Annotated in this window: 46 protein-coding genes and 1 other RNA gene (2 of these 47 cut by a window edge); 32 read left to right on the top strand and 15 right to left on the bottom strand. The window is 38.4% G+C overall.

The features are described from left to right. A protein-coding gene (locus IPI99_11495) for an alginate lyase family protein (GenBank protein MBK7341143.1) crosses the window boundary here: on the bottom strand, positions 1-1226 show its 5' portion. Its footprint begins 406 nt before the window's first position; 1226 of the gene's 1632 nt are visible here — the first part of the coding sequence; its start codon is at positions 1224-1226; the stop codon falls past the left edge of the window. After that, on the bottom strand, positions 1223-2233 hold the full coding sequence (locus tag IPI99_11490) for an SDR family oxidoreductase (protein MBK7341142.1): 1011 nt from the start codon (positions 2231-2233) through the stop codon (positions 1223-1225). The genes IPI99_11495 and IPI99_11490 overlap by 4 nt, the downstream gene beginning before the upstream one ends. 287 nt (positions 2234-2520) lie before the next feature. Here IPI99_11490 and IPI99_11485 point away from each other — a divergent pair, with 287 nt between their 5' ends. The 16 genes from IPI99_11485 (at position 2521) to IPI99_11410 (ending at position 20122) form a co-directional block, all read left to right on the top strand. After that, positions 2521-3315, top strand: coding sequence for a thymidylate synthase (locus IPI99_11485; GenBank protein ID MBK7341141.1), 795 nt, complete (start codon positions 2521-2523; stop codon positions 3313-3315). 388 nt (positions 3316-3703) lie between these two features. Further along, the gene (locus IPI99_11480) at positions 3704-5104 is read left to right on the top strand and encodes a c-type cytochrome (GenBank protein ID MBK7341140.1); all 1401 of its coding nucleotides are present in this window, start codon (positions 3704-3706) and stop codon (positions 5102-5104) included. A gap of 23 nt (positions 5105-5127) precedes the next feature. Continuing rightward, positions 5128-8313, top strand: a complete 3186-nt coding sequence (locus IPI99_11475; GenBank protein ID MBK7341139.1) for a 4Fe-4S dicluster domain-containing protein — start codon at positions 5128-5130, stop codon at positions 8311-8313. A 20-nt stretch (positions 8314-8333) separates the two neighbouring features. Continuing rightward, positions 8334-9752, top strand: coding sequence for a polysulfide reductase NrfD (gene nrfD / locus IPI99_11470; GenBank protein MBK7341138.1), 1419 nt, complete (start codon positions 8334-8336; stop codon positions 9750-9752). Positions 9753-9771: 19 nt separating this feature from the next. Continuing rightward, a complete protein-coding gene (locus IPI99_11465) occupies positions 9772-10293 on the top strand; it encodes a DUF3341 domain-containing protein (protein ID MBK7341137.1) in 522 nt (173 codons plus the stop codon). Position 10294: 1 nt separating this feature from the next. Continuing rightward, complete coding sequence (locus tag IPI99_11460) at positions 10295-11119, top strand: cytochrome c (GenBank protein MBK7341136.1); 825 nt, start codon at positions 10295-10297, stop codon at positions 11117-11119. A 29-nt stretch (positions 11120-11148) separates the two neighbouring features. Next, entirely contained in the window at positions 11149-12420 is a 1272-nt protein-coding gene (locus IPI99_11455) for a hypothetical protein (GenBank protein MBK7341135.1), read from the top strand. Positions 12421-12438: 18 nt separating this feature from the next. Then, complete coding sequence (locus IPI99_11450) at positions 12439-13941, top strand: OmpA family protein (protein ID MBK7341134.1); 1503 nt, start codon at positions 12439-12441, stop codon at positions 13939-13941. A 14-nt stretch (positions 13942-13955) separates the two neighbouring features. Further along, positions 13956-15806, top strand: coding sequence for a cbb3-type cytochrome c oxidase subunit I (locus IPI99_11445; protein ID MBK7341133.1), 1851 nt, complete (start codon positions 13956-13958; stop codon positions 15804-15806). 128 nt (positions 15807-15934) lie between these two features. Next, positions 15935-16744 (top strand): protoheme IX farnesyltransferase, encoded by an 810-nt coding sequence (locus IPI99_11440; protein MBK7341132.1) that lies wholly within the window; start codon positions 15935-15937, stop codon positions 16742-16744. Positions 16745-16749: 5 nt separating this feature from the next. Then, positions 16750-17325: a cytochrome c oxidase subunit 3 gene (locus IPI99_11435; GenBank protein MBK7341131.1), complete on the top strand. Its 576-nt coding sequence runs from the start codon at positions 16750-16752 to the stop codon at positions 17323-17325. A gap of 19 nt (positions 17326-17344) precedes the next feature. After that, complete coding sequence (locus tag IPI99_11430; GenBank protein ID MBK7341130.1) at positions 17345-18187, top strand: cytochrome c oxidase subunit 3; 843 nt, start codon at positions 17345-17347, stop codon at positions 18185-18187. A gap of 12 nt (positions 18188-18199) precedes the next feature. Continuing rightward, a complete protein-coding gene (locus IPI99_11425; GenBank protein ID MBK7341129.1) occupies positions 18200-18670 on the top strand; it encodes a cytochrome C oxidase subunit IV family protein in 471 nt (156 codons plus the stop codon). 12 nt (positions 18671-18682) lie between these two features. Beyond that, on the top strand, positions 18683-19279 hold the full coding sequence (locus IPI99_11420; protein ID MBK7341128.1) for a hypothetical protein: 597 nt from the start codon (positions 18683-18685) through the stop codon (positions 19277-19279). 5 nt (positions 19280-19284) lie between these two features. Further along, positions 19285-19809 (top strand): DUF420 domain-containing protein, encoded by a 525-nt coding sequence (locus tag IPI99_11415; GenBank protein MBK7341127.1) that lies wholly within the window; start codon positions 19285-19287, stop codon positions 19807-19809. A gap of 73 nt (positions 19810-19882) precedes the next feature. Further along, positions 19883-20122, top strand: a complete 240-nt coding sequence (locus IPI99_11410) for a hypothetical protein (GenBank protein ID MBK7341126.1) — start codon at positions 19883-19885, stop codon at positions 20120-20122. Here the strand turns inward: IPI99_11410 and IPI99_11405 are convergent. From IPI99_11405 to IPI99_11375, 7 genes are all read right to left on the bottom strand, one after another. After that, on the bottom strand, positions 20110-20787 hold the full coding sequence (locus tag IPI99_11405; GenBank protein ID MBK7341125.1) for a PorT family protein: 678 nt from the start codon (positions 20785-20787) through the stop codon (positions 20110-20112). The genes IPI99_11410 and IPI99_11405 overlap by 13 nt on opposite strands. Before the next feature lie 165 nt (positions 20788-20952). Further along, positions 20953-21630 carry an NAD-dependent deacylase gene (locus IPI99_11400; GenBank protein ID MBK7341124.1) on the bottom strand — a complete coding sequence of 226 codons (678 nt, stop codon included), beginning with the start codon at positions 21628-21630 and terminating at the stop codon, positions 20953-20955. A gap of 12 nt (positions 21631-21642) precedes the next feature. After that, positions 21643-22209 (bottom strand): hypothetical protein, encoded by a 567-nt coding sequence (locus IPI99_11395; protein MBK7341123.1) that lies wholly within the window; start codon positions 22207-22209, stop codon positions 21643-21645. A gap of 46 nt (positions 22210-22255) precedes the next feature. Next, entirely contained in the window at positions 22256-22492 is a 237-nt protein-coding gene (locus IPI99_11390) for a hypothetical protein (GenBank protein MBK7341122.1), read from the bottom strand. An 8-nt stretch (positions 22493-22500) separates the two neighbouring features. Then, a complete protein-coding gene (locus IPI99_11385) occupies positions 22501-23298 on the bottom strand; it encodes a DUF2520 domain-containing protein (GenBank protein ID MBK7341121.1) in 798 nt (265 codons plus the stop codon). After that, positions 23291-25843, bottom strand: coding sequence for a cytochrome c biogenesis protein CcsA (gene ccsA / locus IPI99_11380; GenBank protein ID MBK7341120.1), 2553 nt, complete (start codon positions 25841-25843; stop codon positions 23291-23293). The genes IPI99_11385 and ccsA overlap by 8 nt, the downstream gene beginning before the upstream one ends. Positions 25844-26046: 203 nt before the next feature. Next, entirely contained in the window at positions 26047-26442 is a 396-nt protein-coding gene (locus tag IPI99_11375; protein MBK7341119.1) for a cytochrome c maturation protein CcmE, read from the bottom strand. Positions 26443-26976: 534 nt separating this feature from the next. Here IPI99_11375 and IPI99_11370 point away from each other — a divergent pair. The 4 genes from IPI99_11370 (at position 26977) to IPI99_11355 (ending at position 33743) form a co-directional block, all read left to right on the top strand. After that, on the top strand, positions 26977-27651 hold the full coding sequence (locus IPI99_11370; protein ID MBK7341118.1) for an ATP-binding cassette domain-containing protein: 675 nt from the start codon (positions 26977-26979) through the stop codon (positions 27649-27651). A gap of 167 nt (positions 27652-27818) precedes the next feature. Further along, on the top strand, positions 27819-29156 hold the full coding sequence (ffh, locus tag IPI99_11365; GenBank protein MBK7341117.1) for a signal recognition particle protein: 1338 nt from the start codon (positions 27819-27821) through the stop codon (positions 29154-29156). A gap of 62 nt (positions 29157-29218) precedes the next feature. Continuing rightward, the gene (locus IPI99_11360) at positions 29219-32374 is read left to right on the top strand and encodes a PKD domain-containing protein (GenBank protein MBK7341116.1); all 3156 of its coding nucleotides are present in this window, start codon (positions 29219-29221) and stop codon (positions 32372-32374) included. 118 nt (positions 32375-32492) lie between these two features. After that, positions 32493-33743: a nucleoside permease gene (locus tag IPI99_11355; GenBank protein ID MBK7341115.1), complete on the top strand. Its 1251-nt coding sequence runs from the start codon at positions 32493-32495 to the stop codon at positions 33741-33743. Between the two features lie 494 nt (positions 33744-34237). Here IPI99_11355 and IPI99_11350 read toward each other — a convergent pair whose 3' ends face one another. Continuing rightward, on the bottom strand, positions 34238-34432 hold the full coding sequence (locus IPI99_11350; GenBank protein MBK7341114.1) for a hypothetical protein: 195 nt from the start codon (positions 34430-34432) through the stop codon (positions 34238-34240). Positions 34433-34591: 159 nt separating this feature from the next. Here IPI99_11350 and IPI99_11345 point away from each other — a divergent pair, with 159 nt between their 5' ends. Continuing rightward, positions 34592-34795: a hypothetical protein gene (locus tag IPI99_11345; GenBank protein MBK7341113.1), complete on the top strand. Its 204-nt coding sequence runs from the start codon at positions 34592-34594 to the stop codon at positions 34793-34795. Positions 34796-35171: 376 nt separating this feature from the next. Continuing rightward, positions 35172-37607, top strand: coding sequence for a T9SS type A sorting domain-containing protein (locus tag IPI99_11340; GenBank protein MBK7341112.1), 2436 nt, complete (start codon positions 35172-35174; stop codon positions 37605-37607). A gap of 78 nt (positions 37608-37685) precedes the next feature. On the opposite strand, the gene IPI99_11335 is transcribed toward IPI99_11340, so the two are convergent. Beyond that, on the bottom strand, positions 37686-39878 hold the full coding sequence (locus IPI99_11335; GenBank protein ID MBK7341111.1) for a glutamine synthetase III: 2193 nt from the start codon (positions 39876-39878) through the stop codon (positions 37686-37688). 280 nt (positions 39879-40158) lie between these two features. On the opposite strand from IPI99_11335, the gene rpsO reads away from it, so the two are divergent. The 9 genes from rpsO (at position 40159) to ssrA (ending at position 50663) form a co-directional block, all read left to right on the top strand. Beyond that, positions 40159-40434: a 30S ribosomal protein S15 gene (rpsO, locus tag IPI99_11330; GenBank protein ID MBK7341110.1), complete on the top strand. Its 276-nt coding sequence runs from the start codon at positions 40159-40161 to the stop codon at positions 40432-40434. Between the two features lie 125 nt (positions 40435-40559). Continuing rightward, positions 40560-42713, top strand: a complete 2154-nt coding sequence (gene pnp / locus IPI99_11325; GenBank protein ID MBK7341109.1) for a polyribonucleotide nucleotidyltransferase — start codon at positions 40560-40562, stop codon at positions 42711-42713. 115 nt (positions 42714-42828) lie between these two features. Continuing rightward, positions 42829-43215: a hypothetical protein gene (locus IPI99_11320; GenBank protein MBK7341108.1), complete on the top strand. Its 387-nt coding sequence runs from the start codon at positions 42829-42831 to the stop codon at positions 43213-43215. A gap of 172 nt (positions 43216-43387) precedes the next feature. Then, on the top strand, positions 43388-46519 hold the full coding sequence (locus IPI99_11315) for an efflux RND transporter permease subunit (GenBank protein MBK7341107.1): 3132 nt from the start codon (positions 43388-43390) through the stop codon (positions 46517-46519). A gap of 69 nt (positions 46520-46588) precedes the next feature. Then, a complete protein-coding gene (locus IPI99_11310; GenBank protein ID MBK7341106.1) occupies positions 46589-47740 on the top strand; it encodes an efflux RND transporter periplasmic adaptor subunit in 1152 nt (383 codons plus the stop codon). A 170-nt stretch (positions 47741-47910) separates the two neighbouring features. Next, positions 47911-48777, top strand: coding sequence for an RNA polymerase sigma factor RpoD/SigA (locus IPI99_11305; protein MBK7341105.1), 867 nt, complete (start codon positions 47911-47913; stop codon positions 48775-48777). Positions 48778-48839: 62 nt separating this feature from the next. Next, positions 48840-49265, top strand: coding sequence for a hypothetical protein (locus IPI99_11300; GenBank protein ID MBK7341104.1), 426 nt, complete (start codon positions 48840-48842; stop codon positions 49263-49265). A gap of 32 nt (positions 49266-49297) precedes the next feature. Continuing rightward, the gene (locus IPI99_11295; GenBank protein ID MBK7341103.1) at positions 49298-50230 is read left to right on the top strand and encodes a phosphoribosylaminoimidazolesuccinocarboxamide synthase; all 933 of its coding nucleotides are present in this window, start codon (positions 49298-49300) and stop codon (positions 50228-50230) included. A gap of 66 nt (positions 50231-50296) precedes the next feature. Next, positions 50297-50663: a transfer-messenger RNA gene (gene ssrA / locus IPI99_11290) on the top strand. Positions 50664-50700: 37 nt separating this feature from the next. Here the strand turns inward: ssrA and IPI99_11285 are convergent. Both IPI99_11285 and IPI99_11280 read right to left on the bottom strand, forming a co-directional pair. After that, complete coding sequence (locus IPI99_11285) at positions 50701-52113, bottom strand: inorganic phosphate transporter (protein ID MBK7341102.1); 1413 nt, start codon at positions 52111-52113, stop codon at positions 50701-50703. A gap of 76 nt (positions 52114-52189) precedes the next feature. Then, positions 52190-53860, bottom strand: a complete 1671-nt coding sequence (locus IPI99_11280; GenBank protein MBK7341101.1) for a formate--tetrahydrofolate ligase — start codon at positions 53858-53860, stop codon at positions 52190-52192. Positions 53861-53876: 16 nt separating this feature from the next. Here IPI99_11280 and IPI99_11275 point away from each other — a divergent pair, with 16 nt between their 5' ends. Beyond that, positions 53877-54977: a PD40 domain-containing protein gene (locus IPI99_11275; GenBank protein MBK7341100.1), complete on the top strand. Its 1101-nt coding sequence runs from the start codon at positions 53877-53879 to the stop codon at positions 54975-54977. 268 nt (positions 54978-55245) lie between these two features. Here IPI99_11275 and IPI99_11270 read toward each other — a convergent pair whose 3' ends face one another. Both IPI99_11270 and IPI99_11265 read right to left on the bottom strand, forming a co-directional pair. After that, positions 55246-55593, bottom strand: coding sequence for a hypothetical protein (locus IPI99_11270; GenBank protein ID MBK7341099.1), 348 nt, complete (start codon positions 55591-55593; stop codon positions 55246-55248). A gap of 313 nt (positions 55594-55906) precedes the next feature. Beyond that, a protein-coding gene (locus IPI99_11265) for a fibronectin type III domain-containing protein (GenBank protein ID MBK7341098.1) crosses the window boundary here: on the bottom strand, positions 55907-57671 show its 3' portion. The gene runs 839 nt beyond the window's last position; 1765 of the gene's 2604 nt are visible here — the last part of the coding sequence; its start codon lies off the right edge, out of view — the gene reads right to left on this strand; its stop codon occupies positions 55907-55909.

Genomic DNA, 57671 nt, shown 5'->3' with positions numbered 1-57671 from the left:
AATGAAGCCCATATATCCGAACTACTGGTATTTTCAATAGAAATAGTATTGTGGGCCATTGTAGATCGCTCATAGATTCTGCTTTGCGACTCACTATAGTTGTGAATTCCTGTATCTGTTACAACGGTTTTTCCAGCTATTTCGAGTAGAAACTGAAGACTGTCCGCATGGGCATGCCCTGGGATATATTTCGGACCTATTGGTCCAACATCAACCAGTAATTCAAATTTATTTTTCCTGAACATCCTATAGCCGCTATTGTGTAAGGCATTATTCCTAGTTTCTAGACTCAATAGTTTCGTATAAGAAAAAATTTCTTTCAATTTATATTCATTGATGCTTACACAATCATTGACCTGTGGAATACTCCCAGAACGAAATTGCATTTTATTTAACCAAGAAAGCATGTTCGCTGCAATTTGTTCAAGCTGGAACTTGAGTGTCTCTTGTTTCTCAAATGTAGAATTGTTCCTGAGCAACTGAATGCTATCTAACACTCTTTCAAGCACATGGGTATGATACATTGGACTAAGTTCAAAATGAGCTCCATCATCTAATATTTGTTCTCCCAATTGAACTGTCAGAAGTTCATTTGCCTGTTTATAAAATTCATCATTTTGAAAATAAATTGAAGCGTAGAGCAGTGCAAATCCATTTTCCAGGATGTGGTTTCCCAAAAGATGCTTCTCTGTGTGTTTTGCCAACCATTTGGTTTGTGTAAACAAATGTAAATCGATTTCATCCCAGGTTAATTTATTATGGGCTAACCATTGTATTAAACTCATGATTCTTCTCGATAATGGATAGGGTTCATGACCCACAGAGTTTAGTTGGATTTGATCGTGGTATTGATTAATGACATTGAGAATAAGTTCTGTACTTGAGCTCGTATTGAAAATCCAGTCAAAGTAATTCAGGTGGTAAATCCATAACCTCTCATTGCCGCTAAAATTCCAATTAATGGTTTCAAATTTGTGCAACTTATTTATTAAATTGAACACTAAATGGTCTAAATCAGCAGAATCCGAACTCGTTGTATACTTTGTGAAATGAATCGGCTTTTTTACTATTGCTTGGGAACTAATCTTTCTGTACTTTTTACCTATAATATTGTTCCACTTTCGCTCAACAGAATAATATATCCTAAAAAATATCTGTTTCCATTTCAGGTACTTTATGGTATGAAAATATTTAGAGACAGAATATGTTTTTTTACTGAAAATCATGAAGTTACATTCCGCCGAAACGAATTTTGTATTTGTGTTTGATGAACATACCAACGCACAGTTTTTTTTATTCCTTGTTCAAAGCTCAATTCTGGATTATATGCCAGAATATCGCGAGCTTTTTGAATATCCGCCATTGAAAATTTGATATCGCCTTGCCGTTCAGAGGCATATTGAGGTTTGATATTCGAACCCAGTTCTGTTCGTATTGCATCATAAAGTTGACTCAAAGTGATGCTATCTCCACAGGCAACATTGAATACTTGTCCGAATGCCTCTCTTGGCGCAGTCAAGCATTGCACACAAGCTTTAGTTACATTGTCCACATGTGTAAAGTCTCTGCTCGTGCTCCCATCCCCAAATATTGTAGGTGATTCTCCGCGCAATAGTTGATGGATAAATATTGGAATTACAGCTGCATACTGCGAGAATGAGTTCTGCTTCTTACCAAAAACATTAAAAAAACGTAAAGCAATCGTAGGTAAACCATATAAATGATAGAATTGTCTGGCATACAACTCTAGTGCGTATTTTGTAATCGCATAAGGTGAAACCGGAGCAGGGAAGTCAGTTTCCTTTTTTTGGACAGGATGATCTCCAATTTGTGAACTGTTCCCATATACTGAAGAACTACTAGCACACACGAATCTGCGAATTTTGCTATCCCTGGCTGCCACAAGCATATTCAAAGTGCCACTGACATTATTTTCATTTGAGTTGATGGGTTCTGATATGGATCGAGGAACTGACCCTAAAGCTGCCAGATGTATGACACTGTCTACATCTTTGATCGCTTGGAGACAGCAATGCAAATCGCGTATATCACCCTCCATGATTTCGAATTCTGGGAGATGATTAAATTCTGAAATATTATCTCGACTACCGCTAGAAAAATTATCCAGTATTCTGACGTTATAACCATGATCCAGCAATACTTCTACAAGATTTGAACCAATGAATCCGCTGCCGCCTGTCACCAATACTTTTTCTTTCACTTTTGCTTCTATTGAATTACTTATAACATGAATATCTTTCGCTCGGTATACCCAAACGAGCAAATTCCTCAACAAAATTAGAAATATTTTCTCTAATGAATAGATTTTGAAAGCTTTAAATATGAAAATTTATTGCTATAATTGAAAAGAAATCAGGAGTGTGGCACGAGCTGCTTAGTCCATTTCTAGTTTGCGCCCGACATCATGCCTTATGCCTGTAAGTCTATTAGCTTGTTTATTCTTTCAATTTTCAACCTTAGTACACATTATGTATTAATATATATAATTTTGAATCTTATATGAAGGCTTATTTGGATTTACTCAATCATGTTCTCCAGCAAGGGGCTGTTAAATCAGATCGAACAGGAGTTGGTACTCGAAGTGTTTTTGGTTATCAAATGCGTTTTGATCTGAGCCAAGGTTTTCCTTTGCTGACTACAAAGAAGATGCATCTAAAGTCCATTATCTATGAACTATTGTGGTTTATTAAAGGGGATACTAATGTTGGTTATCTACGAGAGCATGGAGTGAGCATTTGGGACGAGTGGGCTGATGAATTTGGTAATTTGGGTCCAGTTTATGGAAAACAATGGCGCGCTTGGGAGGCTGCGGATGGTAGAGTCATCGATCAGCTCATGAATACTATAAATGCTTTGAAAACTGAGCCTTATTCCAGACGTTTGATCATTTCCGCCTGGAATGTTGGCGACCTGCCGCATATGGCTCTCAGCCCCTGTCATTGCTTATTTCAATTTTACGTATCTGAAGGAAAGCTTTCCTGCCAGTTATACCAAAGATCGGCAGATGTTTTTCTGGGAGTGCCATTCAATGTTGCTTCATATGCTTTGCTGACAATGATGATTGCGCAGGTTTCTGGATTAGAAGTTGGGGATTTTGTCCACAGTTTTGGGGATGTACATCTCTATAATAATCATGTGGATCAAGCAATATTACAGCTAGATCGAGTTCCATTCGTATTGCCTAAGATAAGATTGAATCCTAAGGTACAGTCAATTGATGAGTTTGAATACGAAGACTTCACTCTGGAAGACTACAGTTTCCATCCGGCAATCAAAGCACCTATCGCTGTATAGTATTGAATACAAAGTATTCCGATAGTTATTTTGCCTTGGACTAACATTTGATAAATAAAATTTAATGGTTTGAGGAATAATCTATTGCAATTGGTGAAATGGAGAAAATTTTCCTACGTCTGGACCAACCAGAGAAGTCAACAAGATTGAGCTATATGGATTCATTTAAGAATAAGGGATCGAAAAATATTTTTACTCTTAACTTTTATTTAACCAAAAGACAATCAATCGATTGTGACATATTAAAAAAATATTTATATTTTTTCATAGGAGAATCGCGATGATTATTTTTGATTTGCACTGAATCCTGTTAAATTTGCATCGAAAATGTGAGGTTTGTTCACATATAATGAAAAAATATTTATACCCATTTAGAATTCAATCTGTTATGAGCTGCAAACGACTGTTTCTTCCGATCCTGGCGTTAGTATTCTTTTCCGCAGTTCTATCTGCCGCACCAGATATTGAAGTTGGAAAAAATTTATTCAAGAACAACTGCGCGGCTTGTCACAACAAAAGCATGAAAGATGACATGACAGGGCCTGCTCTGTCAGGGTTCACTGAACGATGGTCTTCTTACCCAAAGGAAGACTTATATAGTTGGATACGCAATTCTCAAGGACTTGTAAAGAAAGGCCATCCCAAGGCTACCGAATTGTTTGCGAAATGGAAATCTGTCATGACTCCATTTCCGAATTTAACCGATGACGAAATTGAAAGCCTCATTTTGTATGTCAATGGTGTTGCTGCCGGTACATATGGTGCACCAGCAGCTGCGACTCAAGGTGGAGCCCCTGCTGCAATTACTCCCAAGATTAACCCGATGTGGTATTATGGGATAGCATTGATATTACTTGGGCTAGCTGTTTTTCTGTGGAACATCATGTCGCAGTTAACTTATTATCAAAAAGTAGCTGCAGGTGATGAAAAGGCTGAGCAGCCTTCACTATGGAGGTCGCTTCGAAGTCGTGCAGTATTAGGTTTTTTATTGTTTGCTCTCTTCTTGTTTGGGGGATATACTACAGTGAACAATGCCATCAGTCTCGGACGCAGTCAAAATTATGCTCCCACACAGCCGATTAAGTTCTCACACGCTGTGCATGCCGGCTTACACAAAATCGATTGTAAGTTTTGCCATGATGGCGCCAGAAGATCTAAGCAAAGCGTGATACCTGGAGCAGGAACCTGTGTCAATTGTCACAAAGCGATCAAAAAAGGTTCCAGATATGGCACAGAGGAAATTACAAAGATCTTCGTATCTGCCGGATTTGATCCATCCAAAGATAAATACATAGAAAACTATGATCAATTATCTAATGAAGAAATAGGTAAGATTTATAAGGATTGGATTGGAACCAATTGGATGAAGCAAAATGAAGTCACTAGTATTTCAGAAGCTGGACAATCACAAATCGATCAGCAGTGGGCAAGAATTGTCAAGAGTATGACAAGTAATACAAAACAAACACTGAGCGGGCCAATAGAATGGGTCCGACTTCACAACTTACCAGATTATGTTTATTTCAATCACTCACAACACGTGACTGTAGGTAAATTGGCTTGCCAGACTTGTCACGGAAAGGTGGAAGAAATGGATGTAATGAAGCAATATTCGACACTTTCAATGGGATGGTGCATCAATTGTCATAGACAATCAGATGTCCAATTCAAAGACAATAAATACTATGATTCTTATAGAACTTTCCACGATGAACTCAAAGCAGGTACTCGACAATCTGTAAAAGTGTCTGATATCGGAGGATTGGATTGTCAAAAATGCCATTATTGATTTTCTTAATTTAAGGAGACGAAATGAAAAATTTTCACAAAAACAGTTGGATTGATGACAAAGATTTGTCTGGTGACATTTCATTTATTGAATCATCGTCTAACGAACTTCAACCCATTGCCGTAGAATCTATTCTTGAAGATGAGAGAGCAGGGTTGATTGAAAGTAACCGCAGGGATTTTTTAAAGATTCTAGGCTTTGGGGTAGGCGCTGCCACATTGGCATCTTGCGAAATTCCAATTAAAAAGGCAATCCCATACACGATCAGACCGGATGATATCGTACCCGGAGTGGCAAATTATTACGCTTCTACATTTGTAGATGGTGGTGACGTTTGCTCAGTACTGGTAAAAACACGTGAAGGCCGACCTATCAAAATTGAAGGCAATTCACTTTCGCCAATATTCAAAGCAGGGACTTCAGCAAGAGCACAGGCATCAGTGCTGAGTCTATATGATTATAATAGAATTCGAAAACCTGCCATCATGGATGGTCAAAGTCTGATGGAGAAAAGTTGGGATGAAATTGATTCTTTGTTGAAAAAGGAATTTTCAGGAGGCGGTCAAATACGGATTTTATCACGTACAATGATGAGCCCAAGCTTGAAAAATGCAATCTCTGAGTTTTCGGCAAAGTATAATGGCACCAAGCATGTTATGTATGATCCAATTTCGTCAGCAGCTATGTTGGATGCTAACCTGAAAAATTTTAATCAGCGCGCAATTCCGGAATATAGATTTGATCTCGCTGATGTAATCGTAAGTTTTAATGCCGATTTTCTGGGCACATGGATATCTCCGGTTGAATATGCAGCTCAGTATGCAAAAAGACGCAAAATTGATGCTAAAAATGCTTCAATGAGTAAGCATATACAGGTAGAGAGTGGTATGTCCCTGACAGGATCTAATGCTGACAACCGGATATTGGTGAAGCCTTCTGAACAAGGGGCAGCTATCGCCTTTTTATACAATGCGATCGCTTCACAGACAGGAGGTGCAACTATTACAAGCCCTGCCTTAAATGATAAAGCAAAAGCAGCACTAACTAAAGTAGCCACAAGCCTTACAGCAGCCAAAGGAAAGTCTTTGGTCATCAGTTCTAGTAATAATCTGGGAGAGCAAATTCTCATCAATTCAATCAATCAGGCATTACAAAATGTAGGTCAGACCTTGTCATTTTCTAGGGCATCCATGCAACGACAAGGGAATGATCAAGATATGGCGCAATTGCTTAAAGACATGCAAGCTGGTTCAATATCTTCTCTGATTATTATTGGTGCTAATCCTTGTTATGACTACCCAATGGGTGCGGCTTTTGCGGAGGCATTGACAAAAGTAAAGAACTCCGTTTGCACAAACTCGATTTTAGACGAAACGGCGTCAATGTGCAAAGTATTGGTACCAGATAACCATTATCTGGAATCATGGGGGGATGTAGAAATCCAGCGTGGCCGCTTTTCATTGATTCAACCTACGATCAATCCGCTTTTCAATACTAGACAAATTGGCGTTTCTTTACTGACTTGGACCGAATCAGCCAATTTTAATGCTAAAGCTGAACAAGCTTATTACGAATATTTGAAGAACTATTGGTCTCAGAATATTTTATCTAAGGCAAAAAATAGCTCATGGGATCAAGCATTACATGATGGTGTCATTGAACTGTCTGTCCCAGAACTTGCCTCTTCATTCTCTTCGAATGTAACCGAAGCAGCATCGCTGATCACTAAACCTTCTGGTGCGGAGACCGAAATTTCTTTCTATGAAGCAGTGAATATGGGAGGAGGACAGTATGCAAACAATCCGTGGTTGATGGAAATGCCCGATCCGGTCATGAGGACCGTATGGGGAAATTATCTTGCCATACCTATTCGCTTTGATGGAGATCGCAGATTCATTTCTGCCTACAATGTGAAAGAAAACGGCGAATTGGTAGACTTATCCCTGGGTTCAAACACTTACCAGGTAGGTACCTTCAAGCAATTTGGACAAATGGAAGGTACGGTATCTATAGCATTGGGATATGGCAGATCAAAAGCAGGTGTATGTGGCACAGGTATTGGTACTGATTTTTATAATCAACTTCCGGTCAAAGATGGTTATACACAATATTTTTTGACAGACATAAAGGTTGGAAATAGTTCCGGCGATATAGAGAAAAATTTTGCCTGTGTTCAACATCATCATACTCTGGGAGTCACAGCGATCGAAACCAGCACAGGTAACAAGATAAATGCTGACGAAGCCGCATTAGTAGATGACGCTTTCAAACCTTTGACCAAAGGGTACCAAGGCTCGTTGACCAAACGTACAGTATTACGTCATGCCAATTTGAAAGAGTTGCCTGAGGCGATAAAACATTTGGAAGAAGAAAGAGCCGAGGCACAAAAGCTTAACTCACATACATTATATCCAGGGCATTCTTACTTATATAATTCGGGGCATCACTGGGGATTGCACATAGACTTGAATGCTTGCACTGGCTGTGCCGCTTGTACTGTAGCCTGTATGGCTGAGAATAATGTACCGGTCGTCGGGAAACGTGAAGTTTCAAGACATCATGAAATGACATGGCTGAGGATTGACAGATATTTCTATGGAGACGTAGAAAGTCCGAATGTCGTATATCAACCCATGATGTGTCAACATTGCAACAATGCTCCCTGTGAGAATGTATGCCCTGTAAATGCAACGAATCACTCCTCAGAGGGCTTAAATCAAATGGCATATAATCGTTGCGTTGGCACGAGATATTGTGCAAATAACTGCCCTTATAAAGTTAGAAGGTTCAACTGGTATGACTTCATGGCAGCAGATTTATTCCCTGTGAATCAACATAATATAAATAAAGAAACAGATAAACCATTTTATGCAGAGAATCTGGTTAGAATGGTTCTGAATCCAGATGTAACCGTCAGGTCCAGAGGGGTTATTGAGAAGTGTTCTTTCTGTGTACAACGAATTCAGGAAGGCAAACTCAATGCAAAAAAAGACGAAAGAAGTTTAACCGATTCTGATGTAAAGACAGCTTGTCAGACCGCTTGTCCGACCGGAGCCATTACATTTGGTGATATGAATAATGAAAGTGGAGTATTAACGGGAAAGTTGAAGAATCCTTTAAACTATATTGTGTTAGAAGAGGTCAACGTGCAGTCAGTGGTAAATTATACAATGAAAGTCATTAACCGGGACGAAAGCCTGGATGCTTAATTATATCTAAAAAACAGAAAATGTCAGTAGTAGTTTCTCCGGTAAGGCGTCCGTTGGTAGAAGGACACAAAACCTACCATCAGATTACAGAAGACTTGTGTTCTCCAACTGAAAAATCACCTTCAAGATCATGGGTGATAGCATTTATTATTTCTGTAGCTGTAATGTCCTATGGATTCTTTTGCATATTCTGGACCATATGGATGGGCACAGGTAGCTGGAATCTTAATAGGACGATAGGTTGGGGTTATGATATCACCAATTTCGTTTGGTGGATCGGTATAGGCCACGCAGGTACATTGATTTCTGCGATTTTGATGCTTTTCAGACAGCGTTGGAGAACTGGAGTAAACCGAGCAGCAGAAGCGATGACGATTTTCGCGGTCATTTGTGCGGCTATATTTCCACTGATCCACGTGGGTAGAATTTGGGTTGTTTATTATTTCTTCCCTTATCCGAACACACGAGGACCTTTATGGCCAAACTTCAATTCACCCTTATTATGGGACGTATTTGCAATTTCGACCTACTTTTCAGTGTCTTTATTATTTTGGTATACTGGTTTGGTACCTGACTTTGCCACCATTCGAAATCGCGCTACAGGCTTAAGAAAAAAAATATACAACTCACTTTCATTCGGTTGGACTGGATCAGCAAAACATTGGCAAAGATGGGAATCATTGTCTCTGGTTCTCGCCGGGCTTTCTACACCACTGGTACTCTCTGTACACACTATAGTCAGCTTTGACTTCGCGACTTCAGTAATTCCCGGATGGCATACTACAATTTTTCCTCCGTATTTTGTTGCAGGAGCGATTTTCTCAGGCTTTGCGATGGTTCAAACACTCATGGTGATTACACGGAAAGTTTTGCATCTTGAAGAATATATCACTTTGGAACACGTCGAATCCATGAATAAAGTTATTCTGGTTACTGGTACCATCGTTGGAGTTGCTTATTTAACAGAGTTATTCATCGCATGGTATTCAGGTTATGTGTACGAACAGTTTGCTTTTTTCAATAGGGCTATGGGTATATACTGGTGGTCATACTTTGGTATGATGACTTGTAACGTTATCTCACCTCAAATCTTTTGGGTTAAAAAATTCAGAAGAAGCATTTTTGTGACTTTCTTCATGTCTATTTTCGTAAATATAGGTATGTGGTTCGAGAGATTTGTAATTATTGCAACAACACTCGCAAGGGACTATTTACCATCATCTTGGAGCTATTATAAACCAACTTGGGTTGAAATTGGTATTTATGTAGGTACGATAGGCTTGTTCTTTACATTATATCTGATTTTTACAAGGGTAGCTCCTGTGGTAGCAATTGCTGAAATCAAACATATCCTTAAAGCAGGTGGAGATCAATATATCGGTGAGCATGCGAACCATTCACACCATTCATCACAAAGTTCTCATAACATTCACCATTAATTATTAAAATTCGATAACGATGCGTCAATATCATAAAGAAGTAATTTACGGAATATACAATGACGAAGAGATATTGCTTCGTGCAGTGAGAAAAGCCAAAGCAGATCATCTTGAAATCATGGATGTTTTTACTCCATTTCCGGTGCATGGGTTGGATCAAGCGATGGGACTAGAGGAGTCACGACTTCATCATGCGGGTTTTGTTTATGGATTAATAGGCTGTCTGACAGGCTTTTTAGGGATGACTTGGATTTTTACCAGTGATTGGCCAATTATTTTTGGAGGAAAACCTTATTGGCCCGTACCTTCCTTTATTCCCATTACTTTTGAAATGACTGTGCTCTTTGCAGCATGGGGGATGACGATAACCTTCTATACAATATGCGGATTATGGCCAGGGGTTTCAAATCCTCAATTGGATTTGCGCACTACAGATGATAAGTTCTGCATAGCATTTGACAAAGGAGAGATTTCTGTTGCACAGGCTCAGTCATTCTTTCATGATACTGGTGCAGAAGAAGTAAACACAAAAACTATCTAAGATGAAAACATTGAAGATATTTAGTTTCGCAATATTTATAGCCTTTGTAGGGCAATCGTGTTCTCCTGCAGGAGGGAATTCTCCGGGACATGAGTATATGCCTGATATGGTACATTCTACTGCGGTCGAAGCAAATGTCAATAACTACTATTGGTATCATACTTGGGATTCTGATGAATATTTAAATTATGCTTCACCTCGCAAACCTGTAAAAAATACAATAGCAAGAGGATATTGGGGAAATTTATCGGGTGACTCTTCTTCTCGCCAAGCCTATCAAATGGCAATGTCTGGAGATGCATATAATAATGCAATCAGGGTAAACCCAAATGGCAAAGTAGCTTATTTGTATGGAGATTCTGAAGAAGAAAGAACTCGTGCAAAAAAAGAAATAACTAGAAATGCTTATCCTATTACTGCTCAAGGATTAGAAAAAGGTAAACAATTATATGGTATATATTGTGCCATATGTCATGGTGATAAAGGCGATGGTGCGGGGTATCTCGTCAGGGAAGATGGTGGAGTCTATCCAGCGCAACCGGCCAACTTCTTGAAAGACGAATTCATTACATCATCAGAAGGAAGATATTACCATGCTATCATGTACGGTTTCAATGTAATGGGTGGGTATTCTGATAAACTCTCCTATGAAGAGAGATGGCAGGTGATCCACCATATTCGTGCGCTGCAAGCTGCATCAAAAAATCTGGTTTATTCTGAAAAAGAAAATACCTTAACCAATTCTATTGCAAAGCTGGAAGCGGTAAAAAGTACAGTGAATGTTGCAACACCTGTTGTAACACCTCCGGTGAAGAAAAATAAATAAGTTAGACTAACAAAACAGGAAGAAATCAAATGAACTCAATACAATTACCCAATCGTGACAAATTGATTCTGGGAATCATGGGTGGGATTGGTTTGCTATCTATGATCTATATATTGTTAAATGACGACGAGCATTTTTCAAGATTCTGGACTAATTTTTTACACAATAGCGTTTACTTTACTCTCATTGCATTGTTCGCAATTTTCTTTGTTGCAGTCAATCGAACTGCTTACGCAGGGTGGAGTGTTGGATTCAAGCGAGTGTGGGAAGCAATGTCGCAATTTATGTTGGTGGGATTTGTGTTGATGCTGATTATAGGTTTAGGTGTATTTCTTCATTGGCATCATTTATACCATTGGGCAGATGAACCGGCTGTACAGAGTGATGCTGTTTTGACCGGAAAATCTAGTTTTTTGAATAAGTATTGGTACCTTATTGGAGGTTCAATTATTATGGGATTTTGGATATTTTTTGCTCATAAACTGAGAAGCTTAAGTATTCATGAAGATGATCATGGCGGAAAAGATCATTCCCACTATAATCAAATGAAATTTTATGCAGCAATTTTTTTACCAATCGTAGGATTTTCAAGTGCCGCTGCTATTTGGTTGTGGGTCATGTCAGTTGATGCTCATTGGTACAGCACCATGTTTGCTTGGTACTGTAGTGCTAGCTGCTTTGTAAGTATGATCGCTTTGACTATATTACTGTTGATCTATCTAAAGAATAGAGGATATTATAGCAATGTCAATTCAGAGCACTTTCACGATTTAGGAAAGTATTTATTTGCATTTTCTATATTTTGGACTTACCTGTGGTTTTCTCAATACATGTTGATATGGTATGGAAACGTTGGAGAGGAAACGATTTATTTTAAAACAAGGATCCAAGAATATCCGGCATTGTTTTATGGTAATTTGCTTGTCAATTTCTTTTTGCCATTTTTAATTTTAATGAGAAATGATAGTAAACGAAAATATGGTACAATGATTTTGGCAGCACTATTGGTTTTCATAGGTCACTGGGTAGATCTTTTCCAAATGATAAAGCCGGGAGCCCTACATACCATTCAAGAATCAATGAATCATGCAGCAGCTGCGACAGAAGCTGCGACGGGGCACGGACACGAAGCTGCTTCTTCATTCAAAATGGGATTTTCAATACCGGGGATCGCAGATATCGGATTTATGTTGGGTTATTTAGCATTATTCATAGCAACTACTTTGCACTTTTTGGCTAAAGCTCCTCTCGTTCCGAAAAATGATCCATTTTTACAAGAAAGTTTACATCATCACGTCTAATCGAAAAATGAGTTTGACATGACAGGTTTAATTATAATATTATCGATCATTATTCTCTTCGTAGTCATTATACAGATTTCGAAGATTAATGATATTACAAATGCAATTCGTGGTGAGGAAGCTACAGAAGTGAGAAATGCTAATTCAAATGGTATTTATTTCCTCATTTTCGGTACTATTTTTCTTGTTGCATGTATCGTCAGCGCTATTTATTATTCAGACTATCTTCTTGGTTTTGGACCGAATCAGCCTGCTTCTGAGCATGGCCATAGAGTTGACAATGCTTTCAAGATCACTTTATTTTTTACTTCCATAGTATTTTTCCTGACACACATTGCGCTTTTCTGGTTCGCGTATAAGTATAGATACAAGCCTGGAAAAAAAGCTTTGTTTTTGCCGCATGACAATAAACTAGAAGTCATATGGACAGCTGTTCCGGCATTAGTCATGACAATATTGGTTGTTCAAGGCTTGGTTACCTGGAATAAAGTCATGGCAGATATTTCTGAGGGTGAAGATCATTTGGAAATAGAGGCCACTGGTTGGCAATTTGCGTGGAATCTAAGGTATCCTGGTGCCGATGGGAAACTAGGTGTAAAAGACTTTCGATTAATAAGACCGGGTGAAAACGAACTTGGCCAAGATTGGCATGACGATAGAAATCACGATGACTTTAATGCAGATGAACTTGTATTGCCAAAAGGTAAAAAAATTCGTGTTCGAATCACTGCAAGAGATGTGTTGCACAACTTTTATTTGCCACATTTTCGCGTTAAAATGGATGCTGTTCCTGGGATCCCGACGTATTTTATCCTGACTCCGGATAAAACCACAGAAGAATATCGACAGGAACTTCGAAAGTACCCGGAATGGAATTTACCTTCAGATCCAAATGATCCGAAAAGCGATCCTAAATGGAAAACATTCAATTTTGAATTGGCTTGTGCAGAGCTCTGTGGAAAGGGCCATTACAGTATGCGAAGGCTTGTGAAGGTGGTGACACCTGAAGAATTCGATCAGTGGAACAAAAGTCAAAAGTCTTTTTATTTGTCAAATATTCGAAATACTGATGCCGATCCATATGTTGGATTGCCTATCAAAGCAGAGGTTTTCTCAAAAGCAGAAGCATTGAAGACTTCGCTTACAAAGGCAATGGAGATGGGTTCCACAGAAGAAATGAGGACGATTTCACTAGACAATATTTATTTTGAATCAGGATCATCTAAGCTTTCTCCGGAATCTGAATCTGCGCTCTCAATTTTGAAAGAAGCCTTTGACAAGAATCCTAAACTAAAAGTTGACATCAGTGGACATTCTGATAATACCGGGGATCATAGTGCTAATGTCAGCTTATCTCTGGATAGAGCAAATGCTGTAAAGGAGTATCTTACATCACGTGGAATTGACACAGGCCGAATGTCAAGCTTCGGTGTTGGTCCGGATAAGCCGATAGCAAGTAATGAAACTCCGGCAGGTCGCGCTAAAAACCGACGCATTGAATTTAAAATTTTATCCTTTTAAAAATTCTGTAAATTATGTCCTCAAACAATCATCATAATCAAGAAACAGATGTCCTGATCGAAACCCAGGGCTACGATGATCATTTTCATGAGCATCATCATGGGGATAAATACCAGATGAATTTTCTGACTACTTATATTTTTAGTCAGGATCATAAGATCATTGCAAGGCAATTTCTAATAACCGGAATTTTTTGGGCGATTATTGGAGCAGCAATGTCTTTGGTTTTTAGAATTCAGCTTGGTTATCCGGACGCAGATATTTCCTGGTTAAAACCGATTTTGGGTAAATGGGTAATTGTAAATGATGCGGGAATTGGATCTCTCGATCCTGAGTTCTATTATGCTTTAGTGACAATACATGGGACAATAATTGTGTTTTTTGTGTTGACTGCAGGCTTGAGCGGTACTTTTAGTAACCTGTTGATCCCATTGCAAGTAGGTGCAAGAGATATGGCTTCACCTTTTTTAAATATGTTGTCATATTGGTTTTTCTTTCTTTCCAGCGTCATAATGTTTTATTCTTTGTTCTTGAGTACAGGGCCATTTGCCGGTGGTTGGACAGCATATCCACCATTAAGTGCATTGCCACAAGCTTCTCAAGGTTCAGGGGCAGGAATGACCTTGTGGTTGATATCATTGGTCTTGTTTGTGGTGTCTGTACTCTTAGGTGGAATCAACTATATTACCACTATCATTAATTTGCGGACTCGCGGTATGACATTATGGAGAATGCCGCTTACGATATGGGCTTTTCTTTTTACTGCAATTCTCGGATTGTTGTCATTTCCAGTTTTAGCTTCAGGATTTTTCTTATTGTTGTTTGATAGAAGTTTAGGTACAAGTTTCTACTTGTCGGATATCTTTATTAATGGAAAAATGGTAGATGTTATCGGGGGTAGTCCAATTTTATTTCAACACTTATTCTGGTTTCTAGGTCACCCTGAGGTTTATATTATTATATTGCCTGCAATGGGCTTGGTTTCTGAAGTCATGGCAGTACATTCACGCAAGCCAATATTCGGATATAGAGCCATGATTTATTCGATGTTAGCGATCGGCTTTCTTTCATTTATAGTTTGGGCTCATCACATGTTTATGTCAGGATTGAACCCATTTATATCCAACTTCTTTGTTGCTTTCACTTTGATGATTGCAATACCTTCAGCTATCAAAGTATTCAACTGGATCAGCACCTTGTATGGTGGAAATATCCGGATGAATACGCCTATGATGTTTAGTATAGGATTCGTATCTATGTTTATCTCAGGAGGACTTACAGGAATTTTCTTAGGCAATTCTGCAATCGATATTCAGCAACATGATACATATTTTGTGGTAGCACACTTTCATATTGTAATGGGTGTTGCCGCGTTTTTTGGAATGTTTGCCGGAGTGTACAATTGGTTTCCAAAAATGTTTGGCAGATATATGAATGAAACGATGGGGAAGATCCATTTCTGGGGTACCATAATAGGAGCTTATGCGGTATTTGGGCCGATGCATTATTTAGGCTTAGCAGGCGTACCTCGTCGTTATTATAGATTTGATAGTTTTGATGCCTTTTCAGGCTTTACTGATATGAATCGATTCATTACTATAGCAGCTATTCTAACTTTCTTTGTTCAGCTGGTTTTTGTAGTAAACTTCTTTTGGTCAATATTTAAAGGTAGAAAGGTGACAACACAAAATCCTTGGGGATCAAATTCTCTGGAGTGGACAACACCTATCAAACCGGGTCATGGAAACTGGCCGGGAAAAATTCCAACAGTTACCAGGTGGGCATATGACTATGGAAAAGATGGGGTCGAATTCACTCCTCAGCACATCCCTTTGAAAGAAGGTGAAAAAGATAGTTCTCATTAATCAGATAGTATTTTTTCTTATCATCAATACTGCATAAATTGAACAAGCAACAGACCAAAGTAAGCGTAATTTCTAGGAACAACGTTCTGAAGGATATTGGTCAGCTTGTCAAATTCAAATTGAGCCTGATGGTTGTTTTTTCATCCATGCTTTCATATGTGATATTGTCCGGAGGCAATTTTAGTTGGGAAAATTTTATGCTGCTTTCTATAGGTGGGATGTTTGTTACATTTGGAGCAAATGCACTGAATCAGGTGTTGGAAAGAGATTTTGATCGTCTTATGGAAAGGACAAAACTGAGACCTTTGCCGGATAGCAGGATGAATGTTTCATTTGCTGTTTTGATCAGTGGTTTATTTTGTTTGTTAGGCATAGCCAGTCTAGGATTGATAAATCCTTTAGCATCTTTGCTTGGTATGCTTTCTTTTGTAATGTACACATTTGTGTACACGCCACTCAAAAGATATTCTACGTTAGCCGTACCTGTCGGAGCAATACCAGGGGCATTACCTGTATTAATCGGTGCAGTAGCTGCTCAAGGGACAATCACTGTTGAAGCTTTGTGCTTGTTTGCGATTCAATATTTATGGCAGTTTCCTCATTTCTGGGCTATTGCATGGCTTGGACATGATGACTATACCAAAGCCGGGTTTAAACTTATTGCGGATATTGATGGCAAACCGGATCCTTTATTTGGAATTTATTCAGCAATATATACCAGCATAAGTTTGTTGATATGCATATATATGTTTGTCCATTACGATTATAATCCTCTCATTGCAGTTGGATTAATTTCCTCGGTGCTGGCTTATGTATATTTCAGTATAAGATTATATACGGACAATAATAGACATGCAGCTAGAGCATTAATGTTTTGTAGTATATTGTATTTGCCCTGTATGCTTATTTTGTTCACTATTCAATCCATGATTGGCTGATGGCAATGTATGGCATATTACCAAAGGAAGGAGCTGAAGGCAGATACTTTGCCTTGAAGTTTGCACTCTGGGCAGGAATGGTTTCTATCAGTATGATGTTTGGTGCTTTTACGAGCGCATACCTTGTAAGAAAACCTGCAGGAAATTGGTATGAATTCAAACTTCCCACAGCATTTTTATTCAGCACAATAGTTTTGTTGATTTCATCATTATGCCTTGAGTGGGCTTATCGATCTTTCAAAAATGGTAACGAAAAACCCTACAAGGCAGGGATTTTCCTTTCTTTGGTGACCGGAGTGATTTTTATTGCTTTGCAAGTGCTGGGATGGAAATCTATGTTTGCACAAGGGATTGCGATCAACTTGAATGTTTCAGGTTCGTTTTTGTATGTGATTTCCGGATTTCATGCACTGCATGTTTTAGGTGGAATAGCTGCTTTATTAGTATCGAGTTTATTCGCATTTTCAATGCCTTTTTTGAATTCTGCAAGGCGAATTTTAAGACTTGATCTGGTAAGACAGTATTGGCATTTTGTTGATGTGCTTTGGATTTACCTGATGTTATTTTTAATTTTACAATAGACATATTTATACAGAATATATGGCAACAGATCATTCATTACAGACCCACGATCATTCATCAGACGCGCAGCTCTGGAATGGAGCCAAAGAGCCATTTAAGGCGAGTTATGGTAAATTGATGATGTGGTATTTCTTATTGTCCGATGCATTTACGTTTGCAGGTTTTCTGATAACGTATGGGACATTGAGATTTAGCAGCCCTACTTGGCCGGTACCTGATTTTGTTTTTTCTTCCCTACCGGGAGGCATACAACACAAGCCTTTGATCTTTGTAACGATTATGACATTTGTCTTAATCTTAAGCTCAGTGACTATGGTTAGAGCTGTGCAGGAAGGCCACCGCGAAAATAGAAAAGGTGTCGTATTCTGGATGTTGCTGACTATAGTCGGTGGACTTGCATTCCTTGGATGCCAAGCATGGGAATGGACTACCTTAATCAAAGGTGAACATATGTCGATTACCAGAAACCCATTTGGTACGCATATCGAAAGTGGAACGTATCTGGAAGGCGATGGCCATGATATCAAAGAAGGAGATACCTTTCATGCTGGCCAATCTTTCTTAATACATAAACACGATGGACATTGGGCGCCATTGAAGTACAAAACAGAAGCCGGAGATGTGAAAGAACAGCAGTTTGGCCCTAAAGCTTTTGGTGCTTTGTTCTTTTTTATTACTGGATTTCACGGTTTTCACGTATTCAGTGGGGTGGTATTTTTATTGATTATCATGTTAAATGTCTGGAGTGGAATTTATATCAAAAGACGCAATAAAAATGAAATGGTCGAAAAAATAGGCCTTTACTGGCATTTCGTCGACTTAGTTTGGGTATTTGTATTCTTAGTTTTTTATCTACTTTAATTAGAATATATTATGGCAGGTCATCTATCATACGAAGCAAGTAAAAAGGTTGTATTCAAAGGACTAATATTATTGGGTATCGTTACACTAGTTGAAGTGTTTATCGCACTACTCGGTAAAGGATACATTGTACATGGTTTCCATTTGCCTAAGCTCATCATGTATACTGCTATGATTTTCTTGAGCTTGTACAAAGCTTACTTTATCATTTATGAATTCATGCATATGCGTTATGAAGTACCAGGTCTAGTAAGGAGTGTTTTATTTCCTACAGTCCTACTGATTTGGGCAGCAATCGCATTTTTTCAAGAAGGTAATACTTGGAGAAAGTATAAGGCAAGGGTACATGATAGGGAAGTGATATTGCCTAAGACAGAAGCAGATCATGCTCCTTCTCATGCACCGGAAGTGAAAGAAACCAATCATCCGGAGATGAAAGTAGAACCTGAAGGCAAGCCTGTTGAAGAGGTTCAGCAACATTAATAAGAGCTGAGTATGTCGGCTCAGCTACAGAAAATATTACGCACAGGTGGAGTTCTGGTTGTATTAGTAGGTCTGCCGATTTTCGCATGGTATTTCCTCAATAAAGGAGCTCAATTAAGATACAGAGTAATGACTGAACTGAAACCCAAATCTGAGGTTTTAGATTTTATTATAGCTATTGAGAAAGACTCAATATTTTCCAAGGAACAACTTCGAATAGCAAAATCTCTAATTGCATTTATTCGGCATTCAGAAACGGGTCAGGTTGCTGAAAAAAATATAAATCGTATATATACACAAAGTAGTAAGGATTTTCAGCCGCGCATGATTGTATTTGAAGTTGATAGTAGCTATCCTGACTCAGTTATCATGAAGCCAAAACCTGCTGTTACCAATCAGGAATATGTGAAGGTGTATCAAATCTCTGAGAATCTGTTTAAAAATCAGTTCCATTCTGCATTTCATCTTCCTGACTCTTTGGTAAAGTCGAATATTGCTATTCTGGTTGACACACAATTGATGATCCGAAATTATTATCAATTAGATGACCAAGCGCAGCTTCGCAATCTTGTGTTGCATTATCCGGTTTTCTTGTCTCTTAAAAAATAATGCTCATGAATACGGGGAGATACAAACAGCTCAATATTCTGGCCTGCATTATCAGTGCAATTGTGTTGCTTGTAATTGTATTTATGCGCAGAATTCATATCGAAAGTTCAATCGATTTTAGATTTTTACCTGCAGTATATTCGCTTTTCAATGTGATTAGTGGAAGCTTGCTGATTGGCGCCTATGTCGCAATAAAAAAGAAAAACATTAGCCTTCACAGGAGATTGATGACAGTGGCTTTGATAACTTCATTCTTGTTTCTGTTAATGTATGTAGTTTACCATATAACCACACCTGAAACAAAATTTTGTAGGGAGGGATTTATAAGAACATTATATTTTTTTATACTCATCACACATGTTGTGCTTGCTGCAATTTCTTTTCCTTTTATTTTGTTTACTTATATTAAAGGTCTTACTGAGATGTTTGATAAACATCAGAGGATGGCCCGATGGGTTTTCCCGATTTGGCTATATGTTTGTTGGAGTGGACCTTTATGTTATATTCTTCTATTTCCATGCTATCAATAAATGAAATCGCTTCAATTTCTGATTGATTTTCTTGATAGGGCAAATTTTTGTTAAATTTTAAAGTGTTACCAGATTGAAAACCATAACTTTTTACATCTTTTGTTTTAGCTTGCTCTCAATTGATTTGTTTTCACAATGTCCAATGTGCAAGATGGCAGCTGAATCTAATCTCAAAGGGGGAGGAATGGCAGGACAAGGATTGAATACAGGAATACTTTATCTACTTGCCCTGCCTTATATTGCAGTTGGGGTGATGATTTATCTTTATCGAAAGAATCGAAAAGAACTTGAAAAATCAGGTCAGAATACGTAAGCTAATCCTGTTCCTAGTCCCAAAGCATACCTTCTGGTACGGATATCGAGTATGGGTTCGTCAGATAAGTCATTCAGACCGTGTTGAAATGATCCAAAGAAACTCAATTTAAAATCTTGTATTGGAATTTCAAATCCAGCTTTTGCCATTAAACCTATTTCCCACCTGTTGAAAATATTATTGTTCAAATTGAGATCGTAAGTTCCAAGATTAAAGTCTATTAAGAAATTTGCTCTCGTTTTAATTTCTCCATCTACAGCAAATGCTACATAAGGACCTGCACTGAATATTCCGTGGATTTTATTTCCTCCTGTCCTATAACTCAACAAAGCCGGCACTTCTAGAAAGTGAAAACGCGGGATGGCGGTAACTCCAGCTGAGACAGGTAAATTATACACTTCAAAATCCAGACCTTGTTTCACCTTAAATCCGGTAAGATGATACTGCAATCCCGTTTCAACACCTAAACCTAATGGAGAATAGTACTTCAGGGTGATTCCGGTTTTAGCACCTGTGATGTGACTTACATTATTGATTAAATTATAATCTCCACCTATATTCATATTGGAAAATGAGGGAGCAATTTCACCGCCAATTTCCAATTGTGAAAAAACCGAAGTTTGGGAGGTAATCACAAATGATAAAAGAACAAAAATTTTTTTCATGGTTTGTTTTTTTAAGATCAGACTACCATGCACTGAGGAAAGTAAACAACAAAGTGTTAAAATAAAATTATGGAACCTTTAATTCATTTCGTTCAAAACAGATTTTGCGGCATATTAATTATCATTAGAATTTCAACTGATATATGTGGATTGAATGTCTCAATACTAGAGCCGTAAATCCTCGATACAGCTTGCAAGCCCCGTTGTAGCTTTAGAAGCATAAACCTTTAATTTAGATTCAGGAATGCTACTGATCGAAGCAGGATTTTGATCAATGTAAATGATTGGACAATCTGTATAGTGAATTAATGATGCTGCGGGATATACCAGTAGTGATGTGCCGATCACGAGTAACAACTCACAGTTGGCCACTATTTCAGCAGCTAATGGAATCAATGGAACCTCCTCACCAAACCAGACAATATGTGGCCTAAGGGGACTGCCCAATTCACATTTATTTTCTTGGCTTAGGTCGTCAAACCAATCATAAATCAAACTGGGATTTAATGAACTGCGTACTTTGAATAATTCACCATGGAGATGGATTACTGATTTTGAACCAGCTCTTTCATGAAGATCGTCGACGTTTTGTGTGATGATTTTGACATGATGCTTTGATTCTAATGCAGCAAGACTGTAATGTGCCGCATTGGGTGTTACCTCTTTGAGCTGTTTTCTGCGCATATTGTAGAATTCCAAAACAAGTTGTGGATTACGCTTATAACCATCTATGCTGGCAACTTCATAAATATCATGACCTTCCCACAATCCTCCGGCATCTCTAAACGTCGAAAGCCCACTTTCCGCACTGATTCCGGCACCGGTCAGAACAGCAATTCTCATTATACAGTATAATTATTGATCTTTCCCACGTTTCAACCTAAAGCTAATTGTGGCTTTACAGTTTTGAATATAAAATGCCTTTCCCGATTCCGTTCCTTGAATATTTCCTGTAAAGGAAAAGGACCCTGTTATCTCTTCTCCAATTTCACCATATTTGCTGAGAGTCACGGGCTGGTAAGCGGGAATGAACATATTGTACTCATCGCCATTTTCATACGCCAGCAGGATATCTCCAGAACCACCACCACCCGGGCCGGCAACTGATGTTGTATTGTGGCTCCCGTCAACTCCGGTACCGCCATCCCAAGCCCAGTTAATGAATGATTGTGTATTCAACTTATTATTGTGTTGCATTTCAATCGGCTCTGCATAAACCTTGGTAATACTCCTGCTGCTAATAAAGTTCACATCTTCTACAGTGGTAGATGCATGGATGAGCGAAATACTCTGACCTGCCAATGCCGTTTTGTCAAAGAGTATTGTGTATTCACTGGGACCATCAAATCCTGTAGAAGGCTCGTCAGGTACACAGGAGCCTAGCCAGATGACCACGCCGATAGTGAGAAAAATGGCTTTCATCAGAGAAGTTGTTCGAAAAGAAAGAGTGGAGATCATATTCACGATTTTAAATAATTAGTTTCTTGTATTCAGCATTCATTTTGTCAAAAATGGCAAAAGCAGAATTTGTAAATTCCAAATTGACCATGCTCTCTATATCCTGAAATCCTTTTATTTTGTCGCTTTCCAAAAATTTATAGACCTGCTCAAAAGGACCAATTTCCACTTTTAGAATGTATTTGTTATCGTTTTTAAAAACGTTAATTACTAAATTTTTGTGTGGAATGATGCCGATATGTCTCATGATGAGGCCTATTTTTTGTCAAAAGTAAGCTTGATTAAACGTGAGTAATCCTCATAAAGTTGTTCAAATTCCGGAAAATTCTGGATTAAATAATTGATATGTTTTGAAATGGTTTCATTGTCCTTCCTTTTTGCAGGCCCGGTCTGGTTCAATCCGGGTTCAGTTAAAAAAGCGGTTGATAAACTTTGATCCACAAGAGGCTTCAATATATCAAACGGCAAATGATTTGCAGTTAAAATTCTATGGGCGATTACTAGATTGAAATTGGTAAAATTATTTGCAAAAACCGCTGCAGTATGAATCGCCATTCTATTATCATCGGAAATTATATGATGCCTGCATTTTAATCTGTCAATGAGCAACAACAATTCTTTAGGGGTATCGTCAATGAACTGTGTAAACACCGGTATTTTATTCCATTTAACCAAATTATGTTTTGAAAACGTCTGCAGAGGATAAAAAACACCTGTATTTGCAGAAATTGGGTCATATACTTCAAGTCCTCTCGAGCCGGAAGTATGAACAAGGATTTGAGATGAAATTATTCTAGATTGAATGCTTTTCATCACATCAGCTATCTCGTCGTCTTGGACACATACAAAGATGATTTCAGCATCCAAACTTGCCTCTGAAACTTGAGAAATATAATTTGCTTGAACAGCTGCTGCCAGATTTTTGCCGGTGGTTGAATTTCTTGAAATAATTTCAATTGCAAGATTACCTTGAGAAAATAATACAGTCCCAAGCTGAGTAGCAACATTTCCTGACCCAACAAGGCAATATTTAAATCCTGCTTTATTATCCATTTTTACGCATTGCAGCAGTAATCAATCCGGCTACCATCATCATGCCACCTAACCATACCAATATTATACCTGGAAAATGGATCATTTGCAGAATGAGAAATTTTCTGCTTGAATTTTCCTGATTAAATAAAATGGGAAGCAGGGGAGGAATATCCTGTGAAGTATTGTATTCGATTTCAAATTTATATATCTTCCTTAGTGGATCTACACCTGTCAAACTCAATTTTATTTCACCATTCTTACTGATGTCATGCCAGAAATAAGGGATCTGATTTGAAATGAGGTAAACGGGTTTTAAGACAGTATTTATCTCTGTACCTTTAATATTTACTTCAGTCATGATGTGAATTATTTCTGGTAGATTGTTGTCATTTATAGCTTTTTTGATAAAGTGTTTGATATTCCCTAAGCTGATATCACCTAATCCCACAAGTTGAATGTGTTGGCCTTGAGACAACTTAAAGCTCTGTTTTCTTTTCCTGTATGATTGTAAAAAAAACTGTGTGCTGTCATGAGACCGGATGGCGGTGTTTTGATATTCCGGATCCTGATTTTTTCCAACTGCTTGCTTGTCTTCCAGTATGATATCAGATTTAGGTAATTTACCTGGATCAAGCTGATTTTCATTATGGAGATAAAATAAGTAGTGGGGTTCTGTAACGAATAAACTCGAAGTATCTAACTGCCTACTTTGATAGCAGAAACTATCTAAACGAAGTGAGCCTGTTATCCTTCCTACTCTCAAATCAAGCCTCAATTCATCGAGCGCTTTTTGTGGCGCCTGGGATTCATTTGATTGAGCAACATGAACAAAAATATCATGGCTGAATTGATGTTTGACATATGGGATATATGCCACAATTTTATTGTTCTTGTAGTCCCTTTGTACTGAAGGTTTTAAAATAAAGCTATCTTTAATTTGCCCTTGAACATTATAGTCTTTAACCGAAATTAAATAAGTGGTGAAAGGCTTTTCCGTTTTTTCGGCGAGATAATTTAATTCATACGATTCAGTTTTAGAAGGTTTCCCAAATTGTAGCATAAAATGTTTTTTACTTTCTGCATTTTCATTTTCAATGAGTGAAATATTCTGAGAAAGTGTAATGTACTGCTTATATACTCCACTAATGAGTACTCCCATGATAAAAACCCCAAAGCCAATATGTGAAACAGTTGTTGAAAGTTTTTTATTCCATAAATGTTTGTTTTGGTGAAAATATAGTAATGTCATCAGTATCATACCAATAGCTGAAGACATTAATACGAAATTGCTAAACGTATATTTTGGAAAATAATATAATATGGCACCACCTATGCTCATGCTGATGATCCCTGTCACAATGAATATTCTATAAGTTGTTTTGATCCGCTCTGTAGTCAGGAAAGTATAATAGGGTATTAGTAATGCGAGGCTTGAAGTCAGGCAGATGCAAACTGCTATCCATAACTGAAATCGATTGTGGTGATCGATAGGGTCAATGGGGCCGTTTTTCAAATATTTCATTGCATTGAAATCCAATACAGTAGATAACTGATTTACAATTTTATTGTAAACGGGGATTGAAGTGGTAAATCCGATCAATCCGGCGCTAAATAATAAAACCAGAGCAGCAACAAATAACCAAAATTCCCTTGATAGCAATTTTTCTTCATCTTTAATTTGTGGAATGGTTTTATATTTTCTAAAAAAAATAGATATGGACAAAATCGCAAGTGAAGCCAGAAAAAAAACAAGTTGGTATTCCAACCCCATTTGAGTAAAAGCGTGCGCAGAGCTCTCTCCCAATATCCCGCTTCTGGTCAAATAAGTAGAGTATAGGACAAGTAAAAAGCTTAAAATATAATATGTAAAAAGTGAATGGAAACCACGTCTTGTGTTTTGGACAATAAAATGAGTGTGCACGCCGGCTAACAAAAGTATCCATGGTACTAGACTCATGTTCTCGACTGGGTCCCATGCCCAATACCCTCCAAAACTTAATGCCTCATAAGCCCAAGCGGAACCCATTAATATACCTAGTCCCAAAATTGCCGTTGTGATCAAACTCCATCTCAAACTTTTCTTGACCCATGTCTGAAAATCTCCGGTAGTCAATGCAGCTAGTGAGTAAGCCCAGGGAACAACAGTGGCAGCAAAGCCAAAAAACAAAACTGGTGGATGGATGAGCATCCAGTAATTTTGCAAAAGAGGATTCATTCCTTTTCCTGTTATTTTGGAGACATATTCGGGATCCGAAAAAATAGGAGCATCGATCATATGTCTCAGCAATACAAAAGGGTTACTTCCAAGCCTATAATCTCCCAGGTAAATACCCAAAAGCATACTGCATAGTAATACCTGCACTCCGACTATACAGACCAGCACGATCCTGTTGATCCGATTTTGATCCTTTAAAAAGAATGATCCAATACAAGCATTCCAAAACATCCAAAGTAAAAAACTCCCTTCCTGACCTTCCCAAAAGCCCGATAGTAAAAATCTGAGTGGTAATTCATCTGAAACATGCGTCCATACGTATTGATATTCGTAATATTTGCTGTACATTATGTACAATAGAAGTCCAATTGTCAAGAGAATTCCTGAAAATTGAATATGGTATGCCCATTTAAACCAAACAGCATGAGAATCTTTTGATTTAAATGTAAAATGAAGTATTAAAATAAATATTCCTGAATAAAAAATAATCAATAAGAATAAATTTCCCAGATAATGCGGCCATATGTGTTCACCCGAGTAAAGGACATCCATCATTTTGATAAAGCTTTGATCATTTTTTCTTCATCATTGTATTTGGAAGGACATTTCAACAATATTTCATTTGCTTCAAACGCTTCGTTTTCAAACTTTCCGGTTACAACTACCTGTTCTGAAAGTTCAAAATCCTGAGGTTTTGCAGCATGCAAGTTGACTTTTTCGGTGACTCCATTGACATCCTTGAGATAAAAGCTGAAGAGATTTGGATTTATTTCGGGATCGTAGTTCATCTCTTTATCCTTGCGCAATGTCCCTGCAATTTTTACAATATTTTGATCCTTTTTGGCATCTTCAAATCCCGCATATTTCGTGAGATCCGCTGAAGCATTTACCAAGAGCGCGATGGCTGCACAAATCATTACTATAGCTATAATCCAGGTTTTTTGCATCAATGTATGAATTGTAAAAGATTGATTACAAATGTAATGCGACAATGTTGATGAATATTGGAAAAATTAAAAATAACTGCCCAATAAATCCAAATTTTGCAATGAGATTCGTGATGAGAGCCCGAATTGCATTAAAATCCAAATTATTGATTAATGGGTGGTTATACAAAACAAAAATTGAAGGAGTGATTTTACACTACAATGAGGGAATTGAGCAAGACTTTAGCTCGCTTTATGAATGCTTTAGAGTGAGTAAACTTGATTTTTTAAATTCCTTTTGGAATAACAATAAATGAAATTCATGCAACTTTTTTGGGCTTGTTCACTAAATCTTTGATTGCGAATATAGCTTAACTAGCAGCGTTTGGATTCCAGATGGTTTGCTTCGGGATCAAAGGCAGCCACAAAATTTGGCATAATATTACCATTCACAGGAGGTATAATCTTGGATTAGGTCTTTTGAATAAAGCATGTATCCAGGCCTTCTGCTTTTAATTTTTTCGGATTGTTTATCTTTGACCTTGAATTTGAATTATGTCATCTGTTTCATTATTTGCTGCAAACCTTCTTTTAGAATCACCTAGATCACACCAAATTCAGGTACCGGCGCTGGAAGTTCCAGTCGGATCCTGGGTAGAGATCATAGCAAGTAATGCAGAGGGGAAGACGATGATTATGAATGCCTTTACAGGATATCTGGCATTCAAACAAGGTCAGCTAAAGGTTTTAGATTTTGGGATGAATCCAATTTCTGCTATTGATCTTAGTACGTTGCGACGTAAAATAGCCTATATAAGACCTTTTCCTGATCTGGTCACGGACAAAACTGTGAGAGTAAATCTTTCATTGGCACTCTCCGCCGCCAACCGAGTCCTGGACGCAGATATGGAGCAACTTATATTACAAAGTCTCTCAATGTTCGGTATTGAAGACTTGAATAAAGTCATCATCAGTCAACTTTCCAGTTCTGAGCAATTATTGGTTCAACTTGCCAGAGCATTAATTGTGAAGCCGAAGATCATTTTTATTGACAACTGTCTTACAATTTTGGACGCCACCAAACGACGCTTTGTGATGGACGTTTTGTCTTCAATTCGCTCCAAAGAAAGATGTACAATTATCCTGAGCGGCTTTGAGCCTACAGTGCCTGAGGAAGAAAATGCACTGAAATACCAGATAGTTAGAAGATCTTTGATTCCGATGGAGTGAGGCTATGTAATGGTGCAAAACTATCCGGACTTCATTCTTCAAAAGTTTGGATTTGGAGCTGAGCTTAATGGTGGAAATTATTACTACCAAAGGAATGTCATTTATTTAGCCCAAATGGCTAGCTCGATGAAGGTAGCTATTATCTTTGCACCTTAAAACTGTACAGGATGTTCGAAAGCTTAAATGAAAAGTTAGAAGTTGCATTTAAAAACCTCAAAGGGGAGGGCAGTATCACAGAGTTGAATGTGGCTGAATCGATCAAAGAGATCAGAAGAGCTCTTGTTGCCGCCGACGTCAATTACAAAATAGCAAAAGAATTTACTGACAAAGTCAAAGACCAGGCATTGGGTACTAAGAACGTCTTAAAAGCTGTGAAGCCTGGCGAACTTATGGTCAAAATCGTGATGGATGAGCTTGTGGAGCTTATGGGTGGACAAGCTGCCGGTCTCAATCTCAGCGGAAATCCTGCGGTGATACTTATTTCCGGTTTGCAAGGGTCAGGAAAGACGACGTTTTCGGGCAAGCTGGCATTATACCTGAAAACTAAGAAAAACAAGAAGCCCCTTCTCACAGCATGCGATGTGTACCGTCCAGCCGCGATAGACCAATTGTCTGTGCTTGGTGAACAAATAGACGTGCCGGTTTATAAAAATCTAGGGTCGCAAGATCCGGTTACTATAGCAAAAGAAGCAATAGACCAAGCCAGAGCTAACGGAAATGACGTGGTCATCATAGATACTGCTGGTCGTACCTCCGTGGATGAGGAAATGATGGCAGAAATCGAGAGAATAAAGAATTCTATTCTGCCTTCTGAGACCTTATTTGTAGTGGATTCAATGACCGGTCAAGACGCTGTCAACACGGCTCAAGCTTTTCATGACAGGATACAGTTCGATGGCGTCGTATTGACCAAGTTAGACGGAGATACCAGGGGTGGTGCAGCGCTCTCTGTAAAATATACCATCGGAAAACCGATCAAATTTATTTCTACCGGAGAAAAGCTAGACACCTTGGATATCTTTTATCCGGACCGTATGGCGCAGCGCATATTGGGAATGGGTGATATTGTTTCATTCGTTGAGAAAGCTCAGGATCAGTTTGATCAGGCAGAAGCAAAGAAGATTGAAAAGAAAATCAAACAAAATGCATTTGATTTTAATGACTTCCTCAGTCAAATCAATCAGATTAAAAAGATGGGCGATATTAAAAGTTTGCTTGGTATGATTCCTGGAGTGGGCAAACTCACCAAAGACATTGACATTAATGATAGTTCATTTAAAAAAGTAGAGTCCATTATCCAGTCTATGACTCCTGATGAAAGGCTCAAACCCGAAATTCTAAATATGAACCGCAAAATGCGCATAGCTCGGGGTTGTGGACAAACTGTCCATGAGATCAATGCATTCATCAAGCAATTTGAAGAGATGCGCAAGATGATGCATATGATGAGTAAAGGTCAAGGCATGTCCAATATGATGAATCAGATGAGAAATTTTAGAAGATAGGACAGTTCTGATTCATAGATTCAAATGGATTTATATATCTTTCCAGCAAAATTTCTTAAAACATGAAAATCAAGTTTATACTTTTGGTTTTATTCCTATGTTCAACTGGCTCAAATACAGCTTTTGCACAGTTGTCAAACGGTTCTCCGGCTCCTGATTTTGCAGTCACCACCATAACAGGGGGATCGTACAGTTTGTATGGGGCAATGGGCGCCAACAAAGCAGCTTGCTTAGATTTTATGGCTACTTGGTGTGGCCCTTGTTGGAGCTTTCATCAGAGTGGTGTCTTGGAGAGTGTTTATGCCAACTTATCTTCTGAGACAACTGTAGTCATGTTGGAAGCAGATTACAATACTAATACTTCTTGCCTCTATGGCCCTTCTGGCTGTGTAGGTGGCACTCAGGGCAACTGGGTTTCAGGTACTCTATATCCAATCTGCGATCTGCAAAGCGGCGATGGTGTAAGAGAATCATACCAAATCAATTATTTTCCTACTTTATATGTGATTTCTCCTGATAAAAGAGTCTGGGAGATCATTTCTAGGAGTTACTCCAATTATGAAAATTGGATCACAAAAAGTTTTAAACTCAATGTGGTTTCAGCTAATATCACGAATTCTATCTGTGGTAATGATGGTAAAGTAGACATCAATGTGACTGGAGGCTATGGTAGTCTGGATTATTCATGGAGCAATGGTGCTACATCTCAAGATTTAACAAATGTAGGGGCAGGTACATACGAAGTGACCATCACTGACAACAACGGATATTTCAAAGAATTTGGCCCCTACACCGTAAGTGGCACTCAGAAGGGGATGGAAATACTTAGCACAAATGTTCAGCACAATCTATGTCATGGTGATGCCGTTGGCTCTATCCAGATAGATTTGGATTATGGGACACCTCCATATAGATTTTTGTGGTCAAATGGATCAATAGATCAAAATATTGAAAATTTACCTGCAGGGAATTATTCTCTTACTATCACTGATGCATTGAATTGCAAATTATACAAATCAGCGCAGATTACACAACCCGCAAAATTGTTGGCAGATTTTGATGTCGTAGATGAAACTTGTAATGACGAAAACGGAGGAATTGTATTTCAAACCACCGGAGGAGTCCAACCTTATCGTTATAATATTGGATTTGGTGACCAATCATACCCAGAATTCGGCGGCCTCGCAGCTGGTAATTATTCAGTTACCATTCAGGACAGAAATGATTGTGAATTGGTTGTCCAATTTGAAATCAATGGAACCAATAAACCCGAAGCCCTAACACAAATTTCTTCTCATATCAATTGTGTAAATGATACTGTATCTGTATTAGGAGAAGGAAGTACTCAAGGCTTGCATTTGAAGTATGAGTGGAGTACTCAAAATGGAAAAATTGTTTCGAATCCTTCACAAGTGAATATTGAAGTTGATAAAAAAGGATGGTATGTACTGAAAGTAACGGACCTGAATACTTATTGCTATGACAAAGATTCAATTTTTGTCAATGATTTGAGAAAGTTTCCCGAAATGGAAGGAGTCAGAGATAGTTTACTCAATTGTCTTACAGAATCTCTGAATCTTGCTCCAAAATTTTCTGCTCCCCATTTGAAATATTTTTGGACAAAGATGTCAGTTCCACAATTCAAGGACACTTCTCGCATCCTCAATGTAAATTTTGGAGGGAATTATGTATTCAATTTATTGGATACCATCAATCAATGTCTGACATTGGATACAGTAGCCATTGGTGAAAACAAGATTAAGCCTCAGATTTCAGTTGTGGAACCATTGGTATTGAATTGTACAATAAATCAAGTAAATGTTGATGCTTCCGGATCTTCGACCGGTTCGAACTACAGTTTTAAATGGACAAGTTCTGACGGAAATATCCTGGATGGCAATAGCTTGAATGCATTGGTGGATTCTAAAGGAAATTATAATCTAAAAATTACAGACAAAACAAACTATTGCAATCGTGACAGCACAATCATTGTATTGGAAGATAGAACAAAGCCTACTGTTAATGTTGGCGAGGTAAATTCAATATTATTTTGCCAATCCAATAGTGTAATTCTAGATGGAACAAAATCTTCTTCTGGAGTCAGGTACACACCTCTATGGACTACAGTTGATGGTCACATAGTCAGTGGACAAAATACCCTGTCACCTCTCGTGGACAAAAAAGGTACCTACACATTGACTGTGAATGATCTCATAAACACGTGTACATCAACAGCTGATCTACTTGTTGATGAACAGAGTAGCTTGACTTCTATTTTTGAAGGCTCTGCAACACTACTTTCTGTGAAGTTCGCCGATAAAACAACAGGGTTAATCCAATCCAGATTGTGGAATTTTGGTGATGGATTGACGAGTACAGAATTGAATCCTGAGCATATTTACACTAAAGATGGAAATTACAAGGTTTGTCTTAATGTAACAAATGAATGTGGAAGCTCAGAGTCATGCCAGGAATTTCGCTTATCTGCCTCTGCAGTGCTGACTATTTCTAACTGGCAAGTTCAAAATGTATCTTGTAATGGAGGAACTAATGGCTCTATTCGTGTTATTGCCGGTGGAGGTACACCTCCATATATTTTTGATTGGGACAATGGAGCAAGTTCATCAGAATTAAATAATTTGCCGGCAGGTAATTACAATTTGGTATTGAAAGACAATGCGGGAAATACTTATTCCCAGAGTTTCACGGTCAGTGAGCCGGATGCCATAGCCCTGAGTTCGGCTAATATTACTCATTCTACAGGGGCAGCTGATGGTTCGATTGATATTACTGCTCAGGGTGGTACGAAGCCTTATACATTCCTGTGGAACAACAATTCTACAAATGAAGACCTCATTCAGGTTCTACCTGGATTTTACTCATTAAAGGTTATTGATGCTTTACTTTGTGAGAGAAGTTTCGGACCTTTTGAAGTTAAGAATCTAACAGGAACAAATGATTCTCATCTAGCTACACATGTCAATATAGCACCCAATCCTGCAGGAGGAATGAGTAGAATAAGTTGGTATTTCGGTGAAAGAGCTAGTGCTAAAACTTCTATAGAGATACGAGATGCGCAGGGTACAGTTCTGCAAAATTGGATAGTCTATAACAAACCGTTTTCAGAAATCAACGCAACTGATTTTGTTCCTGGTGTTTATTATATTCGAATCAAAAATGCTGAAAAAGAAATAAGCAAAGCCTGGGTTGTTCAATAATTCATGACCCTTTTTTATTGAACATTATAATATTTAAAACAAAGTATAAATACGGAATCTCAAAGAAAGAAAATCGAGGTTCCGTATTTTTTTAGATCCGAAATAAATCAAATCTCCAATGAGTATTAAGTTCAGACTTACCCTGATCAGTTTTATGCAATTTTTTGTATGGGGTGCATGGTTGATCACAATTGGCAACTATTGGTTTGCGACCAAAAACTGGTCACCGGTACAGTTTGGAGCAGTATTTTCTACACTTGCCATTTCATCAATTTTCATGCCTCCGGTCATTGGAATCATTGCTGATAGGTGGGTCAATGCAGAACGACTTTATGGTTTACTTCATATCTGTTACGGCCTGAGTTTATTCTTTCTCCCACAGGCGATGGATCCTGCAGCATTTTACACCATCATGCTTGTTGCGATGTTGTTTTATATGCCGACGATATCAATGTCTAATGCAATATCATATACGATTCTAAAGAGTCAAAGTTTCGACGTGGTCAAAGTATTTCCACCGATTCGAGTATGGGGTACTGTTGGCTTTATTGTTGCTATGTGGATCACTAATCTCAGTGGGAATAAGGCAACGGCGGGGCAATTTTATATTGCATCCGCAGGTGCAATATTATTGGGTTTATATTCATTTACCTTGCCTGCTTGTCCACCACAAAATAAGATAGCAAAAAATGCTTCATTGTCAGAACAATTAGGTCTGAATGCATTCCAATTGTTTGTAAATTACAAGATGGCACTATTCTTTATTTTTTCATTATTTCTGGGAGCAGCACTACAGCTTACCAATATGTATGGCGATGTTTTTTTGGATGGATTTAGAACTCAACCCGAATATGCTCATTCACTTGTGGTACGCTATTCAACTTTGATTATGAGCATTTCACAAATTTCCGAGACAGTATTTATTGTGACTATTCCATATTTTTTGAAAAAATTCGGAATCAAAAAAGTTATGTTATTCGCTATGTTGGCATGGGTGTTGCGTTTTGGCTTGTTTGCTTATGGAGACCCTGGTCCAAATCTTTGGATGATTATCTTGTCTTGCATCGTGTATGGAATGGCTTTTGATTTTTTTAATATTTCAGGTTCACTCTTTATAGAAACTTCTACTGACGCCAATATTCGGTCAAGCGCTCAAGGTTTATTTATGATGATGTCTAATGGAATAGGTGCATTTTTAGGTAGTATCATCAGCGGGTGGCTTATTTCCAATTATTTCATGGTGGATGGAGTAAAAGATTGGCATCATATCTGGTTGACTTTTGCTGCATATGCTTTGGTGATCGCAATTGCATTTATGATATTATTCAAGCATAAACATAAGCCTGAACAAATTAATTTTGAGCATTGAGTTAGATTAGAAGAAATATTACATTTATCCTTGATTGGAAATTATACATAAAAATGTATAGACCTCATATAAAGCTTTTTTTATAAGTACTTGCTGGATCCCATAAGCATCCATCTGATAGATACCCTGCATGTGGGGTCCTATGTCCAGGATAGTGCAGGACAGTTGGTTTTTTTCTCTGATGGCTCCCAATTTGCGCTTATGGAAGTATTTGACTTCAATGTAGGTTTGTCGATCTATTTGCACAATTTTGACCGATGTACCTTACAGATCGATTATGTTTGCTAATATAATCATCCCACTATTGGTTTTGTAGGTCTAGGTTTCTCTTCAAATTCCCGGTATTTGTATTACAGTGAAGCAAAAGAACTCTTTCAGATGGACTAGGAAGATGTCTTCACCTTCATGTTTCCTGATCAGACAGATACAAAACCAGACCAGATGGGGTTCAGGATATGACGGGCATCAATTAGTCCCTGATGACAAGAATTATATCACAATTCACACAATAATTTTGTGATGCACGATCCATCGGCCCAATGACAAGCGCAGTGCATCTCTTCCAGAATCAAATGAATTTGCAATTCAAACTTTGACCTTTGGACGGCAGCACCTGTGACAGTCTCGGTATAGAAAATGTCCGCTAGTCCTTGTGAAGACAGGATCAGGATACATTGGATTACCTGCATTTTGTGTTTACAGATTTGAGTGTATACGAGCCAGCTGAGTGACTTTGGGACTTTGGAAATGGCAATCAAAGCAATCAGAAACATCCTGACCACAACTACCTCTGGAACAGAACTTGTACCGCCTGCCTTACGGTAAAGAATTTATATATTGCGGATAGCTTGTGTAGGACATTGCACATTGGCAGCACAAGGGTATCAGCAGTAGAGGCTGACATCGATATTCGTTTTGTGCTCAATCCTTGTCAAGAACTACTTTATCTCAATGTACTGGAATACCAACCCTGGAAAATATACAGTAAAATCACCGACTTCTATGGCAGAGATGTAAAGGTCAAAACATTTTTCAGGACAGTAATGATATAGACATGAGTAAACTACTACAAGGCATATACCAGCTTCAAGTTTGGGAAAATAATACCTGTATCAAAACAGAAAATATATTAAGGATGGGTGATCAATATTTATTTCATTTTGGTCCATAAAATTTTATTCCCATTGAGTTTTCAGAGCATTATCAACTCTTTGTATGCAAAATTTTATTGAGATGAAGAAGCGAATCTCAACCAAGCAGGGTCATTATTGATGAGATGTAAATTAATTGTCAAGTATCATTTCTTTTCGATTTCCACTTCTGCGATTTGAATTGAACTTAAAGAGTAGGTTGTCTATTTTTTCAAAGCCTTTAAATTAGATTGCTTAACAAGATTTAATGAATAACCAAAAAATGAATAAAAATATTATGAATTTCAAACTATTATTGACCCTATTAGGGTTTAATATTTTTTTTTCAAATTACAGTTATACCCAGTGCACACCAAGTCCTTCAAGTGATTGTCTAAACACCGTAAAATTATTGTGTGGCTTAGGTGAGTTAAATGGATATACTTGTCAGATTACTGCTGATCAACACCCGGATTATTATCCATGTGGGACAACGGCGCTTTGTCCGGGATCAGGCCCTGATGATGGTCCTCAAAATACAGAATGGTGGTCATTTGTAACAAAAGGAGGTAATGTAAGTATTACTATTAATTATTCCTCATGCAACCTTGGTCAAGGGCTGCAAATGGGTATTTGGGCGGATTGTTTCTGTGGTCAAGAAATTACTTGTCATTCAATATGTACCGGTGCTCCAGGCTCTTATACGATTTTAGCAAACTTGGAAGCTTGTAAGTATTATTATTTATTCGTTGATGGATGTGGTGGGGATATTTGCAATTATACTTTAAGCATTACAGGAGGCGATGCACCGGAATTGGTACCTATAACCACTATAATAGGCGAGACTAAATTTTGTGAAGGAAATTGTAATATGTATGAAGAAGTGGAACGAGGTTCATCCTCATGTCTTAATTTTTTCAAATGGACCTTGGATGGTTTAATTTTAGAAGATTTTGAACGAGTAGTTAGACTGCCGCAAGACTTAAGCCCTGGAACTTATACTTTGTGTGTCAGTAAATTTGTCGGTGATAATCCATTCGGGCAGATTTGTTCTGAAACAGCCCCATTCTGCAAAACAATCACTATTGAGCCCAAAAAAAGCTATGTTGGCAATAAAGCATATATCTGTTTTAATAAATTACCATATTATTGGCACGGTATAGAAATTAATTCGGACGGTACCTATACAAAAGAATTTGCAGATGCGAATTGCTGCAAATATGACTCAGTCAGAGATTTTTATATTCTTCCTATTCCGGAATCTCCAAGTGTTTACTTCATTGGCAGTGACAGTACAGATCTTTATAAAGATCCAACCACAGGACAACAGTATAAGGGTTGTAATAATTACAAAATAATAGATGTAATAAATTCTACAATCCCGTACCGTTGTGATTCAGCATACCATCTCTTTACTATATATCCCGGATTCAAAAGTGTCATGGAATCAGCATGTCGGGAGGATAGCTTACTATATTTTCCAAATATTAAGGATGTAACTAAATATTGTGCGAACAACGTAGACGTAAAGTATACTTTTGCATACCGCTGGTTCGAAACTTCAGATACTTCTGTTACTATAAGTCATGAAGAAAATTTAAATGCTACATTGTTGAAGAAAGGCAATTATTGCCTGGAATTATCGGTTGATGTAGGTTATGGAGATGCAGATAAAAAAATTAAAACATTCTTTTGTGAATATTTTAATGAAGATTCAATTCAACTAAAAGACTTTAAACTAAAGGGAGATACGATAATTTGTGATGCCAGGACTTCAATTTTTTCCATTGATTCTACACTTTATTATCAAAGCATTCATTGGAATGTTACAGGAGGATTGATCTCAACTCCCGATCCAGAAAATAAAACACAGATTCAAATAGAGTGGGATAGTCTGAGATCTGAAGCAGAAGTTTGTGTAGGTGTCAGAAATTTTTGTGATATCAAAAAACAGATTTGTCAAAAAGTATATTTTTTGACCAGTCCATCAAAACCGGACGCAGGTGCAGATCTCATCATCTGTGGAAGTAATGCGACACTAAAAGTAAATTCAAATGGTGTCGGAGGAATCTGGAGACAAATTTGCGGTGATTCTGCAACGATCGCATCACCTCAGCTAACGGTATCAAATGTCGAAGTCAATCAAGCAGGAAAGTATTGTTTCGAATGGGTTTCAGGAAATTCAAATTGCTCCAGTAGTGATACAGTGGAATTGACCTTCTACGATACATTCACCAAAGACACCATCGAACAAATCATATGCGATACTTCTCTCCAAGGATATACCTATCAATTCAGTATAATTGGAGGCAAGACACCATACTTGATAATCAAAGGAAATGGAACCATCGAGAATTCTACTGTTTACCATTCAGCTTATGTGCCCAACCAAATACCGGATACTGTGATTCTTAGGGATGACAATGGTTGCGAATTTCAGTTTATCCAAAATCATACCTGCGAAACCACAAATAACAAGGTCGTTGATCAACTTCAGGATATAAAAATATTGCCCAATCCTGCCAGCGAATGTATTTATATCACAGGAATGCAAAATATACAAGTGTATTCAATTGAATTATATGATCTCAGTGGAAGGAGAGCTATGTATTTAAATGACAAGGACATTACCGATTGTATATCCATAAAGCATCTTCGAGATGCGGTCTATTATGTGAAAATCAATACAGCCAAAGGAGTTAAGTTGAACTCATTCATTAAATCTTCTCAATAATTATCCAATTGGACCAATGAAATATAAAAAGGCCATCTGTTTTGATGGCCTTCATTATTGACATGATTTTTGAAACTACTATCTGGCAAATAATATCTCGCGATATTTTGGCATTGGCCAGTATTGATCTTCAACGATAAGTTCCAGATCATCCACATGACCCCGAATAGTGAGAAATAGTGGTTTGACATTTTCACAGAAGTAAACTGCCTGCTCTTTGGTATTTTTCTTTTTGTGGGCATTTACTTTTTCGGTTTCGATCTTTTGAATATTTGAATAGATCTCATCTATGTGTTCTGAAATTTTATTGATCAGATCTTGCACACTTTTAGTTGTCGATTTTGACAAACCAGCGTCTTGGGCTAATTTGACATTTTTGAAAAGGTCTGACTGATATCTTAAACATGCCGGGATGATTTGATTGAGGCCAAGTTCTACAATTAGGCTACCTTCAATCTCAACCTTTTTAATGTACTTTTCAAGATAAATTTCATGTCGAGCTTCCTGCTCTTTTTCAGAGAGTATGTTGAATTTGCTGAAAAGATGAATTGCTTTTTTAGAAACCAATGCATCCAATGCTTCTGGAGTTGTTTTAATATTTGGTAAACCTCTTTTGGCGGCTTCTTTAGCCCAACTATCGCTATAATTGTCTCCTTCAAAAAGAATTGCCTTACAAGATTTGATACACGAACGAAGCTCTTTCAATATTGCAGAATCTTTTTTGTCACCTGCTTCAACATTCTTGTCCACTTTAGCCTTAAAATCACTCAGCTGATGAGCGACAATAGTATTCAGTATCATCATTGGGTCTGCGCAATTCGCAGAAGATCCCACCGCGCGGAATTCAAACTTGTTTCCTGTAAATGCAAATGGTGATGTTCTGTTTCGATCTGTATTGTCCATCATGACATCAGGTATCATTTTGTGTATATCGAGTTTAAGATTATTCTCTTCGTCCTCCTTTAAATCATCTTCTGCACGAGTTTCAATTGCTTCAAGCACTCTAGTAAGATAACCACCTATGAATACCGAAATGATCGCAGGAGGTGCTTCATTTGCACCAAGCCGATAATCATTGCTTTCTGATGCTATACTGGCTCTGAGCAGGTCTGCATGATCATGAACAGCCTTGATCGTATTGATGAAGAATGTCAAAAACTGAAGGTTGTTGCGAGGAGTTTTTCCGGGCCCTAAAAGATTGGTTCCAGTATCAGTGCTCATAGACCAATTGTTGTGTTTGCCGGAGCCATTGATCCCCGCAAATGGTTTTTCATGCAACAAGACCATAAGGTGATGCCTCCGAGCCACGCGATCCATTAGATCCATCAAAAGCGAATTGTGGTCTACGGCTATATTAGCTACTTCAAACATTGGTGCACACTCGTACTGACTTGGTGCGACCTCATTGTGCCGAGTTCGCAGAGGGATACCCAGCTTGTGACATTCCATTTCCAGATCAACCATAAAATTGTAAACTCTCTCCGGTATGGCGCCGAAATAATGATCTTCCAATTGCTGACCTTTTGCAGGACCTCTGCCAAAAATGGTTCGTCCGCTTGCCATCAAATCAGGACGGGCATAATACATTGCTTTGTCGATGAGGAAATATTCTTGCTCCCATCCAAGTGTGGCCGTTACTTTATTTACAAATCGATCAAAGTAACGCGCTACGCCAGTTGCTGCTTTGTCCAAAGCTTCTATCGATCGGAGTAGGGGTGCCTTATGGTCCAGCGCTTCACCGGTATATGAAATAAATACAGTTGGAATGCACAGTGTCTTGGACCCTGCAATATCCATAATGAAAGCGGGTGACATAGGATCCCAAGCAGTATAGCCCCGCGCTTCAAATGTCGCTCTCAGTCCACCACTGGGAAAAGAAGAGGCATCGGGTTCAGCTTGTACTAAAGCATCACCATCAAACTTCTCAAGCGGAGAACCATTGCTGGAGAGCGTAAAGAAACTGTCGTGTTTTTCAGCTGTAGAACCCGTCAGTGGTTGGAACCAATGAGTATAATGGGTTGTACCTTGCTCCATCGCCCAGGATTTTAGTCCCGCGGCGATTTGATCCGCCAGCTCACGAGAAATTTTCTGACCCTGCGAAAGGTGTTGGTTGTAAGACTTATATGCCTCATTGGAAAGGTAGGCGCGCAGTTTTTGGTCATTGAATACATTTTCAGCGTAATACCCTGAAATTTTTAGATTAACTCTTTCTTTCACATTCTTTTGGCGTGATAAGAAGAGCTGGAGAGCTGTGTTGCGGTTGTTTGTCATAAATAATGAGAATTTTAAAAATTTAAGCAAAAGTATAAATATTTTAAGCTTTTGACTCCCAAATGTGATTAAATTATAAAAATATATGATAAATATTACCTGTTTTAATGTAATTCGAGACTATATTAACCAAATTTATCATATTTATAATATTCTTATATACTCTTGCTCGTGAGCAGATTTAAAGATCAAGAATTGCAGTTATTTTAAAATAAGTGTATATTTGCAGCGCTAAAACAGATCTTCGTGATCGCATTTGGTCATTTTTTAAAATTTTATAATGAGTTCTTATTTAAGTAAAGAAAAAGTATCAGACATTTTCAAACAGTACGGAGGCAGTGCGAGCAATACTGGATCTACTAAAGGTCAAATCGCATTGTTCACATTTAGAATCCAGGCTCTTTCTGAGCATCTCCGTTCCAACAAAAAAGATCATTCATGCAGACGCTCTCTGCTTCATCTGGTTGGAAAGAGAAAACAACTATTACAATATCTTCACCACAAGGACCTCGATCGTTACAAGAAAGTATTGGATCAGTTAGGATTAAGAAAGTAATCCGCATCGCATTGATCACATTTTTATAAATTCGGAATCGGGGAATATTTTCACTTGGATAAGCGAAAACAAGTGGATCAGTTTGAGATTGCCGGTTATTGTTTAACATATTAAGTTTTTCTATCATGGGTCAAAAAATCCCTTTTTCCACCTCATTTCATCTTCCCGATGGACGAGAGGTCATCCTCGAAACCGGCAAATTAGGTACTCTTTCTGATGGCTCAGCCGTCGTTAAATTGGGCAATACCATGCTGTTTGCATCGGTCGTTTCCAATAAAGAACCAAAAGAAGGCCAGTCTTTCTTCCCCCTTTCTGTAGACTACCAAGAGAAATTTGCAGCCGCAGGTAGAATACCGGGCAATTTTTTTCGAAGGGAATCTAAATTATCTGACTACGAGGTACTTATTTCGCGTTTAGTTGACAGAACGATGCGACCGCTGTTCCCTGATAACTATCTCAACGATACCCAGGTGGTCATTAATCTGATTTCAGGAGATGAAGAGACACTGCCTGATGCACTGGCTGGATTGGCAGCTTCGACTGCCATTACTTGTTCTAATATTAATTTTGATGGCCCCATTTCCGAAGTTCGTGTAGCAAAAATCAACGGGGAGTATGTCATCAATCCAAATAGATCTGCACTTAAAGAAGCCACACTGGACATTATTATCGGAGCTTCTCTCACGAATCTAATGATGGTGGAAGGAGAGGCCAAGGAATGTTCTGAAGAAGAAATGCTAGAAGCTATACGGGTTGGGCACGAAGCAATCAAAGTACAGTGCGAAGCGCAACTTCGATTAGCTGCGCAGCTTGGCGATAAAGTATCTATAAAAAGAACTTTGCCTGAAGTACTTGAGGTGAAAGAGGTGAAAGACTTGCTGAATGAGCATGCAGCTCTTCAAATTAAAAATGTGGCGATGTCTGCCTCAGACAAAAACACTCGAAAAGAAGCGTTTGACGCTATATTAAAGTCTGCAAAAGAAAAAATGCTAGAGCTTTATGGCGAAGAATTCGCAGCAGAGCACAAAAGCACTATTGAGTCATATTATGACAAATTGAAAAAAGAAATTGTCCGTCAGGTAGTCTTAGATTCAGGGATGAGATTGGATGGACGGAATTCAACACAGGTCAGACCGATTTGGACAGAGGTAGATTACTTGCCTTCGACACATGGGTCAGCGATATTCAATCGTGGTGAGACTCAATCTCTGACAAGTATAACTCTGGGCACTAAAGACGATGAATTGTTGATAGACAATGCTCTTTTGTCTTACGACGAAAGCTTTATCTTACATTATAATTTCCCGCCTTTCTCTGTCGGAGAAGCAAGACCACTCAGAGCACCAGGTCGCCGTGAAATAGGTCATGCTAATCTCGCTGCCAGATCTATTCGTCAGATAATGCCGGATGTTTTCCCATATACGGTTCGTATTGTATCTGATATATTAGAATCAAATGGTTCTTCGTCTATGGCCACAGTTTGCGCCGGATCACTGGCATTGATGGATGCTGGAGTACCTGTAAAATCTTCTGTTGCCGGTATTGCCATGGGCCTTATCGCCGACGGTGACCGAGTCGCCATTCTATCAGATATTCTGGGAGATGAAGATGCTTTAGGAGATATGGATTTTAAAGTAACAGGAACCCGGAAGGGTATTACCGGTACCCAAATGGATATGAAGATCGATGGCCTTTCTTTTGAATTACTCCAGAAAGCATTGCTGCAAGCGCGTGACGGAAGAATGCATATCCTCGACAAAATGGAAGAGTCACTCTCCATACCAAGAGATGACTTCAAACCGCACGCACCTCGAATTATGGAGATCATCATCGACAAGAGTTTCATCGGTGCTGTTATCGGTCCTGGTGGAAAAGTGATCCAGGAAATGCAAGCTAAAACCGGAACAAAGATTAATATCGAAGAAGTAGGAGATAAAGGTGTTATCAACATAGCAAGTAATAACAAAGAGGCAATAGAAGCCGCAGCCAAAATGATCCGCACAATCACATTCGTACCTCAGGTAGGTGAAATTTACGAAGGTCGAGTCGTCTCGATATTCCCTTATGGTGTATTTGTTGATTTCTTTGGCAAAAGTGGATTACTCCACGTTAGCGAAATCAGCCACCAAAGAGTTGACAAGGTCGAGGATTATTTCAAAGTAGGAGATCCAGTTACGATTAAATTGGTAGGAGTAGATCCAAAGACAAATAAGCTCCGATTATCGCGGAAAGCTGCTATGCAAAAAGAAACTAAAGATCAGCCAAATAAAGAAGATTAATCTTGCATCCACTACCGATACTTTTGTTTTGATCGGCAAAGTATAGGCTTTTCGAATTTGTGCGAGCAAACAAAATATCAAGTTTCTTGTTTGATTTAAGATACTTGCATAAAGGGTGAAAAAAGCGGGTTATATTATTTTATTATTAAGTCTATTAGGCAGCGTTCAGACTTTTTCGGAGCTGGTGAAAGCACCTCTTGTATTAGTTCATGTGCTCGAGCATCTGGTCAAAGATGAGCAGTTTAGCTTAACTGAATTTTGGGAGATGCATTACATCAGTGAACCGGTGATGGACGAAGATTTTGGAAAAGATCAACAATTACCGTTTAAGTCCGCTCATTTACCATCACACGAAATTAAAGACCTTTACTATCCTCAGCTATGCCAACTCCAGATCAGAGTTTCGACGAATCCTACTCGGAAATCTCGAAATTTTTTAGCTGACCTATGGATAAGTACAAATTACAGCGAGAATCTCTGGCAACCGCCAAAATGCAGCTGATGCAATTGACCTGAAAAATCATTCAGGTTGACCTTACTTTCCTCCACTTAATTATTGTTAAATAAATGAATATCCTGATCATTGAAGCTCAGTTTTAAGATTTTCGTGATTAGGGAACATTATTCAATACTTGATGTGAGGATCATTCTTCATCAGTTGTAAATTAATACATGTGTTAAACTCAATAATAGAATTTTCCATTCGACATAAACTGTTGATTGGCCTGATCACTGTCGTTTTTATCATCTACGGCTCCTATCAGGTAACAAAACTTCCCATTGATGCTGTCCCGGACATTACGGACAATCAAGTTCAAATCATTACTGTAGCTCCATCTTATGGTGCAATAGACATAGAGAGGTTGCTGACTTACCCTATAGAACAATCTTCTTCTAATATTCCAGGTATAAAGGAAATAAGAAGTTTCAGCAGGTTCGGTCTTTCTTTGGTGACCATCGTTTTCAAAGATGAAGTAGATGTCTACTGGGCCCGTCAGCAAGTAGCGGAAAGAATTCAACAGATTCAGGGGATACTTCCACCTGGAATGGGGACGCCTGAGTTAGGTCCTGTAAGCACAGGCTTGGGCGAAATTTATCAGTATGTTGTGAAAGCTGCCAAGTCTTATGAATCAAAATATGGCCCAACTGAACTTCGGACAATTCAAGATTGGATCGTAAGACGTCAACTGCTTGGTGTCGAAGGTGTAGCAGAAGTCAGTTCATTTGGTGGAAAGGTCAAGCAATTCCATGTTGCGATATCACCCGATAAACTCAACTCCATATCTCTTAGCTTGGAAGATGTTTTTAATGCTATTGAGTCGAATAACGGCAATACCGGTGGCTCATATATTGACAAAGGCCCCACCATCCAGTACATCAGGTCTGAGGGGCTCATCACATCAAAATCTGACATAGAAAATATCGTCGTCCGTTCATTGAAAACAGGTGAATCATATTTTATAAGAGACATCGCACAGGTAGAGTTGGGGACAGCCACCAGATACGGCGCGATGTGTATGGAGGGAAGTGGTGAAGTCTCAGGTGCGGTGGTCATGATGCTCAAAGGAGCAAACAGCAACCAGGTTATCAAAAACATCAAGGAAAAAATTGAAAGTATCAGAAAAACACTCCCTGAAGGTGTCGAAATAGAGCCTTTTTTGGACCGAACTAAAATGGTCAATAATGCGATCAGTACAGTAGAAAAAAATTTGATGGAAGGTGCATTGATCGTAGTATTTATACTTGTGGTTTTTCTTGGAAATTTGCGTGCCGGCCTATTGGTGGCTTCTGTGATTCCGCTTTCAATGTTGTTTGCTATTAGCATGATGAATTATTTTGGAGTAAGCGGAAATTTGATGAGTCTGGGTGCTCTGGATTTTGGTCTAATCGTAGATGGTGCTGTGATAATCGTAGAAGCAGTACTCCATCAACTACATATCAATTCTTCACTAAAATCAGTACATGTAGTTCACCATCAAGATTTAGACAAGACAATAGAACACACCACAAAAAAAATGATGAATAGTGCAGTGTTTGGACAAGTCATCATTTTGATTGTATATCTACCAATTCTCACTTTACAAGGAGTTGAAGGTAAAATGTTTAGACCGATGGCTCAAACAGTTTCTTTTGCACTCTTAGGTGCATTTTTATTGTCGTTAACTTATATCCCAATGATGAGTTCATTGATTTTGAAACAAGAAGGCGCTCAAAAAAAGAATCTTTCAGATATTGTTTTTGAGAAACTATCCAAACTTTATAGACAGAGTTTGGAATATGCAATAAGGTATTCAAAATGGATAGTAGCGTTTGTATTATTCAGTTTTGCAGGATCCATTTTTGTAATGCTGAAACTCGGAGGTGAGTTCATACCAGAATTGGAAGAAGGAGATTTTGCAGTAGATACAAGGGTACTAACAGGTAGTAATCTCCAAACAACAATAGAGTATACACAAAAAGCTGCATCATTATTAAAAGACAAATTTCCAGAGGTCATCAAGATTGTAACAAAGATCGGAAGTGGTGAAGTTCCTACAGACCCAATGCCTATTGAGGCAAGTGATATGATGGTCATCCTGAAGGATAAAAAGGAATGGACTTCTGCAAAAACTTTCGATCAATTGGCAGAAAAAATGGGTGCTGAACTGAATGCCATTCCTGGCATCACAGCAGGTTTTCAGTATCCTGTCCAAATGCGATTTAATGAATTGATGACAGGAGCAAGGCAAGATGTGGTATGCAAAATCTATGGTGAAAACTTAGACTCCCTTGCTCATCTTGCATTGAAACTGGGCAATATTGTCAGTACTGTGGAAGGTACAGAAAATCTATACGTAGAACCAATCAATGGATTGCCTCAAATCATCATTCAGTATGACAGAAGCCAAACTGCCCATTATGGAATTGATATCGCAGATGCTAATCGTATGGTGAATATGGCATTTGCAGGCCAAAGTGCAGGGCTGGTATTTGAAGATGAAAAGAGATTTGATTTAGTAGTTAGATTAGATTCTGCAAGCAGAGAGCAAATTCAAGATGTCAAAAATTTGCTCATTGCAACAAAAAGCGGAGTTCAAATTCCGCTTTCTCATATTGCAAATGTTGAATTAAAATTGGGACCAAATCAGATTCAACGAGAAGATGCAAAACGAAGGATAGTAGTAGGATTCAATATAAGGGCTAAGGATGTACAAAGCGTTGTGTCAGATCTCCAGAAAAAAGTGGAAAGCAATCTGCAGTTTCCACCTGGTTACTACGTCACTTATGGAGGATCATTTGAAAGTTTGGAGAAAGCAAAATCTCGACTTATGATAGCTGTACCAGCAGCATTGTTGATGATTTTTTTCTTGTTGTATTTCGCATTTAATAGTATTAAGCATGCATTGTTGATATACTCCGCTATTCCACTTTCCGCAATGGGTGGTATTTATTTTTTGGCTTTTCGAGGAATGCCATTCAGCATAAGTGCCGGTATTGGTTTTATTGCATTGTTTGGAGTCTCCGTATTGAATGGTATTGTCTTGATTTCGGAGTTTAATCGTCTCCATCAATCCGGGATGCAAAACACACATGAGATAGTAATCAAAGGAACCTTAATGAGGTTGAGGCCCGTGCTTATGACAGCATTTGTTGCTTCATTAGGATTCTTACCCATGGCATTGAGCAATGGTGCAGGCGCAGAAGTGCAGAGACCTCTTGCAACTGTGGTTATCGGTGGATTAATGATTGCAACATTTTTAACCTTAATAGTTTTGCCAATATTGTACCTCTGGTTTGAAAAGTTTACTTCAAAAAATTCAAAATGAATTTTTTAATTTCTGATAAATTGAATTTATACCTAAAATAATATTTTTGAAAAATAACAATTTAATAAAATGATAAAATATATTAATAAAATAAATATTTCAATAATCCTTACACTATATATAATATTTACTTCCTGCAAAAGTTCTCCCGAAGGATCAAGCCAAAATATGCAGGCTGAAGAGAAAAGCGCAGATAGAATAAGCCTAAATTTGCAACAACTGTCAAATCTACAATTGACTACCACAACTTTAAGTAATAGACAGATTAATTCTAAAATTAAATTAAACGGTAAAATTCTAGCACTTCCACAAAATATTTTGAGTGTCCATGCACCTATTACTTCTACTATTCAAAGTATCAAAGTGATTCCTGGAATGAATGTTAAAAAAAATCAATTGCTAATGGTTTTAACCGATCCATCATTGATACAACTGCAAGAAGACTTCCTGCGAGCAAAAAATTCATTTATTCTCAAAAAATCGGAATATGAACGACAGAAGGAAATGTCTTCAGCTCAAGCAACGAGTATCAAAAATCTGCAAAATGCCGAAAGTGATTGGAAAGAAATATCCATAATTCTGGAAAGCCTTACACTGCGAGTTCGGATGTTGGGTTTAGTTCCACAGCAAATTGAAGATCATGGAATTCAATCCAGCATTGAAGTAAGATCAAAAGTCGCAGGTACCATCACACAAATTTTGGTAAATTCAGGATCCAGAGTCAACCCAGATCAAAAATTACTTGAGATCCAAAGCTTGGATGATTTGAAACTGGTTCTTAAAATATTTGAACGTGACATCAATGATATTCAAAAAGGGACAGAATTCATCGGATACTCCAATATTTCTAAAGACCAGTCATATCAATGCAAAATAGAATCAGTAGTGCCTCAAGTCAATACAGAATCGTATCTTGAAGTATATGCAAGTATAATCTCAGGTAAGCAAAAAATAATTCCCGGCATGTATATCCAGGCAGAACTTCCCGTAAAATCTGTTTTATCTGATGCATTGCCGGAAGAATGTATATTGAATTTCGAAGGTGGAGATTTTGTGTTTGTTGCCTTGTCTGATCAAGATTTTAAACTTCAACCTGTGCAAATCAGCCAGAAATCAGAGTCTTGGGTTGGAGTACGGAAAGATGACTCAATAAATCAATATAAAATCGTTCAAAAAGGAGCTTATGGACTTCTAATGGCGCTCAAAAACAAAGAAGAATGATCGGATTTTAAACGCATCCCGAATTTTATTATAGAAGCTTTTGAAATGTTAAGTTTATAATAAAATAGAACGTGTTGGACGTTCGAGGAAACTTTTATCAAAAAAATAGTATTGAATTGATTAACGGCATACTATTTATTATGTTGATTATAATTAATTAAACCCAATTTATGAGGCAGTTGAAAATAACTCAGAAGATAACTACTCGAGAAAGTGATGTTCTCGAAAAGTATCTGTCTGACATTTCCAGAATAGATACACTGACTGCGGATGAAGAAGTTGTACTGGCTAAGCTTATCCGGCAAGGTGACAAGGCTGCACTAGATAAAATGGTAAGATCCAATTTGCGTTTTGTAGTGTCAGTCGCAAAACAATACCAGAACAATGGACTGACTCTCAATGATCTGATCAATGAAGGAAACGTTGGTTTACTCAAAGCTGCAAATCGCTTTGACGAAACCAAAGGTTTCAAATTTATCACCTATGCAGTGTGGTGGATCAGACAATCAATACTCCAGGCTATCATCGAGAATTCTCGTATGATTCGCTTACCATACAACAAATATCATCTTAACAATAAAATCAATGAAGAATATCAGGATTTTATCCAAAAGAATGAAAGAGAGCCTTCATTGGAAGAATTGGCTGAATTACTCCATGTCTCAGAAGAGGATATAGCCTTTCTAGGAGAGATAGGTTCTAGGACCGTTTCACTGGATGCACCGATGGGTGATGAAGAGAGTAGTGGAGTGCTGATGGATCTGCTCAAAGATTCTGCGAGTTCCAGTCCTGATATGAATTTATTAAGTGAATCGATGCAGAAAGAACTGAAGTATGCCATGAGATCACTCAATGCAAGGGAAAGGGAAATTCTGACCAAATTGTATGGACTCGAAAAATCTGAACCTATGACTATAGAAGAAGTTGCTCGGGAATTTGGATTGTCTTATGAATTTGTGAGACAGATTCGCGAACAGGCCTTCAGGCGCTTAAGACGGAACTTCAGTAAGAATAATGTATTTCCATTGGAATCCTAATAAATGATGATTTTCTAGATATATCGATCGCAGGATTGTAATATTTATGTAACTTAGCACCCATGACTGTCAGAAATAAAATCAGGCTAATTGTATACAGAATCCACGAAAAAGGAGTGGAAGTGTTGATTCCAAAAGCTACACCGCCTCATGAAAATTGGATGCTCTATCAGGGAATTCCTATTCAGGCAGATCAGATAGAGCAACTCCCCGGCTTAATTGAAGTGAATACCATCCAGGATGATGGTTCTGAGATTCGAACCATTGCCATAGAAGCTGACTGGCATGATATTCCACGCATCAGGAGTTTAATCAAAAATGATGTGTATTATGTGAAAGACAAAATAAGTACTTTGGTACCTGAACTGGACCAAGGTGCATATGTAGCAGTTAAAAAACTGGTAAAAAAGCTCATGCCAAATGAGTACGCGGTGCTTAAAGAGATCAAAGATATCATCTGTGACCGCAATTTGCTGATCAATATTTAGTAGTAAGGTGTTTAATGAAGAGTACAGGAATGCTGACTTCACTCACGAAGACTGATTTCCATTTTAAACAGCAAGAGTCTGTATATCATGGAAAAGTCAGAGATGTGTATTTTCTTCAGGATAAACTGATTATTATTGCCAGCGATCGTATTTCAGCTTTCGATCATATTCTGCCGAGCCCCATTCCTTATAAAGGTCAAGTGCTAAATTTGATTGCAGCCTATTTTCTGGAACATGTGAAGGATATTTGTCCGGTTTGGCTCGAGTCTGTACCAGATCCAAATGTCAGTGTTGGCAAGAGGTGCAATCCAATTCCAATAGAAGTCGTAGTGCGACATTGCCTAGCTGGTCACGCATGGAGAGTGTATAAAAGTGGCGTGAGAGAGCTTTGTGGTGTAAAGATGCCGGATGGTATGCGTGAAGGTGAAGCCTTCCCACAGCCTATTATTACACCTACCAGCAAAGCAGCTGCCGGACATGACGAAGACATGAGTTATTCAGAAATTCTCAGGAATAAGATAGTTACACCTGCACTTTTAGATAATATATATCAAAAAGCATTTGCAATCAGCCAGAGAGGTAAAGATATGGCTTTGGATAAAAAGCTCATTCTTGTAGATACAAAATATGAATTTGGACTGTATAATGGTGAATTGACACTTATGGATGAAATTCATACACCGGATAGTTCCAGATATTATCTGGCAGAGGGCTATGCGGAAAGTTTGGATTCCGGGCAAGCTCAAACACAATTATCCAAAGAATTTGTCAGAGAATGGTTAATGGAAAATGGCTTTGCAGGTCAGATTGGACAGCAAATGCCGGCAATGCCTGAAGATTTTGTCTCGCAGGTCTCCGCACGTTATATAGAGCTATACGAAAAACTAACCGGTAAAATTTTTCAGAAATATGGCGAGTTAGACATCCTCAATAGGATCGAATTAAATCTCAAAAGTTTTTTTTAGTTGTAGGGAACTGTACTTTCCAAATTTACGTTCTGCATACAATTAAAGAAATGTTCATTGAAGTATGGGGCTGTATGGAATCGACAGGAAATGCAGTCTGCAAGTAAGCATGTCGTAGGATGATAGGATGCTACGTTAAAAACGCTTATCGAATTACAAATGGCAATACTTCTTTTGCCTTGGCTGCTTAATCTAATAGATTAAAAAGCCTTTTTGCCGCCACTCTGATACCTGATAAGGGTCGCCGCAAATCATAAAACCTCAGGTTGGTCTGTGCAAAGTCTCGGTGCGTGGGCGAGATTTAGAGAATAAGGGGAACTTAGGTCGTCATTCTATCTCATGATCTCCTGACAATTCAAAAGAGTGACTAAACATGTAGAAAGTTTGTTGACACTTTCTCTGGACGCGGGTTCGAAACCCGCCAGCTCCACTTTTTTATTAAAAAAAAGGAAGAAGCGATTTGCTTCCTATCAGATAAACATCCTGAAAATCAAAAACAAAACAGCTGATAAAACCATCGTCACAGGTAATGTCAATATCCATGCGAGAGCTATGTTTTTGATAGTCCCAGCCTGAAGATTTTTGATTCCTTTGGATGCTACCATTGCACCTGCCACACCTGATGACAATACATGTGTTGTGGAAACGGGTAACCCGAAACCGGAAGCCAAACCTATTGTGCTTGAAGCGATGAGTTCGGCAGATGCACCTTCGGCATAAGTCATATGCCTTTTACCGATTTTCTCACCAATAGTCACAACAATTCTTTTCCAGCCAATCATGGTTCCAATCCCAAGAGAAATTGAAATCAAAACGATGATCCACCAAGGAGTGTGATGAGTATAATCGTTGATCAGCTCAACCCCCGTTTTAAGTATCTTTCTGCTGGAATCCATAGACAAAAGGTTAGGCTCATTCAATACGATCTTCATCTCTTTTGAGAGTATTGTCATTTGCTTTCTAGCGTTCATGACGGCTTTATTGTTTTTCAAATCCAGAGCGTCAAGGTAATTGTAGAAATCATTAAGTCTTTCAGCTTTTGCACAAAGCGTTCTTTCTAATTCGTAGTTGATAGTTGATTCATAAATCAGCGCATCTTCCATTTTTTTAATTTGAGTCGTCATTTTACCTAAATCAAAATGGGGTGACAACGCGTATTGCGTAGGCATAAATGCAAGGAGTACAATCAACATCATCCCAACTCCTTTCTGACCATCATTTGATCCATGAAAAAAACTAACCAATGTACAAGTCATGATAAGAATGGCCCTTATCCATAAAGGTGGGCGACTTTCAGGATCCGGTTCCTTGAAAATAGCTTTATCTTTTATTGATTTTTTCAAGAGGAACATCAATGCAATTGCTGCAGAGAAACCAAACAACGGAGAAAACAATAGAGCATTTCCAATTTTTATAGCTTCAGTCCAATTTACACCAGCTTTGGCAGTTTGCCCTGGAAGGAATGAAAAGGCCAGACCCACACCAAGAAGTGAACCTATCAAGGTATGTGAGCTGCTACATGGAATGCCGAAATACCAGGTAAACAAATTCCAAAAAATTGCAGCAATGATTGCAGCAAATACCATAGCTACTGCTTCGTTCACATTGTTTGTCAAAACAGTTTCCAGAGGAAGGAGCGAGGCTATCTTACCTGCAACAGCCATCCCGAAAATATAACTACTGGTCATGACTCCAAGAAAATTCATGAAGCCTGACCAGATCACGGCATGTATGGGTTTAAGTGATTTTGTGTAAATCACAGTGGCTACAGCATTAGCAGTATCGTGAAATCCGTTGACAAATTCGAAAATACATACCGTCAAAATGCATACCAGACAGATGATCAATATCGTTCCGCTGATAGGTAAATCCATCCAAAACATATGGCTCTATTTATTAAAATCCTTTGTTGAGTTTGAAAAACATCTTTTGAATTTCAATTTTTGAAAATTCATTAACTTAGAATAAGCCGCTGATATTTCCATCATCATCGATATCAATCGCTTCAGCAGACGGAACATCGGGCAAACCTGGCATACGCATCATCTCCCCTGTAATTGGCACGATAAAGCCCGCCCCTGCAGCTATTTCAATTTCCCTTACTGTCAAGGTAAAGTCTCGAGGCCTACCGATTAAATCAGCATTGTCAGACAAACTTTTTTGAGTTTTTGCAATACATACGGGCAATCCCTCCAAACCTAAATTTTGAATTCTTTTTAGCGCGGATTTGGCTTCTGCTGAATATTCAACTCGAGCAGCTCCATATATTTTTGTAGCTATTGCTTGTATTTTCTTTTCTACAGGCTCACTCCATTCATAAACAGGATTAAATGCTGAAGAAAAATTATCTGCAAGAGATGCAACTTTATGAGCCAATTCTATAGCTCCCTCGCCACCCTTTGCCCAAACTTCGGAGAATATAGCTGTGACACCTAAGGATTCACATTTCTCTTTCACGATCTGCAATTCTTCGTCAGTATCTTTGACGAAACGGTTGATGGCTACCACAGCCGGAATTCCAAAATAAGCTGCATTTTCAAGGTGTTTCTCCAGGTTGTCACATCCTTTGGCAACTGCTTTGGGGTTTGGATCTCCCAAAGCTTTAAGTGAAGCACCTCCATGATATTTCAGAGCTCTTATGGTAGCTACGATGACCACAGCATTGGGATTGAGTCCTGCTGTGCGACATTTAATATCCAGGAACTTTTCAGCACCGAGATCAAAGCCAAATCCTGCTTCTGTTACAACATAATCAGACAGGGACATTCCCATTTTTGTGGCTAAGATGGTATTTGTACCTTGAGCGATGTTGGCAAATGGACCACCATGAATAATCGCCGGATTGCCTTCAATAGTCTGCACCAAATTTGGTTTTATGGCATCTTTGAGAAGGGTAGCCATCGCACCCGGAGCTTTCAGATCACGGGCAAAAATCGGCTGTTTATCCATAGTCAAACCGATAAAAATATTTCCCAATCTACGTTTTAAGTCTTCCATATTCTTTGAAAGACAAAGTATTGCCATAACTTCTGAGGCTGCAGTGATGTCAAATCCTGTCTCTCGTGGGATTCCGTTACCTGTACCGCCGAGACCAATCGTGATCTTTCTCAATGAACGATCATTCATATCCATCACTCTTTTCCAAGCTATGGTTCTGGCATCCAGGTTGAGGCTATACTTTTTATTCTGAAGATTATTGTCAATAAGGGCGGACAAGAGATTATGCGCTTTTTCAACTGCGGCAAAATCACCTGTAAAATGTAGGTTTATGTCTTCCATGGGTAGGACCTGACTCCATCCACCACCTGTTGCCCCGCCTTTGATACCAAATACCGGACCAAGCGAAGGCTCTCTAAGAACCACGGTGCTTTTTTTACCAATTTTGTTTAAACCCTCAGAAAGTCCGATGCTAGTTGTCGTTTTTCCTTCGCCTGCTGGAGTGGGAGAAATAGCGGAGACCAAAATCAGTTTGCACTTTTTTAGTTTTTCTTCATCGATCAAATGAAGTGGCAATTTGGCCTTATATTTTCCATAGTACTGCAGATCCTCTTCAGGAATCCCCAGGTTCTGGGCAACTTTTGAGATGTTTTGGAGTTTAATTGACTGGGCAATTTCAATATCGGAATTCATTTTTCAATTATTTTGCATGCAAATATCTGCTTTCTTCACCATTCTGATACCTGTGAGTCTTTTTTCTTTCTCTTGTAGCCCTAAACACAGGTTAAATGATTCTGCCACACAGCAAAAGAATGCTGCATTCCCAGGGGAAAATCACTTCAAAAATGTTCGTCAAATGACTTTTGGGAGCAACAATGCAGAGGCATATTGGAGTTTTGACGATAAAAAGTTGTGTTTCCAGTCAGACAATGTGAACTGGGGAGCGCAGTGTGATCAAATTTATTATTTCAAAGTATTCGAGGACAATTTAAAGGATAATTTACCTAAACATATCTCAGTAGATGGTGGAAGGACGACCTGCTCTTTTTTCATGCCTGGGGATAAGTCTATCATCTTTGCCTCTACGCAGCACGCAGGTAAAAGCTGCCCTGAGGTGCCGCCGCGAAATCCAGGAGGTAAATACGTCTGGCCAATATATAAGGATTATGAGATTTATACCGCCGATCTCAAAGGCAAAATCCTCAAACAATACACCCACAATGAATTTTATGACGCAGAAGCAACAGTCTCCCCAAAAGGAGATAAAATTGTTTTTACATCAGACAGAAGTGGGGATCTAGAACTCTATGTGATGAACATAGATGGAACTAATGTAACACAAGTGACCAGCGAATTAGGGTATGACGGAGGGGCATTCTTTTCGCCGGATGGAAAGAAATTAGTTTTCAGAGCATCAAGACCTAAAACTCCGGAAGATCAAACTGAGTATAAGGAGCTGTTAAAAAAAGGATTGGTGCAACCTACTCAAATGGAGTTATTTACTTGTAATATTGATGGTAGCAATATGAGGCAAATTACCCATCTTGGCAAAGCAAATTGGGCACCATTTTATCATCCGAGCGGCAATAAAATCATTTTTTCTTCTAACCATAATGGACCCAAAGGATATAATTTCAATTTATTTATGATCAACGAAGATGGCTCTGGACTTGAACAAATCAGTTATGACCAGACATTTGATTCATTCCCGATGTTTAGCAGAAACGGTAAGTATCTTGTTTTTGCATCCAATCGGGAGAATGGGGGCACGCATGACACAAATCTTTTTCTTGCAGAGTGGAAGGATTAATAAATGAAAAGAAGCACTAATTGGTCTCTTCTTTACAAATTATGCAGAGTGCAAAGTTTCACCGGTGAATGAATGCCTGTAAACAAGAAATTATTTTCAATACAATTAAATTAATATGTTTTAAGTTTTGGATATAGAGTGTCTTATGGACAGTAAATACAGAAAAACAATTGCTATGTCATTTCTATTGCGTTCTTCAAATTAATTTATGAGAAAATATTTTGAGAAAAAGTAGAATCTAACTAAAATCGAATTTCGATAATATTTGCTAATTCAGCACATCTTGTGAAAAAAGTATACCTTTCTTAGCATCATAAGAAGCAACTCCTGTACTTAAATACAATTCTTTTTTATAAGGATAGGTACGAGCATCAATAATATAAACTTTACATCCTATTGCTTTGGCTAATTCCTTGTTTGCATTTCTCCAGTTGTTGGCCATTTCTTCGGTGGTCTCATCATAGTTCTTTCTCCACTTCTTTGTGAAAAGTACTTCGAGATAAATGATTCCGTTTTTATAATTCACCAATCTGCTGCTTAATCCATGGTTTACTCGATACACCACATCAGACTGAAGGAGGTGTTTCCGATTGAGGTCTTGTATATTGATTGCCATGTAGAAATAGCAACAGAAACTGTGCCAAACATCGGATAAATATGAATTTCGGTAGGTTAGAAATTACATAGTAAATAGTTGTAATATATTGTCTATTAGTAAATCACAAAATTAAGTATGGTTAAATTAATATATCATAATACATTATAATGTATTTATTGAGAATTTACCGGGCTTTAGAGATTCAGATACATATTAAAAATAATTTTAATATGTTTACATGTCGGAGAACTGTAGGGTAAAAAAAAAGGGCGAAGGAAAATGAATCTCCTTTGCCCTCTCGGTATCAATTTACTACGAGCTTTCGCTTTTCTTACGACTTGATCATTTTCTGAATATAAACTTGAGAACCACTTGTGATTTTACAGAAGTAAGTCCCTGCTATAAGATGATCAATTTTGAACGAATAGTTATTACTTCCTTCTAAGCTTATCATTTTATACTCTGCAACTCGCTGTTGGAGTATATTAAAGACTTCCAATTTTACATCTGCCGCTTGTTTTGCATCAAACTGAACAAGCATCAGGTCCTGAACCGGATTAGGCAGTATTCTGACGTAATCAAAGGAAGCTCCTTTTAATCCTTCAGATAATGATGAACCAGGTAGAGACCCCAATGCCTGGATGTTTACGGTATAATCTTCAACTTCTCCTCTTGCAAATGATTCGCAGGAACTAGGGTAACCACCGTATTTCATTGAAACTCTTAGACGTGTGGATCCCAATGTAGCATTGGAAGGTACAGTAAATGTAACGTACAACAGGTTCAAACTATTGGAAGCTCCGATCGCAACTCTTTCTCCGGCGTCAGTAAACACACCATTTTGGTTGAAATCAATCCAAGCAGTCCAATATAATGTTCTTCGATTTCCGGCAACACCTGCTTGAAAATATAATTGATATGCAGTGCTTTGTTTCAGAACAGTGCTCATAGATGTACCGTCATAGTAGCCTCCATCACTGCCAGAATTCCTGTCCAATGTGTTGATTTTCACTCGCTTGATCCACTCCTGTGTACTACTTGTACCTCTGGAATCACAATAACTTGAACCACTTTGAGTAGTAAATGTAATCACGTTGGTGAAAGCAGATGTTGAGCTGCCACAAACACTCTGCACTCTGACATCATAAGATGTAGCTGGACTGAGGCCTGTAAGATTTATTGCAGTCGCAGTGACAGTAACTTGTTGCCAGCTGGAAGAAGACGTAGCTTTATATTGGAAGTTGTAAGCAGTCGCGCCTGTTACAGCCGACCAAGATGCTGTTGCCGAAGTGGATGTGATGTTGTTCACAAGAAAATTTGTTGGTATACCACAGGATCCTCCGGTTGTAGTAAAGCTGATGATTCCCGAATATACGCTCGAAGAGCTTGAGCAATTTGTCTTTACTCTTGCATTATAAGTAGTGCCAGCTACCAGACCTGACAAAGTATAACTTGTCGTGTTGGTTGTGATTGGTGTCCAAGTTGAAGAAGTAGATACTTTGTATTCTAATGTGTAATCCACCGCTCCAGATGCTGGACTCCAGGAAATTAAGGCAGTGGTATTTGTAATATTGGAGGCATTAAGACCTGTAGGTGCAGGACAAGAGGCACCACATCCAGGTGATAGACAATTTACTGCTGCAACTCTGCTTCTGATTTTATTTCCTGGTTGTGTTCCGAATCCATTATTAAAATTTATCCCATAACTTGTAAGGTGACAGTAACTCATGATCGTACCACCATTGGATGGTGCCGGGCCGGGACTGCAACTTCCTTCCGGAGTATAGCAATTATCCAATGCCCCGCCTGACCATCCACACCATTGAGTATGATTAGATCCAACGTTGTGCCCCATTTCATGGGTCATAACTTCTACTGTCCAGCTATAAGTAGGAACATTATTGTAACTAGAAGATATATTACTGTATGCGTAGTTATAATTGGTGCACAAAACATCCAACCACGCCACACCTCCAATATTATTTCCTCCTAAAGCAGCAAGATGAGCCAAATTGCCGTTGAAACTAGGCCTGGCTGTACGAAATTGGGTAAGCGCTGTCGTTGAACTTGTCTTACTATATGAATCCGGTGTAGTC

The sequence above is a fragment of the Saprospiraceae bacterium genome (genome assembly GCA_016710235.1).
Taxonomy (GTDB): Bacteria; Bacteroidota; Bacteroidia; order Chitinophagales; family Saprospiraceae; genus Vicinibacter.
The sequence above is the reverse complement of the archived record's forward strand: the minus strand, read 5'-3'. Positions and strand labels throughout refer to the sequence as shown.

Coding starts and splice junctions, on each gene's coding strand:
- ccsA (MBK7341120.1), bottom strand. CDS start 25,843: ATGTACAGCAAATATTACGAATATCAATACGTATGGACGCATGTTTCA.
- IPI99_11390 (MBK7341122.1), bottom strand. CDS start 22,492: ATGAGACATATCGGCATCATTCCACACAAAAATTTAGTAATTAACGTT.
- IPI99_11475 (MBK7341139.1), top strand. CDS start 5,128: ATGAAAAATTTTCACAAAAACAGTTGGATTGATGACAAAGATTTGTCT.
- IPI99_11335 (MBK7341111.1), bottom strand. CDS start 39,878: ATGACAAACAACCGCAACACAGCTCTCCAGCTCTTCTTATCACGCCAA.
- IPI99_11355 (MBK7341115.1), top strand. CDS start 32,493: ATGAGTATTAAGTTCAGACTTACCCTGATCAGTTTTATGCAATTTTTT.
- IPI99_11440 (MBK7341132.1), top strand. CDS start 15,935: ATGGTTGTTTTTTCATCCATGCTTTCATATGTGATATTGTCCGGAGGC.
- IPI99_11395 (MBK7341123.1), bottom strand. CDS start 22,209: ATGAAAGCCATTTTTCTCACTATCGGCGTGGTCATCTGGCTAGGCTCC.
- IPI99_11275 (MBK7341100.1), top strand. CDS start 53,877: ATGCAAATATCTGCTTTCTTCACCATTCTGATACCTGTGAGTCTTTTT.
- IPI99_11370 (MBK7341118.1), top strand. CDS start 26,977: ATGTCATCTGTTTCATTATTTGCTGCAAACCTTCTTTTAGAATCACCT.
- IPI99_11460 (MBK7341136.1), top strand. CDS start 10,295: ATGAAAACATTGAAGATATTTAGTTTCGCAATATTTATAGCCTTTGTA.
- IPI99_11445 (MBK7341133.1), top strand. CDS start 13,956: ATGTCCTCAAACAATCATCATAATCAAGAAACAGATGTCCTGATCGAA.
- IPI99_11385 (MBK7341121.1), bottom strand. CDS start 23,298: ATGGATAATAAAGCAGGATTTAAATATTGCCTTGTTGGGTCAGGAAAT.
- ffh (MBK7341117.1), top strand. CDS start 27,819: ATGTTCGAAAGCTTAAATGAAAAGTTAGAAGTTGCATTTAAAAACCTC.
- IPI99_11360 (MBK7341116.1), top strand. CDS start 29,219: ATGAAAATCAAGTTTATACTTTTGGTTTTATTCCTATGTTCAACTGGC.
- IPI99_11435 (MBK7341131.1), top strand. CDS start 16,750: ATGTATGGCATATTACCAAAGGAAGGAGCTGAAGGCAGATACTTTGCC.
- IPI99_11415 (MBK7341127.1), top strand. CDS start 19,285: ATGAATACGGGGAGATACAAACAGCTCAATATTCTGGCCTGCATTATC.
- IPI99_11305 (MBK7341105.1), top strand. CDS start 47,911: ATGAGGCAGTTGAAAATAACTCAGAAGATAACTACTCGAGAAAGTGAT.
- IPI99_11480 (MBK7341140.1), top strand. CDS start 3,704: ATGAGCTGCAAACGACTGTTTCTTCCGATCCTGGCGTTAGTATTCTTT.
- IPI99_11420 (MBK7341128.1), top strand. CDS start 18,683: ATGTCGGCTCAGCTACAGAAAATATTACGCACAGGTGGAGTTCTGGTT.
- IPI99_11285 (MBK7341102.1), bottom strand. CDS start 52,113: ATGTTTTGGATGGATTTACCTATCAGCGGAACGATATTGATCATCTGT.
- IPI99_11270 (MBK7341099.1), bottom strand. CDS start 55,593: ATGGCAATCAATATACAAGACCTCAATCGGAAACACCTCCTTCAGTCT.
- IPI99_11350 (MBK7341114.1), bottom strand. CDS start 34,432: ATGCAGGTAATCCAATGTATCCTGATCCTGTCTTCACAAGGACTAGCG.
- IPI99_11485 (MBK7341141.1), top strand. CDS start 2,521: ATGAAGGCTTATTTGGATTTACTCAATCATGTTCTCCAGCAAGGGGCT.
- IPI99_11400 (MBK7341124.1), bottom strand. CDS start 21,630: ATGAGAATTGCTGTTCTGACCGGTGCCGGAATCAGTGCGGAAAGTGGG.
- IPI99_11465 (MBK7341137.1), top strand. CDS start 9,772: ATGCGTCAATATCATAAAGAAGTAATTTACGGAATATACAATGACGAA.
- IPI99_11455 (MBK7341135.1), top strand. CDS start 11,149: ATGAACTCAATACAATTACCCAATCGTGACAAATTGATTCTGGGAATC.
- IPI99_11450 (MBK7341134.1), top strand. CDS start 12,439: ATGACAGGTTTAATTATAATATTATCGATCATTATTCTCTTCGTAGTC.
- IPI99_11405 (MBK7341125.1), bottom strand. CDS start 20,787: ATGAAAAAAATTTTTGTTCTTTTATCATTTGTGATTACCTCCCAAACT.
- IPI99_11280 (MBK7341101.1), bottom strand. CDS start 53,860: ATGAATTCCGATATTGAAATTGCCCAGTCAATTAAACTCCAAAACATC.
- IPI99_11430 (MBK7341130.1), top strand. CDS start 17,345: ATGGCAACAGATCATTCATTACAGACCCACGATCATTCATCAGACGCG.
- IPI99_11340 (MBK7341112.1), top strand. CDS start 35,172: ATGAATTTCAAACTATTATTGACCCTATTAGGGTTTAATATTTTTTTT.
- IPI99_11310 (MBK7341106.1), top strand. CDS start 46,589: ATGATAAAATATATTAATAAAATAAATATTTCAATAATCCTTACACTA.
- IPI99_11375 (MBK7341119.1), bottom strand. CDS start 26,442: ATGCAAAAAACCTGGATTATAGCTATAGTAATGATTTGTGCAGCCATC.
- rpsO (MBK7341110.1), top strand. CDS start 40,159: ATGAGTTCTTATTTAAGTAAAGAAAAAGTATCAGACATTTTCAAACAG.
- IPI99_11425 (MBK7341129.1), top strand. CDS start 18,200: ATGGCAGGTCATCTATCATACGAAGCAAGTAAAAAGGTTGTATTCAAA.
- nrfD (MBK7341138.1), top strand. CDS start 8,334: ATGTCAGTAGTAGTTTCTCCGGTAAGGCGTCCGTTGGTAGAAGGACAC.
- pnp (MBK7341109.1), top strand. CDS start 40,560: ATGGGTCAAAAAATCCCTTTTTCCACCTCATTTCATCTTCCCGATGGA.
- IPI99_11300 (MBK7341104.1), top strand. CDS start 48,840: ATGACTGTCAGAAATAAAATCAGGCTAATTGTATACAGAATCCACGAA.